This window comes from Trinickia dabaoshanensis (assembly GCF_002879885.1).
GTDB classification, from domain to species: domain Bacteria; phylum Pseudomonadota; class Gammaproteobacteria; order Burkholderiales; family Burkholderiaceae; genus Trinickia; species Trinickia dabaoshanensis.
In genome coordinates this window covers 57,672-113,431 of the sequence record NZ_PNYA01000006.1, presented here as the reverse complement: position 1 = coordinate 113,431, position 55,760 = coordinate 57,672, and the positions used below count along the sequence as shown (strand labels likewise).

The 55,760-nt window shown below is 65.5% G+C and carries 53 protein-coding genes and 1 riboswitch (2 of these 54 cut by a window edge); of the genes, 30 read left to right on the top strand and 23 right to left on the bottom strand.

Annotated features, from left to right (window positions below; genetic code table 11):
• The 4 genes in view from C0Z18_RS08300 to glyQ are tightly spaced (at most 49 nt apart) and all read right to left on the bottom strand, a layout consistent with a single transcriptional unit that may run on beyond the window.
• A protein-coding gene (locus C0Z18_RS08300) for a lysophospholipid acyltransferase family protein (RefSeq protein ID WP_102645060.1) crosses the window boundary here: on the bottom strand, positions 1-557 show its 5' portion. It extends 250 nt beyond the left edge of the window; only the first 557 of its 807 coding nucleotides appear in the window; it begins with the start codon at positions 555-557; its stop codon lies beyond the left edge, outside the window.
• A gap of 49 nt (positions 558-606) precedes the next feature.
• Positions 607-1,164 (bottom strand): D-glycero-beta-D-manno-heptose 1,7-bisphosphate 7-phosphatase, encoded by a 558-nt coding sequence (gene gmhB / locus C0Z18_RS08295; protein ID WP_102644922.1) that lies wholly within the window; start codon positions 1,162-1,164, stop codon positions 607-609.
• 22 nt (positions 1,165-1,186) lie between these two features.
• Positions 1,187-3,304, bottom strand: coding sequence for a glycine--tRNA ligase subunit beta (glyS, locus tag C0Z18_RS08290; protein WP_102644921.1), 2,118 nt, complete (start codon positions 3,302-3,304; stop codon positions 1,187-1,189).
• A 15-nt stretch (positions 3,305-3,319) separates the two neighbouring features.
• The gene (glyQ, locus tag C0Z18_RS08285) at positions 3,320-4,327 is read right to left on the bottom strand and encodes a glycine--tRNA ligase subunit alpha (protein WP_102644920.1); all 1,008 of its coding nucleotides are present in this window, start codon (positions 4,325-4,327) and stop codon (positions 3,320-3,322) included.
• A gap of 370 nt (positions 4,328-4,697) precedes the next feature.
• Between glyQ and relB the strand changes: the two genes are divergently transcribed.
• The gene (gene relB / locus C0Z18_RS33830) at positions 4,698-4,976 is read left to right on the top strand and encodes a type II toxin-antitoxin system RelB family antitoxin (protein ID WP_332888205.1); all 279 of its coding nucleotides are present in this window, start codon (positions 4,698-4,700) and stop codon (positions 4,974-4,976) included.
• Between the two features lie 33 nt (positions 4,977-5,009).
• The gene (locus C0Z18_RS08275; RefSeq protein ID WP_102644919.1) at positions 5,010-5,315 is read left to right on the top strand and encodes a type II toxin-antitoxin system RelE/ParE family toxin; all 306 of its coding nucleotides are present in this window, start codon (positions 5,010-5,012) and stop codon (positions 5,313-5,315) included.
• Here the strand turns inward: C0Z18_RS08275 and lnt are convergent.
• A complete protein-coding gene (gene lnt, locus C0Z18_RS08270; RefSeq protein WP_102644918.1) occupies positions 5,296-6,945 on the bottom strand; it encodes an apolipoprotein N-acyltransferase in 1,650 nt (549 codons plus the stop codon). The two genes, C0Z18_RS08275 and lnt, sit on opposite strands and share 20 nt — an antisense overlap.
• 125 nt (positions 6,946-7,070) lie before the next feature.
• Positions 7,071-7,964, bottom strand: a complete 894-nt coding sequence (locus C0Z18_RS08265; RefSeq protein WP_102644917.1) for an HlyC/CorC family transporter — start codon at positions 7,962-7,964, stop codon at positions 7,071-7,073.
• Positions 7,965-8,155: 191 nt separating this feature from the next.
• On the opposite strand from C0Z18_RS08265, the gene C0Z18_RS08260 reads away from it, so the two are divergent.
• Complete coding sequence (locus tag C0Z18_RS08260) at positions 8,156-8,770, top strand: DUF4337 domain-containing protein (RefSeq protein ID WP_102644916.1); 615 nt, start codon at positions 8,156-8,158, stop codon at positions 8,768-8,770.
• A 65-nt stretch (positions 8,771-8,835) separates the two neighbouring features.
• Here the strand turns inward: C0Z18_RS08260 and C0Z18_RS08255 are convergent, their stop codons facing one another.
• The 5 genes from C0Z18_RS08255 to C0Z18_RS08235 form a co-directional block, all read right to left on the bottom strand.
• Positions 8,836-9,489: a gamma-glutamylcyclotransferase gene (locus tag C0Z18_RS08255; RefSeq protein WP_102644915.1), complete on the bottom strand. Its 654-nt coding sequence runs from the start codon at positions 9,487-9,489 to the stop codon at positions 8,836-8,838.
• A 14-nt stretch (positions 9,490-9,503) separates the two neighbouring features.
• Complete coding sequence (gene ybeY, locus C0Z18_RS08250) at positions 9,504-9,986, bottom strand: rRNA maturation RNase YbeY (RefSeq protein WP_102644914.1); 483 nt, start codon at positions 9,984-9,986, stop codon at positions 9,504-9,506.
• A 22-nt stretch (positions 9,987-10,008) separates the two neighbouring features.
• Positions 10,009-11,064 (bottom strand): PhoH family protein, encoded by a 1,056-nt coding sequence (locus C0Z18_RS08245; RefSeq protein WP_102644913.1) that lies wholly within the window; start codon positions 11,062-11,064, stop codon positions 10,009-10,011.
• A gap of 16 nt (positions 11,065-11,080) precedes the next feature.
• A complete protein-coding gene (miaB, locus tag C0Z18_RS08240; RefSeq protein ID WP_102644912.1) occupies positions 11,081-12,445 on the bottom strand; it encodes a tRNA (N6-isopentenyl adenosine(37)-C2)-methylthiotransferase MiaB in 1,365 nt (454 codons plus the stop codon).
• 124 nt (positions 12,446-12,569) lie between these two features.
• Positions 12,570-13,508, bottom strand: a complete 939-nt coding sequence (locus C0Z18_RS08235; protein ID WP_102644911.1) for a LysR family transcriptional regulator — start codon at positions 13,506-13,508, stop codon at positions 12,570-12,572.
• Positions 13,509-13,614: 106 nt separating this feature from the next.
• Between C0Z18_RS08235 and C0Z18_RS08230 the strand changes: the two genes are divergently transcribed.
• Entirely contained in the window at positions 13,615-14,799 is a 1,185-nt protein-coding gene (locus C0Z18_RS08230; RefSeq protein ID WP_102644910.1) for an MFS transporter, read from the top strand.
• A gap of 112 nt (positions 14,800-14,911) precedes the next feature.
• Positions 14,912-15,082, top strand: a riboswitch (FMN riboswitch).
• A 128-nt stretch (positions 15,083-15,210) separates the two neighbouring features.
• Positions 15,211-15,912 (top strand): 3,4-dihydroxy-2-butanone-4-phosphate synthase, encoded by a 702-nt coding sequence (gene ribB, locus C0Z18_RS08225; protein WP_102644909.1) that lies wholly within the window; start codon positions 15,211-15,213, stop codon positions 15,910-15,912.
• A 38-nt stretch (positions 15,913-15,950) separates the two neighbouring features.
• Here the strand turns inward: ribB and C0Z18_RS08220 are convergent, their stop codons facing one another.
• The 4 genes from C0Z18_RS08220 to glpD all read right to left on the bottom strand — a co-directional run bounded on the left by C0Z18_RS08220 (position 15,951) and on the right by glpD (position 20,851).
• On the bottom strand, positions 15,951-16,637 hold the full coding sequence (locus C0Z18_RS08220; protein ID WP_102644908.1) for an HAD family hydrolase: 687 nt from the start codon (positions 16,635-16,637) through the stop codon (positions 15,951-15,953).
• Between the two features lie 214 nt (positions 16,638-16,851).
• Positions 16,852-17,559: an MIP/aquaporin family protein gene (locus C0Z18_RS08215; RefSeq protein ID WP_102644907.1), complete on the bottom strand. Its 708-nt coding sequence runs from the start codon at positions 17,557-17,559 to the stop codon at positions 16,852-16,854.
• Between the two features lie 132 nt (positions 17,560-17,691).
• A complete protein-coding gene (gene glpK / locus C0Z18_RS08210) occupies positions 17,692-19,191 on the bottom strand; it encodes a glycerol kinase GlpK (protein WP_102644906.1) in 1,500 nt (499 codons plus the stop codon).
• Between the two features lie 106 nt (positions 19,192-19,297).
• Positions 19,298-20,851 carry a glycerol-3-phosphate dehydrogenase gene (gene glpD / locus C0Z18_RS08205; protein ID WP_102644905.1) on the bottom strand — a complete coding sequence of 518 codons (1,554 nt, stop codon included), beginning with the start codon at positions 20,849-20,851 and terminating at the stop codon, positions 19,298-19,300.
• Positions 20,852-21,047: 196 nt separating this feature from the next.
• On the opposite strand from glpD, the gene C0Z18_RS08200 reads away from it, so the two are divergent.
• Complete coding sequence (locus C0Z18_RS08200) at positions 21,048-21,425, top strand: hypothetical protein (protein WP_102645058.1); 378 nt, start codon at positions 21,048-21,050, stop codon at positions 21,423-21,425.
• 58 nt (positions 21,426-21,483) lie between these two features.
• Here the strand turns inward: C0Z18_RS08200 and C0Z18_RS08195 are convergent, their stop codons facing one another.
• Both C0Z18_RS08195 and C0Z18_RS08190 read right to left on the bottom strand, forming a co-directional pair.
• Entirely contained in the window at positions 21,484-21,681 is a 198-nt protein-coding gene (locus C0Z18_RS08195; protein ID WP_162878202.1) for a hypothetical protein, read from the bottom strand.
• Positions 21,682-21,958: 277 nt separating this feature from the next.
• Entirely contained in the window at positions 21,959-22,744 is a 786-nt protein-coding gene (locus C0Z18_RS08190; protein WP_102644903.1) for a DeoR/GlpR family DNA-binding transcription regulator, read from the bottom strand.
• A gap of 96 nt (positions 22,745-22,840) precedes the next feature.
• Between C0Z18_RS08190 and C0Z18_RS08185 the strand changes: the two genes are divergently transcribed.
• The 3 genes from C0Z18_RS08185 to C0Z18_RS08175 all read left to right on the top strand — a co-directional run bounded on the left by C0Z18_RS08185 (position 22,841) and on the right by C0Z18_RS08175 (position 26,161).
• Complete coding sequence (locus C0Z18_RS08185; RefSeq protein WP_102645057.1) at positions 22,841-24,478, top strand: gamma-glutamyltransferase family protein; 1,638 nt, start codon at positions 22,841-22,843, stop codon at positions 24,476-24,478.
• A gap of 293 nt (positions 24,479-24,771) precedes the next feature.
• The gene (locus C0Z18_RS08180) at positions 24,772-25,575 is read left to right on the top strand and encodes a ferritin-like domain-containing protein (RefSeq protein ID WP_199189417.1); all 804 of its coding nucleotides are present in this window, start codon (positions 24,772-24,774) and stop codon (positions 25,573-25,575) included.
• Complete coding sequence (locus C0Z18_RS08175; RefSeq protein ID WP_102644902.1) at positions 25,559-26,161, top strand: hypothetical protein; 603 nt, start codon at positions 25,559-25,561, stop codon at positions 26,159-26,161. The genes C0Z18_RS08180 and C0Z18_RS08175 overlap by 17 nt, the downstream gene beginning before the upstream one ends.
• A 78-nt stretch (positions 26,162-26,239) precedes the next feature.
• On the opposite strand, the gene C0Z18_RS08170 is transcribed toward C0Z18_RS08175, so the two are convergent.
• The 3 genes from C0Z18_RS08170 to C0Z18_RS08160 all read right to left on the bottom strand — a co-directional run bounded on the left by C0Z18_RS08170 (position 26,240) and on the right by C0Z18_RS08160 (position 30,161).
• Positions 26,240-27,898 carry a DEAD/DEAH box helicase gene (locus C0Z18_RS08170; protein ID WP_102644901.1) on the bottom strand — a complete coding sequence of 553 codons (1,659 nt, stop codon included), beginning with the start codon at positions 27,896-27,898 and terminating at the stop codon, positions 26,240-26,242.
• 215 nt (positions 27,899-28,113) lie between these two features.
• Positions 28,114-29,409, bottom strand: a complete 1,296-nt coding sequence (locus tag C0Z18_RS08165; protein WP_102644900.1) for a c-type cytochrome — start codon at positions 29,407-29,409, stop codon at positions 28,114-28,116.
• A 20-nt stretch (positions 29,410-29,429) separates the two neighbouring features.
• Positions 29,430-30,161 carry a c-type cytochrome gene (locus tag C0Z18_RS08160; protein ID WP_102644899.1) on the bottom strand — a complete coding sequence of 244 codons (732 nt, stop codon included), beginning with the start codon at positions 30,159-30,161 and terminating at the stop codon, positions 29,430-29,432.
• 655 nt (positions 30,162-30,816) lie between these two features.
• On the opposite strand from C0Z18_RS08160, the gene C0Z18_RS08155 reads away from it, so the two are divergent.
• The gene (locus tag C0Z18_RS08155; RefSeq protein WP_102645055.1) at positions 30,817-31,734 is read left to right on the top strand and encodes a copper resistance D family protein; all 918 of its coding nucleotides are present in this window, start codon (positions 30,817-30,819) and stop codon (positions 31,732-31,734) included.
• Between the two features lie 268 nt (positions 31,735-32,002).
• Here the strand turns inward: C0Z18_RS08155 and C0Z18_RS08150 are convergent, their stop codons facing one another.
• Complete coding sequence (locus C0Z18_RS08150) at positions 32,003-32,305, bottom strand: hypothetical protein (protein WP_102644898.1); 303 nt, start codon at positions 32,303-32,305, stop codon at positions 32,003-32,005.
• A 268-nt stretch (positions 32,306-32,573) separates the two neighbouring features.
• The gene (gene dgoD, locus C0Z18_RS08145; protein ID WP_269845300.1) at positions 32,574-33,794 is read right to left on the bottom strand and encodes a galactonate dehydratase; all 1,221 of its coding nucleotides are present in this window, start codon (positions 33,792-33,794) and stop codon (positions 32,574-32,576) included.
• A 190-nt stretch (positions 33,795-33,984) separates the two neighbouring features.
• Between dgoD and C0Z18_RS08140 the strand changes: the two genes are divergently transcribed.
• The 5 genes from C0Z18_RS08140 (at position 33,985) to C0Z18_RS08120 (ending at position 37,939) form a co-directional block, all read left to right on the top strand.
• The gene (locus C0Z18_RS08140; RefSeq protein ID WP_102644896.1) at positions 33,985-34,665 is read left to right on the top strand and encodes a FadR/GntR family transcriptional regulator; all 681 of its coding nucleotides are present in this window, start codon (positions 33,985-33,987) and stop codon (positions 34,663-34,665) included.
• A 140-nt stretch (positions 34,666-34,805) separates the two neighbouring features.
• The gene (locus tag C0Z18_RS08135; RefSeq protein ID WP_102644895.1) at positions 34,806-35,822 is read left to right on the top strand and encodes an alcohol dehydrogenase catalytic domain-containing protein; all 1,017 of its coding nucleotides are present in this window, start codon (positions 34,806-34,808) and stop codon (positions 35,820-35,822) included.
• 68 nt (positions 35,823-35,890) lie between these two features.
• Entirely contained in the window at positions 35,891-36,178 is a 288-nt protein-coding gene (locus C0Z18_RS08130; protein WP_102644894.1) for a YciI family protein, read from the top strand.
• A gap of 2 nt (positions 36,179-36,180) precedes the next feature.
• Positions 36,181-37,101, top strand: coding sequence for a LysR family transcriptional regulator (locus C0Z18_RS08125; protein ID WP_102644893.1), 921 nt, complete (start codon positions 36,181-36,183; stop codon positions 37,099-37,101).
• An 82-nt stretch (positions 37,102-37,183) separates the two neighbouring features.
• Positions 37,184-37,939 carry a DeoR/GlpR family DNA-binding transcription regulator gene (locus tag C0Z18_RS08120; RefSeq protein WP_102644892.1) on the top strand — a complete coding sequence of 252 codons (756 nt, stop codon included), beginning with the start codon at positions 37,184-37,186 and terminating at the stop codon, positions 37,937-37,939.
• 16 nt (positions 37,940-37,955) lie between these two features.
• Here the strand turns inward: C0Z18_RS08120 and C0Z18_RS08115 are convergent, their stop codons facing one another.
• Positions 37,956-39,065, bottom strand: a complete 1,110-nt coding sequence (locus C0Z18_RS08115; RefSeq protein ID WP_102644891.1) for a 2-aminoethylphosphonate--pyruvate transaminase — start codon at positions 39,063-39,065, stop codon at positions 37,956-37,958.
• Between the two features lie 352 nt (positions 39,066-39,417).
• Between C0Z18_RS08115 and phnS the strand changes: the two genes are divergently transcribed.
• From phnS to C0Z18_RS08040, 15 genes are all read left to right on the top strand, one after another.
• On the top strand, positions 39,418-40,506 hold the full coding sequence (phnS, locus tag C0Z18_RS08110) for a 2-aminoethylphosphonate ABC transporter substrate-binding protein (protein ID WP_102645054.1): 1,089 nt from the start codon (positions 39,418-39,420) through the stop codon (positions 40,504-40,506).
• Positions 40,507-40,530: 24 nt separating this feature from the next.
• On the top strand, positions 40,531-41,643 hold the full coding sequence (locus C0Z18_RS08105) for an ATP-binding cassette domain-containing protein (RefSeq protein ID WP_408646977.1): 1,113 nt from the start codon (positions 40,531-40,533) through the stop codon (positions 41,641-41,643).
• Positions 41,621-42,547, top strand: coding sequence for a 2-aminoethylphosphonate ABC transporter permease subunit (gene phnU, locus C0Z18_RS08100; RefSeq protein ID WP_199189411.1), 927 nt, complete (start codon positions 41,621-41,623; stop codon positions 42,545-42,547). Before C0Z18_RS08105 ends, phnU begins: the two co-directional genes overlap by 23 nt.
• Positions 42,548-42,672: 125 nt before the next feature.
• A complete protein-coding gene (phnV, locus tag C0Z18_RS08095) occupies positions 42,673-43,455 on the top strand; it encodes a 2-aminoethylphosphonate ABC transport system, membrane component PhnV (protein WP_233217236.1) in 783 nt (260 codons plus the stop codon).
• Positions 43,456-43,543: 88 nt separating this feature from the next.
• A complete protein-coding gene (locus C0Z18_RS08090; protein WP_102644889.1) occupies positions 43,544-44,272 on the top strand; it encodes a phosphonate utilization associated transcriptional regulator in 729 nt (242 codons plus the stop codon).
• On the top strand, positions 44,256-45,551 hold the full coding sequence (gene phnA / locus C0Z18_RS08085; protein WP_102644888.1) for a phosphonoacetate hydrolase: 1,296 nt from the start codon (positions 44,256-44,258) through the stop codon (positions 45,549-45,551). The genes C0Z18_RS08090 and phnA overlap by 17 nt, the downstream gene beginning before the upstream one ends.
• Positions 45,548-47,011 (top strand): phosphonoacetaldehyde dehydrogenase, encoded by a 1,464-nt coding sequence (gene phnY / locus C0Z18_RS08080; RefSeq protein ID WP_102644887.1) that lies wholly within the window; start codon positions 45,548-45,550, stop codon positions 47,009-47,011. The genes phnA and phnY overlap by 4 nt, the downstream gene beginning before the upstream one ends.
• Before the next feature lie 4 nt (positions 47,012-47,015).
• Positions 47,016-47,576 carry a phosphonate degradation HD-domain oxygenase gene (locus C0Z18_RS08075; protein ID WP_102644886.1) on the top strand — a complete coding sequence of 187 codons (561 nt, stop codon included), beginning with the start codon at positions 47,016-47,018 and terminating at the stop codon, positions 47,574-47,576.
• 85 nt (positions 47,577-47,661) lie between these two features.
• Positions 47,662-49,215, top strand: coding sequence for an FGGY-family carbohydrate kinase (locus tag C0Z18_RS08070; RefSeq protein WP_102644885.1), 1,554 nt, complete (start codon positions 47,662-47,664; stop codon positions 49,213-49,215).
• 116 nt (positions 49,216-49,331) lie between these two features.
• Complete coding sequence (deoC, locus tag C0Z18_RS08065) at positions 49,332-50,336, top strand: deoxyribose-phosphate aldolase (RefSeq protein ID WP_102644884.1); 1,005 nt, start codon at positions 49,332-49,334, stop codon at positions 50,334-50,336.
• A 10-nt stretch (positions 50,337-50,346) separates the two neighbouring features.
• Complete coding sequence (locus C0Z18_RS08060; protein WP_102644883.1) at positions 50,347-52,752, top strand: aldehyde dehydrogenase family protein; 2,406 nt, start codon at positions 50,347-50,349, stop codon at positions 52,750-52,752.
• A 70-nt stretch (positions 52,753-52,822) separates the two neighbouring features.
• Positions 52,823-53,311 carry an RbsD/FucU family protein gene (locus C0Z18_RS08055; RefSeq protein WP_102644882.1) on the top strand — a complete coding sequence of 163 codons (489 nt, stop codon included), beginning with the start codon at positions 52,823-52,825 and terminating at the stop codon, positions 53,309-53,311.
• A complete protein-coding gene (rbsK, locus tag C0Z18_RS08050) occupies positions 53,308-54,246 on the top strand; it encodes a ribokinase (RefSeq protein WP_102644881.1) in 939 nt (312 codons plus the stop codon). Before C0Z18_RS08055 ends, rbsK begins: the two co-directional genes overlap by 4 nt.
• 31 nt (positions 54,247-54,277) lie before the next feature.
• Positions 54,278-55,333, top strand: coding sequence for an ABC transporter permease (locus C0Z18_RS08045; RefSeq protein WP_102644880.1), 1,056 nt, complete (start codon positions 54,278-54,280; stop codon positions 55,331-55,333).
• Positions 55,334-55,441: 108 nt separating this feature from the next.
• Positions 55,442-55,760: the start of an autoinducer 2 ABC transporter substrate-binding protein gene (locus tag C0Z18_RS08040; protein ID WP_102644879.1), read on the top strand. 686 nt of this gene lie beyond the right edge of the window; 319 of the gene's 1,005 nt are visible here — the first part of the coding sequence; it begins with the start codon at positions 55,442-55,444; its stop codon lies beyond the right edge, outside the window.

Genomic DNA, 55,760 nt, shown 5'->3' with positions numbered 1-55,760 from the left:
GCGTTGTGCGCGATCGGCACGACGGGCGCGCCGGCGTCGATCGCGAACCGAGCGCCGCCCGTCTTGTACTTGCCCTGCTTGCCGACCGGCGTGCGCGTGCCTTCCGGAAACATGATCACCCATGCGCCTTCGCTCATGCGCAGCCGTCCTTGTTTGACGACGGAGGCGAACGCGTATTTGCCTTCCTTGCGGTCGATGTGAACCATCTTGAGCATGCCCAGCGCCCAGCCGAAGAAGGGGACGTAGAGCAGTTCGCGCTTGAAGACGTAGCACAGCGGGCGCGGCATGATCGCCGGGAAGGCCAGCGTTTCCCAGGCCGATTGGTGCTTCGAGAGCAGTACGGCGGGACCGTTCGGCAGGTTTTCCCAGCCTTCGATGCGATAGTCGATACCGTTCAGGAATCGTACGACCGCGACCGTGGCGCGGCACCAGCCGACGGCCATCCAGTAGCGGCGATCGGCGTTCATGAACGGGAAGGCGATAAAGCATGCCGTCGCGTACGGAACCGTGAAGACGACGAAGTACAGAAACAGCAGCAGTGACCGGATAAAGCGGATAAATGACATCGGTGTCTTCGATCGGTTGGCAATCAAGCGCGCGTGCGCGTCATTCGTGCTGATCCGCGAGGAACGACAGGACGAACGCTTTCAAGTCGTCGTACACCTTCGTGCCCTCGGGCAGCCCCCCGGCCGCGAGCGTCTTCTTGCCTTTGCCCGTCAACACGAGGTAGGTCGGAAAGCCGAGCGCCGCGCCGGCCTGCAAATCGCGCAGGGCGTCGCCGACCACGGGCGTCGCGGCCGGATCGATTTCGAAACGGTCGACGATCATTTGGAGCATGCCGGGCTTCGGCTTGCGGCACTCGCAGTGGTCTTCCGCCGTATGCGGGCAGAAAAACACCGCGTCGATACGGCCGCCGACGACGGCGGCCGCCCGATGCATCTTCACGTGCATGGCGTTCAGCGTGGCCATATCGAACAAACCGCGGCCGATGCCGGATTGGTTCGAGGCAACGGCCACGCGGTAGCCGGCCTGATTGAGCCGCGCGATCGCCTCGAGGCTGCCGGGGATCGGGATCCACTCGTCGGGCGATTTGATGAACGCATCCGAGTCGACGTTGATGACGCCGTCGCGATCGAGGATGACGAGCTTCTTGGCGGAAGTCATATACGCGTCTCGTTCGCCTCGGTTACGCCGCGAGTTTCGAGATGTCGGCCACGCAATTCATCTGCGCGTGCAGCTCGGCCAACAGGGCGAGCCGGTTCTGGCGCAGCGCGCTGTCCTCCGCGTTCACCATGACGTCGTTGAAGAACGTATCGACGGGTTCGCGCAGCGCCGCGAGCGCGGAGAGCGCACGCGTATAGTCGCGCTGCCCGAGTTGCGCTTGGACCGCCGGCGCCACTTTCTTCAATTCCTCGTTCAGCGAACGCTCCGCCGGCTCGACGAGCAGCGCGGGTTGCACCGTTGCCGCTGCCGCCGCGGCGGCATCCGCCTCCGACTTCTTCAAGATGTTCGCGATGCGCTTGTTGGCGGCCGCCAGCGCGCCGGCTTCGGGAAGCGCCGAGAATTCGCGCACGGCGTCGAGCCGCGCGACGATGTCGTCGAGCTTGCTCGGTTGCTGGCTCAGCACGGCTTCGATCTCGCTTGCCGCGTGGCCGCGCTCGCGCAGCAGGCCGCGTAGGCGATCCATGAAGAAGGCGTACAGCGCGTCGGTGCAGTCGGCGACTTGCGGCGTGGCGCTGAAGCAGCCGACCGCTTCGCGCAGCAGCGCGACGAGATCCACCGGCAATTGCTTTTCGATCAGGATACGCAGCACGCCGAGTGCGTGACGACGCAGCGCGAACGGATCTTTTTCACCCGTCGGCACGAGGCCGATGCCCCAAATGCCCACGAGCGTTTCGAGCTTGTCCGCGAGCGCGACGGCCGTGCCGACCGCCGTCGCGGGCAACGCGTCGCCCGAGAAGCGCGGTTGATAGTGCTCGGTGCAAGCAAGCGCGACTTCCTCGGCCTCACCGTCGTGGCGCGCGTAATACGTGCCCATCGTGCCCTGCAGTTCGGGGAACTCGCCGACCATATCGGTCAGCAAATCGGCCTTGGCCAGGCGCGCGGCGCGCGCGGCCAGCGCGGGATCGGCCGACACGAACGGCGCGACGACGCGCGCGAGCGCCTCCAGGCGCTGGACGCGCTCGAGTTGCGAGCCGAGCTTGTTGTGATAGACGACGTTCGCGAGCAGCGGGACGCGATCGGCCAGCGGCCTTTTCTTGTCCTGCTCGAAGAAGAACTTGGCATCGGCCAGGCGCGGGCGCACGACGCGCTCGTTGCCTTCGACGATTTCGCCGGGCGTTTGCGTATCGATGTTCGAGACGATCAAAAACCGCGAGCGCAGCTTGCCCGAGTGATCGGTCAGCGCGAAGTACTTCTGGTTCGTCTGCATCGTCAGAATCAGGCATTCCTGCGGCACTTGCAGGAATTGATCGTCGAACCGGCATTCGTAGACGACGGGCCATTCGACGAGTGCGGTGACTTCGTCGAGCAGTGCGTCGGGCATCACGACGCGATCGTCGTGCGCGTGCGCGTTCAACTGTTCGACGATGCTCGCGCGCCGCGCATCGAAGCTCGCCATCACGCGGCCTTTCGTGCGCAGCGTCTCGGCGTAGTCATCGGCGTGCAAGAGCCCGACGAGACCGTCCGACATGAAGCGGTGGCCGAGGGTCGTGTCTCCGGCGTCGATGCCGAATGCCGTCACGGGCACGACCTGGTCGCCGTGCAATACCGTGAGACGCTGCACCGGGCGCACGAACTGCACGCTCGCACCATCGGGACGCTGATACGTCATGACCTTCGGAATCGGCAGCTTGCCGAGCGCGAGGACTTCGTCGAGCGCGGCTTGTAGGCCTTCCGCGAGCGTCGCGCCGGGCGCGGCATAGCGCAGGAAGAACGCCTCGGCCTTGCCGTCGGAGGCGCGCTCGAGATCGGCGATCGCCATGTCGGGGAAACCGAGCGCGGCGAGCTTTTTCGCGAGCGGGGCGGTAGGCTGACCGTTCGCATCGAGGGCCACCGAGACTGGCAGCACTTTCTCGCGCACGTGTTTTTCGGGTGCGACTTCGCGCACGTTTTTGACGAGCACGGCGAGGCGGCGCGGCGTGGCGAAACGTTCGAACGACGGCGTGCCGTCGATGAGGTCGCGCGCGGCGAGGCGGTCGACGAGGTTTTGCGCGAACGCATCGGAGAGCCGGGCCAGCGCCTTCGGCGGCAATTCCTCGGTGAGCAGTTCGACGAGCAGCGTGGCTTGGGGAGCTTGATTCATGTTCTTAAAGTCTCGTCATTGCTTGTCGATCGTGCGCTCGACTTTCAGCGGCGGCGCCCATGCCGGCATCGCGGCGTCTTGCTCGTCCGTGGTCAAGCCGGGAACGCCGTGCACGGGATTGCCGAGCATCGGGAAGCCGAGCTTTTCGCGCGAATCGTAATAGGCCTGCGCGACGAGCCTGGACAGCGCACGGATGCGGCCGATATAGGCTGCGCGCTCGGTGACCGAGATCGCGCCGCGTGCGTCGAGCAAGTTGAACGTATGGGCGGCCTTGAGCACGAGCTCGTAACCGGGCAGCGCGAGCTGCGTTTCGATCATGCGCTTCGCTTCGGCCTCGTAGCTGCCGAACAGCGTGAACAGCAGTTCGACGTTGGCGTGCTCGAAGTTGTAGGTCGATTGCTCGACTTCGTTTTGGTGGTAGACGTCGCCGTAGGTGAGGCGCCGTAATTCGGGACCGTTCGGGCCCATTTCTTCCCACTCGGTCCAAACGAGGTCGTAGACGTTCTCGACCTTTTGCAGGTACATCGCGAGCCGCTCGAGCCCGTAGGTGATTTCGCCGAGCACGGGCTTGCAATCGAGCCCGCCCACTTGCTGGAAGTAGGTGAACTGCGTGACTTCCATGCCGTTGAGCCAAACCTCCCAGCCGAGGCCCCAAGCGCCGAGCGTGGGGTTTTCCCAGTCGTCTTCGACGAAGCGCACGTCGTTTTGCTTCAGATCGAAGCCGAGCGCCTCGAGCGAGCCGAGGTACAGATCGAGGATGTCCTCGGGCGCGGGCTTGAGTACGACTTGGTATTGGTAGTAGTGCTGCAGGCGGTTCGGATTGTCGCCGTAGCGGCCGTCTTTCGGGCGGCGTGACGGTTGGACGTAAGCCGCGCGCCAGGGCTCGGGCCCGACGGCGCGCAAGAACGTGTGGACGTGCGAAGTGCCGGCGCCGACTTCCATGTCGATCGGCTGAAGCAGCGCGCAACCCTGTTTGTCCCAATAGGATTGCAGCGTCAGGATGATTTGCTGAAACGTGAGCATGTCGTGCCTTTCGAGGCAGGCGGCGTATGAGCCGCTGCGATGCCGGAAAACCGGCGAAAATCGGGGCTCCCGTCCGGGCGGCCGAAGCGCGGGCCGCGGCGGTGGCCGCCGCTCGCGCGGTGAAAACGCTAGATTTTACCGGATTGGAACTAGCTTGCGTCCGTCGCGGGGTGTGAGGCTGCAAACGCGTCGGCGCGACCGATGGTGTATCGGTGCCGAACTCGAGCATGGGCCCAGGACCAGTCTGATTTTTTTCTCCCTCCATTCAGCATCCGCTTATATCCGATAGCGTCGTGTCTTTGTCGTATCCAGCCCGCGTAGCTGGTACGTGGTAGCGGCAGTCGATCTTTCGAAGCAAGGAGAGTAAAAAATGACGGCAAGCATGATTCAGTCGCGCAAGAGCGAGATGTCGGCGACATCGAACATCGCTATGGGGTGTAAGCTACGGTCCATGAGCCACGACCTACCCCCTATGACATCGGCGTTCGCCACGGACAAAGAGGCCGAGGCGTATGAACGCTGGCTCCGTGGGAAGGTACGGGCTTCGATGCAAGACGGCCGCCAGGGGATTGCCCACGATGACGTAATGGCTGAGGTCGAATCCATCATTCGGGCGGCGGAAGCTGGATTGGCCGCCAACCGGTCCTGATGACAGCCGATACAGCGCTCCAGCCGGTTGCTGATGCTGCCTATCCAGTGGCACCCCGACGCGCGCAATGACCTTGTTGAGATTGTCGGCTTCATTGCGAAAGAAAACCCCTCAGCCGCTCGGCGCATCTATGTGTTAATCGATGCGGCTACTGCTTCGCTGGCGAAACACCCGTACTTGTTTCGGCAAAGTGAACGCGTACCGGGTACACGCGAACTTGTCGCGCATCCGAACTATGTCGTCTTCTATCGGGTGCACCCCGGGAACATCGAAATCCTCTCGGTTGTGCATGCCCGCCAGCAGTATCCAGAATCTCAGTCTATTTGCGCCCCAACCTAGCGCCGGCCCGGCCGTACGCAAACCCCACCGCGATCAACACGAGCGAAATCGCCAGCACGAGATTGTTCCCCACGGCGATATAAGGCGTGCGGCCCGTCATTCCTTGCACCTTCGCTTCGATTTGCCCCACTGTGAACGCCGGTAGGCGTGCGCTCACGCGGCCTTGGGCATCGATGATCGCGGTGGCGCCCGTGTTCGTCGCCGCGAGCATCGGCCGCCCCGTCTCCAATGTACGCATGCGCGCCATTTGCAGGTGTTGATCGAGCGCGATCGTATCGCCGAACCAAGCGAGATTCGACGCGTTCACGAGGATGCCGGCCGGCACCGCCGCCTCTCGCAGCGTGCGCGCGATCTCTTCGCCGAAGATGTCCTCGTAGCAAATGTCCACGTCCACCGGTTGGTTGTGGACCATGAACGGGTGCTGCACCGGCTTGCCCCGCGCGAGATCGCCGAGCGGGATGTTCATCAGTTGCACGAACCAGTGAAAGCCCCACGGCACGAACTCGCCGAACGGTACGAGGTGGTGTTTGTCGTAGCGGTACAGTTGCCGCGAACCCGGCGTCACGCCGAAGAAGCTGTTCGTTTCGTCGGTGTATCGGCCGTCGGTGCCGATCGAGGCGCCGAACGCGCCGATCAACAGCGAGGAACCCGTGTTGTCCGAGAAACGGCGCAGCGCGCTGCCGAACGTTTCGGGAAACTGCTGCGGCAGCATCGGGATCGCCGTTTCCGGCGTGACGATGAGGTCCGCCGCGTGCGAGGTGATCATGCGCTCGTAGAGATCGAGCGCGGCGCTCACGCCGGCTTCGTCGAACTTCATCTCCTGTTTGACGTTGCCTTGCAGCAGGCGAACGGTGAGCGGTGCGTTGCCGGGCAGGGTCCAGGCCACCCGCGAGGCAAGCATGCCCATGCCCATGACAGCGAGCGCGACGAGCGCGGGAAGCACGAGCGCCGCGCGCCGCCTTGGCGCCGCGAACCAAGCCCAGACGCTCTGCACGATCAGCGCGCAAACGAGCGCCAGTACCCAGCCGACGCCATAGACGCCCGCGATCGGCGCGAAGCCCGCGAGCGGTCCGTCCACTTGCGCGTAACCGCTTGCCAGCCACGGAAAGCCGGTGAACACGGTGCCGCGCAGCCATTCGCCGATCGCCCAAGCGCTCGCGAATGCGAAGGCGCCATGCCACGTCGGCGAAAACGGACGGTCCCGCCGCGCGCTGCCGGTGGCGTGACCCGCGCAAAACGACCAGAGCCCCGCCGAGAACGCCGGATACAAGGCCAGGTATAGCGAAAACAACACGAGCGCCGCACCCGCCAGCGGCGCCGGCATTTCGCCGTAGTGATGCATGCTCACATAGAGCCACCACACGCCGGTCACGAGATTGCCGAAGCCGAACGCACCGCCCGTCAACGCGGCGCTCTTCCAGCCTGTCGTGCGGGTGAGCCATGCGTACAGCACGGCGAAGATGCCGATTTCGAGCCAGCCGCCGTGCGGCGTCGGCGCGAACGAAAGCGTATTGAGCGCGCCGAGCATCAGCGCGGCGACGTAATGCCAACGCGAGAGCGCACCGGGGCCCGAACTGGTCGTGGACGCGGCGGCGTTGCCGCGCAAGCGGGAGGTAATCGAATCGGCCATGGATACGCGGCTTCGGAAAGACGTGGATAAACGACGAGCGGGACCCGCGGTAGGTCAGCGCCCGCCTGGACGGCGCGATACATGCGAGCGTGGCCTTGCGCGAGCCGACCCGCTCGCCGCGTCCGTCAAGTTTGGATGTGCTGCGCTTCGCGTTCGCGTTGGCCCGCGAGCGGGTCCCGCCGCACGAGCAGCACGTGCACCTGGCGCGCGTCGCCGCGCAAAATTTCGAAGATGAGATCGTCGATGCGCACGCGTTCCCCGCGATGCGGCACGCGTCCGAAGTGATGCGTGACGAGCCCGCCGATCGTATCGACTTCCTCGTCGGAAAAGTGCGTGCCGAACGTTTCGTTGAACTGCTCGATCTCGGTCAAGGCGCGCACGCGGTAGCGTCCGTCGGGCGAGGCGATGATGTTGCCGCTCTCCTCGTCGAAGTCGTATTCGTCCTCGATATCACCGACGATCTGCTCCAATACGTCCTCGATCGTAATGAGGCCGGCCACGCCGCCGTATTCGTCGACGACGATCGCAATATGATTGCGATTCATGCGGAAGTCGTGCAGCAACACATTCAACCGCTTCGCTTCGGGAATGAAGACGGCCGGGCGCAACATGCCGCGCACGTCGAACGATTCTTCCGCGTAATAGCGCAGCAGGTCCTTCGCGAGCAACACGCCGATGATGTTGTCGCGATTGCCCTCGTAGACGGGGTAGCGCGAGTGCGCTTTTTCCAGCACGAACGGAATGAATTCCTCGGGGCTGCATTCGATATCGATCGCGTCCATCTGGGCGCGCGGCACCATGATGTCGCGTGCGCAGAGTTCGGATACTTGAAACACGCCCTCGATCATCGAGAGCGAATCGGCGTCGATCAGGTTGCGTTCGTGTGCGTCTTGCAGGATTTCGAGCAATTCGCCCCGGGATTCAGGCTCGGGAGAGATGAAATCGGTCAGCCGCTCGAGCAGCGAGCGTTTTTCGGTAGGCTTGTCGGTATGGCGTCGACTGGGATAGGCGTCGTTCATGGCGATGCGTCCGGCACGGCTGGACGCGTGGTCAACGAAAGAGTAAAGGATACACCACGTAAAAGCAGGACCATTACAGCCGATCGGCCTGCTACAGTGCGCGAGGCGTACCGGGTTCGCCGCGCCGGGCGCCGCGAGGCGCGTAGGTTGCGGCCCTGTCACCGTTTTTACCTTCTTTGCGCGAAAGAAATATGTCGGAAGAGTTTGAAGTGCGCGGGCCGCACGAAGAAGCGCTCGAACATGCCGGGCACCACCACGGCCATGGCCATCATCAAGAGGGCGGCCACGCGCCGGCCGATCCGTTCGCGGGCCGGATCGCCGTCATGACGGCCATCCTCGCGACGGTCGGCGCGGTGTTCTCGTATCAGGGCGGCTCGACCGAGGGCCTTGCGCTGTTTTACAAAAACGAGGCGGCGATCCGTAAGACGGAAGCGGCCAATCAATGGAGCTACTACCAGGCCAAGGGCGAGAAGCAGAACCTAGCGGAATTGGGCGCCGCGCTGACGGCGGCCGATCCGAAGTCGAGTGCCAAATTCACCGCCGACGTGGCCAAGTACACGCAACAGAAAACGGAGATTCGAGCCCAGGCCGAAACGCTCGAGAAAGTCGTGGTGCAAGCCGACGCCGCGAGCGAGCGGCAACTGCATCTGCACCACCGCTGGGCGCAAGCGACGACGCTCACGCAAATCGCGATTTCGCTGGCGGCGATCACGCTGCTCACGCGCCGGCGTTGGTTGCTCGGCGCGGCGCTCGGCGCGGCCGGACTCGGCGCGATCGTCGGCCTGGCGGCTTTTGCCGGGTACTGAATCGATTCGTCGAAGGAAGGAGGGGACGCCCGCCGGGCGTCTTCAGCGCGCGGCGTTGGTGGTCGTCAAATGCAACGTCTGAGCAGCGCTTCCAGGGCGCGGTCGGGCATCCCGCATTCGCGCAACGCTTCCACGGTGCGGCAGACGTAATCGAGCGTCGTGCCGTAGCGGCCTCGGGCGCAGCCGAGCACCGCTCTGACCATCTCATCCGATAGCTTGCCGGTGTAGGTGGGCACGTCGCGGCGCATGACGAACGCGAGCGCTTCGACGCGGCGTCCGTCGGCCAGCCAGCACGGCAGCCAGGCGGGCCGGTAGGAGCCCATCGGCATCTCGCGCCGCCACAGCGCCTGTAGATGCGGCTCGGCGCCTTGCCCGTCGAGCCGGAATGCCATACCGGTGCAGGAGCCGCCGCGATCGAGCGCCAAGACGAGTCCGGGCTGCTCGGGCGTGCCGCGGTTCACGCGGGACCACAAATACAGCCCGCGGTGATAGCCGCGCACGCGCGCTCGCACCGTTTCCGCCGCCGGCATGCCGGGGTTCCAAATCAGCGACCCATAGCCGAACAGCCATAAATCGCTCGCCCCGTCCCAGCGGCTCATCGTCCGCGTGAGCGATTCGGCCAATTCCCCGTCGTCCAGCAAGCGCGCTTCGCCGAGTACCGGCGGGTAGCCGGTGCAGGCGGGAGCGATCGAAGCGGGCGGCTGGGTCGTTTCGGACATCGTGCAGGCGGACGTTAGCGGGAACGATCCCCATACGGGTCGGCGAAGCCGAGCCGGGCGAGGATCTGCGTCTCGAGCGCTTCCATCTCCTGCGCTTCGTCGTCGTCCTCGTGGTCGTAGCCCTGCGCATGAAGCGTGCCGTGCACGATCATATGCGCATAGTGCGCGACGAGCGGTTTGCCTTGCTCCGCGGCCTCGCGTTCGATAACGGGGCAACACAGCACGAGGTCGCCGCTGACCGGGTCGTCCTCGCTTTCGGCGTAGGCGAACGTCAGCACGTTCGTGGCGTAGTCCTTGCCGCGATAGGTGCGGTTCAGCACGCGGCCTTCGTCTGCATCGACCAAGCGCACGGTCAACTCGCCGTCGGCCATCAGCGCCGCCTTGATCCAGCTCGCGACGAGGGCGCGCGAAACCGCCGCCTTGTGTTCGGGAAACGCTTTGGCGGCGGGAAACTGGAACGTCAGTTTCAGCTTGGGCGCGGGTGTTTTCTCGTTCATTCGCTGCTTCGGTCCTGGCGCGTCACCGGCCATCGATCGGCGCGGCGTCGTCCTTTTTCGTGTGCTTATCGTACGCTTCGACGATCCGGGCCACGAGCGGATGGCGCACCACGTCGGCGCTCGTGAAGCGCGTGAGCGCAATGCCGCGCACGTTCGCGAGCACCTGCTGCGCTTCGATCAGGCCGCTCTTGGCGCCGCGCGGCAAATCGACTTGCGTCGTATCGCCGGTGACCACGGCCTTCGAGCCGAAGCCGATCCGCGTAAGGAACATCTTCATCTGCTCGGGCGTGGTGTTTTGCGCCTCGTCGAGGATGATGAACGCATGGTTCAGCGTGCGGCCGCGCATATAGGCGAGCGGCGCGATTTCGATCATTTGCCGCTCGAACATCTTCGCGGTCTTGTCGAAACCGAGCAGATCGTAGAGCGCATCGTAAAGCGGACGCAGGTACGGATCGACCTTTTGCGCGAGATCGCCGGGCAAAAAGCCGAGGCGCTCGCCCGCTTCGACGGCGGGACGCGTCAGCACGATGCGCTTGACCTGGTCGCGCTCGAGCGCATCCACGGCGCAGGCCACCGCGAGATAAGTCTTGCCGGTCCCCGCCGGGCCGACGCCGAAGGTCACGTCGTGCGAGACGATCTGCTTCAAATATTCGCGTTGAGCGGGCGTGCGTCCGCGCAGATCGGCGCGGCGCGTATAGAGCTTCGGACCGAGCTCTTCGATGTCCTCGTCGTCGAGGCCGGCCGGTTCGTCGAACGGATGGTCGGGGTCGTAGCGGCCCGATGCGGTGTCGTCTTGCGCCGCCCCGCGGTTCGCCGGATGGCGCGCTTCGACGAGCGCGAGTTGAATGTCGTCGACCGACAGCGGCTCGCGTGCACGGTTATAGAACGTTTCGAGTGCGCCGAGTGCGAGTTTCGCACCGCGTCCGCGGATCGAGATGCGATGGCCGCGCCGCTGCAACGTGACGTCGAGCGCTTGCTCGATCTGCCGCAAGTTTTCGTCGAGCGGCCCGCACAGATTGGCAAGGCGCGTGTTGTCTTCGCGCGGCGCGGTGAATTCCAGGGACGGTGCGGTCTTCAAGGCGAGGGTGGATTCCTTAAGCGAGTTCCGGCTGCGGGACGAGCACGAGCTCGCCGCGCAGCGAATGCGGATAGGCGCGCGTAATGCGCACGTCGATCATCTGTCCGATCAGCCGGGCGTGCGAGGCCACGGGCGCCGGGAAGTTGACGACGCGGTTGTTCGCCGTGCGGCCCGCGAGTTCGGTCGGGTCTTTGCGCGCCGGGCGCTCGACCAAGATCCGCTCGACGTTGCCGACCATCGCTTCGCTGATGCGCACGACGTTGGCCTCGATCGTCGCTTGCAGATGTTGCAGGCGTTCGAGCTTGACCTCGCGCGGCGTATCGTCGGGCAGATTCGCGGCCGGCGTGCCGGGGCGGGGGCTGTAGATGAACGAGAAGCTCGTGTCGTAGCTCATCTCGTGCACGAGCGCCATCGTCTTGTCGAAGTCGCTTTGCGTCTCGCCGGGGAAACCGACGATGATGTCCGTCGATAGAGAGAGGTCCGGGCGAATCGCACGCAGACGGCGTATCACCGATTTGTATTCGAGCACCGTATAGCCGCGCTTCATCGCCATCAAAATGCGATCGGAGCCGTGCTGGACGGGCAAATGCAAATGCGAGACGAGCTTGTCGACTTTCGCGTAGACGTCGATCAGCCGTTGCGTGAATTCCTTCGGATGCGACGTCGTGTAACGGATTCGTTCGATGCCCGGAATCTCGGCGACGTATTCGATCAGCGTCGCGAAATCGGCGATCTCGCTAGCGCCCGCCGTCAGAGCGCCGCGATACGCGTTCACGTTCTGGCCGAGCAGGGTGACTTCGCGCACGCCTTGATCGGCGAGGCCGGCGATTTCGGTGAGGACGTCGTCGAGCGGGCGCGAAACCTCGTCGCCGCGCGTGTAGGGCACCACGCAGTAGCTGCAGTACTTGCTGCAACCTTCCATGATCGAGACGAACGCGCTCGGGCCATCGACGCGCGCGGGCGGCAGATGGTCGAACTTTTCGATTTCCGGAAACGAGATGTCGACTTGCGACCGGCCGCTCGCGCGGCGCGCATCGATCATCTGCGGCAGGCGGTGCAGCGTCTGCGGGCCGAAGACGAGATCGACATAGGGCGCGCGCGCGACGATCGCGGCGCCTTCCTGGCTCGCGACGCAGCCGCCGACGCCGATCAGCAGATCGGGTCTCGCTTCCTTGAGCTCGCGTACGCGGCCGAGATCGGAGAAGACCTTTTCCTGTGCTTTTTCGCGCACGGAGCAGGTATTGAAGAGGATGACGTCAGCGTCTTCGGGGGAATCCGTCTTGACGAGTCCTTCGGCGGCACCGAGTACGTCGACCATCTTGTCGGAGTCGTACTCGTTCATCTGGCAGCCAAAGGTTTTTACATAAACTTTCTTGGTCATGAAGCTCGCCGTTCGCAGTGGTTGACCTGGGGGCGCGGGTAGTGCCATTCGTGGGACCTGACATTATAGCCGTTCGGGCCGACCCCTATCGCACCCCCAATGCACCCCCAATGCGCGGGCGAATCTAGATGCGAAGCCCCGGCAAGGCCGACCAATCGCGCTCCACCGCCTCGAACCGCTCGATCAGAAAGTCGAGCAGCGCGCGCACGCGCGGCGGCCGGTAACGATTGCGGTGAAATAGCGCGTGCAGCGGCGTATCGAACGCGTAGCGCCACTCGGGCAGCACGATACGCAGCCGGCCCGCGCGCAAATCGGCGTCGATGTCCCATAGCGACTTCAAGGCGATGCCGTGACCGTCGATCGCCCAGGTGCGCGTGACGGCGCCGTCGTTCGTCTCGCGCGAGGTCTCGAGCGGAACAACATAATCCTCGGTCGCTTCGCCGCGCACGAAGCGCCATTCGTTCAGTGGCCCCGACGCGATCGTGAGGACGATGCAATGAAACCGCGCCAGGTCGGCGGGCGAGTCGGGCTCGCCATGCCGCGCCACGTAGCCGGGCGACGCGACGAGCACGCGCCGGTTCGTCGCGAGCTTGCGCGCGATCAGCGACGTATCCTCCCTCGGCGCGCCGAAGCGGATCGCGAGGTCGATCTCGTCGTGCAGCAGATTCGATACCGAATCGGCGAGCGTCAGCGCGAACGTCACCTCCGGATAGCGCGCGTTGAACTCGTCGAGCCAGCCTATCAGCATCGCGCGGCCGAAATCCGACGTGGTGGAGATCCGAATCTTCCCCCGCACGACGGTGCGGCCCGCCTGCAACTCGGCGTCGGCGTCGTCCAGCGCTTGCAGTGCGCGCATGCAGTGGCGCAGGTAAAGACGTCCCTCGTCGGTCAGGCGTAGCTGGCGCGTCGTGCGCTCGAATAGGCGCGTGCTGAGCGACGCCTCGAGTTTGGCGAGACGCGCGCTCGCGGCGGCCGGGGTAAGTCCGAGTTTGCGGCCGGCCGCCGAGATGCCGCCGAGCCTCGCCGCTTCGACAAAGAGGCGGATGTCGCCGAGTCGATCCATCGATTATTCGATTTTGTTTGAAAATGATTCAAAGACCGCGGCAATTATCAAGCGAGTTCGATCTCCGGACAATAGGCACTCACGTTACTCTCGCTAAAGCGCCGCCATGCCACTCCCCCTTCTCGCGCTCGCCTTGAGCGCCTTTGCCATCGGTACGACCGAGTTCGTCATCATGGGGCTCTTGCCCGATGTCGCGCGCGATTTGTCCGTTTCCATTCCGTCGGCCGGTTTGCTCGTCTCGGGCTACGCGCTCGGCGTGGCTGCCGGGGCGCCCGTGCTTGCCGTTCTCACGAGCCGATTGCCGCGCAAGGCGGCGTTGCAGGCGTTGATGCTGGTGTTCGTCGTCGGCAACGTGCTGTGCGCCGTCGCGGGCGACTACCGGATGCTCATGATCGCGCGCGTCGTGACCTCCTTCGCGCACGGCTCGTTCTTCGGCATCGGCGCCGTCGTCGCCGCATCGCTCGTCGCGCGCGAAAAACAAGCCAGCGCGATCGCGCTGATGTTCACGGGGCTCACGCTCGCGAACGTGCTCGGCGTGCCGTTCGGCACGTTCGTCGGCCAGGGTTGGGGCTGGCGTCTGACGTTTTGGATCGTCGCCGGCCTCGGTGTGTTCGCGCTCGCCGGCATTACCGCGCTCGTGCCGAACCGTCATGACTCGGGCCCGGTCGGGCTTGCCAGCGAGGTGCGCGTATTGAAAGAGCCGCAGGTGTGGCTCGCGTTGGCCATGACGGTGCTCGGCTTCGGCGGCGTTTTCGTCGTCTTCACCTATATCGCGCCCATCTTGGAGCAGATCAGCGGGTTCTCGCCGCGCGCGGTGACCTTGATCCTCGTGTTGTTCGGCGCGGGCTTGACGGTCGGCAACGTGGTCGGCGGGAAGATGGCCGACCGGGCGCTGATGCCTTCGCTAGTGGGCATCCTCGTCGCGTTGGCGCTCGTCATGGCGGTCTTCGCGAAGACCAGCCACTTGCCCGTCGCCGCGGCGATCACGGTGTTCGTTTGGGGCATCGCGGCTTTCGCCACGGTTCCGCCGCTGCAAATGCGCGTCGTCGAAAAGGCGAGCCACGCGCCCCATCTGGCTTCGACGCTCAATATCGGCGCCTTCAACGTCGGCAATGCCTTGGGTGCTTGGCTAGGCGGCCTGGCGTTGACGCACGGCGCCAAGCTCGACGCGCTGCCCTGGGTGGCCGTTGCGGTGACGGTGGCGGCACTCGTCGTCACGGTGCTCGCGGCTCACCTCGACCGCCGCCGCACCCCGATACCGGCGGCCCGGACGCAAGGGATGACGTCGTGATGGGCGCGGCACGACGACGCACGTCGCGCGGCCCCGAGGGACTTTGACTGCAACGCGCGCGGCCCTCGTGTATGCTCCTTCGGGCCGGCTTGTAGGCCGGCCTTTATATCTAGTGCGTCTTCAGGGCGGGGTGCAATTCCCCACCGGCGGTATGCCGGCCATGTGCCGGCGAGCCCGCGAGCGCCCGCAAACGAGAGCAGCCTTGGCTGCCTCGCGCGCGGGGTCAGCAGATCTGGTGCGATGCCAGAGCCGACGGTAATAGTCCGGATGGAAGAAGATGCGCAGACCGCCCGGTTCGCCGCTTCGCTCGGCTCGGCATGCTTTGCCGCGTCGAGAGCGGCGGCGTTCGTGCCGTTTGCGATGCCCTGAAACGTTTTTCGCTATCTTTCTCTCGCGAGGAGCGTTTCATCTATGTCTTTACCCTTTTCCACGGCAATCGCCGAACTTCCCCTTCTCGATTCCGTTCCGGTTCCGCCGCGCATCGCCGCCGCGCTCGCCGCGTTGCGCGAGGGCCGCGCCGTCGTTTTGCAAGACGACCACGACCGCGAAAACGAGGCCGATCTGATCGTCGCCGCCGAGCGCCTGAGCGTCGAGACGATGGCCCTTTTGATCCGCGAATGCAGCGGCATCGTCTGTCTGTGCCTGCCGGAAGAAAAAATCCGTGCGCTCGAGTTGCCGCCGATGGTCGAGCAAAACGAAAGCCGTCACGGAACGGCGTTCACCGTTTCGATCGAAGCGCGCCACGGCGTGAGCACGGGCGTGTCGGCTGCCGACCGCGTGACCACGATCCGGGCGGCCATCGCCGACGCGGCCAAGCCCGAGGACATCGTGCGCCCGGGGCATGTGTTTCCGTTGCGCGCCCGCTCGGGCGGCGTGCTCGAGCGCCGAGGCCACACGGAGGGCACCGTCGATCTGGCCGTGCTCGCCGGGCTGTCGCCGGCGGGCGTGCTCTGCGATTTGATGAACGAGGACGGCACGATGACGCGCGGCGCCGACGTCGAGCGCTTCGCCGCGAAGCACGCGTTGCCGATGCTGACGATCGAGGAACTCGTGGCGTTCCGGGGTGCGCTCGCGGCCGCACGCGAGCGCGAGTGCTGCGCGAGCGAGGCGTAAGTAAGCCGGCGTCGGTGTACCCGCCGCGCCGCCGGCGCTCAGGAAAGCAGTTGCCCGAACTCGCCGCGCATGCCGGCGGTGATCACGGCGGGCAACTGCTCCATGCGTTCGATGATGCGCGTCACCCCCAGGTTGCGCAGCACTTGCGCATAGCCTTTGGGCACGTGACTGGCGCCGACGAACGCGATCGTTTTCATGCCCGCGGCCCGCGCCGCGGACAATCCCGTCACGCTATCTTCCACGACGAGGCATCGCTCGGGCGCGACGCCCAACTCGCGCGCCGCGTGCAAATAGACGTCGGGATGCGGCTTCGGTCGAGCGACTTGCTCGGCGCTGAACACGCGCGGCCCGAAAACGTCGGCGAGCCCTACGCGTGAGAGCGATGCGGCGATCCGGGTGAGCCGGCTGTTGGAGACGACGGCCGCCGGCAGCGGAACCTGCGCGAGGGCGTCGCGCACGCCCGCCACGGGAGAGAGGGTGAGCCTGAGTTCGGCTTCGGTATCGCGCTCGACGCCCGCGAGAAAGCCTTCGGGAATGACGATCTGAAATCGTTTTTCGAGGTCGGCTAGAAAGGTCGACGTACGCTGGCCGAAAGCCAGGTGGGCGACGCCGCCGAAATCGATGGTGGGGAAGGTGGCCGACAAGGCGCGTAGCAGCACCCGCTCGGCGATCACTTCACTGTCGACGAGCACACCGTCGCAGTCGCAAATGAGATGGTCGAACATGAAGAAAGATGGCGCGCGCTCGGTGGCCGGCCTAACCCCGTCGCGCACTTTGTTGTGTAATGAGACGCCAATGATACGGTCATTGGCGTCTCCGCGCTTTTTTTCTTCATTCGGTCCGACTATCGCGCCGCTCGGGCGCGCGAGTCTCGCGTTGGGGCGCTAGACGCGGCCCTTCGTTCGCTGCGATGCGGCGTCCTGCCTCATCGGGTCATGCTCAATGCGCGTGCACGTACACCCACGATGCCATCGCGCCGCCCATCAGCGGGCCGAACACCGGCACCCAAGCGTAGCGCCAATCGCTGCCGCGCTTGCCGGGGATCGGCAGCAGCGCGTGCATGATGCGCGGCGCGAGATCGCGCGCGGGGCTCATCGCATAGCCGGTCGGGCCGCCGAGCGAGATGCCGATACCGAGCACGAGCAGACCCACCGGCAGCGCGTCGAGCGCGCCGAGGCCGACTTGCGGCGAGGCCAAATAGAGGACGCCGAGGATCAGGACGAACGTGCAGATCATCTCCGTCAACACGTTTTGCGGAATGCTGCGAATCGCGGGTGCCGTGCAAAAGCATGCGAGCTTGATATCGGCATCTTCCGTCGTCGAAAAGTGCTGGCGGTAGGCGAGCCAAACGAGGAACGCGCCGGCCATGCCGCCGAGCATTTGCGCCGCGATATAGCCGCCGACCTTCGCCCAGGCGAACTTGCCGGCCAGCGCCAGGCTGATCGTCACGACCGGATTCAAGTGCGCGCCGCTGAACGAGGCCGTCACATAGACCGCGACGAATACGGCCATCGCCCATCCCCACACGATGACGATGAGGTCGGCGCCCTTGCCCTTGGTGCGCGCGAGCAGCACGTTGGCGACGGCACCGTTGCCGAGCAGCACGAGCAGCGCCGTGCCGAGAAATTCCGCGATGAGGGGTGACATGTTGATGTGTCTCCTGAATAGCTATTGTTGGTGGAGCGTTGGTCGATGATGGTTGTGCGATGGCGGCTCGCCCGGGTGGGGCAGACACGGCGCGGATCGCCGCCCGTGTCTGCGTCCCGGGGCCGCGCTAACTTACGTCGCGTCGGCCCAGGCCTTGGCGGCGTTGATCGCGCGCTGCCAGCCCGCGATGCATTGCTGCGCATCCGCCTGCTGCATTGCCGGCGAGAAACGCCGATCGAGCTGCCATTGGCTTTGGAGTTCGTCCACGTTGTTCCAGTAGCCGACGGCCAGGCCCGCGAGGTAGGCGGCGCCGAGCGCCGTCGTTTCGCTGATGCGCGGACGCACCGCCGCAACGCCGAGCAGGTCGGATTGGAACTGCATGAGCAAGTTGTTCGCGCAGGCGCCGCCGTCCACGCGCAACTCGCCGATCTTGATGCCGGAATCGGCTTCCATGGCCTTGAGCACGTCGAGCGATTGATACGCGATCGAATCGAGCGCCGCGCGGGCGATGTGCGCGCTCGTCGTGCCGCGCGTCACGCCGAACAGCGTGCCGCGCGCGCGCGGATTCCAATGCGGCGCGCCCAGGCCCGCGAAGGCGGGTACCAGATAGACGCCGTCGCAATGTTCGACGCTGCCCGCGAGTGCTTCGATTTCGGACGCGCTCTTGATGATGCCCAGGCCGTCGCGCAGCCATTGCACCACCGCGCCCGCGATGAAGATGCTGCCTTCGAGCGCGTAGTTCACTTCGTTGCCGATCTTCCAGGCGAGCGTCGTGACCAGGTTGTTCTTCGATTCGATCGGCTTTTCGCCGGTGTTCATCACCAAGAAGCAGCCGGTGCCATAGGTGTTCTTGACCATGCCCGACTTCGTGCACATCTGGCCGAACAGCGCGGCGTGCTGATCGCCGGCGATACCCGCGATCGGAATCTTCGAGGCAAAGACGGTCGTGACGGTGTTGCCGTAGACCTCCGACGAATCGCGCACCTCGGGCAGCATGCTGCGCGGAATGTCGAGCGCCTCGAGCAGATCGTTGTCCCACTGCAGGGTGTGGATGTTGAACAGCATCGTGCGCGACGCGTTCGTGACGTCGGTGATGTGTTGCGCGTGTTTCGTGAAATTCCAGACGAGCCAGCTATCGACGGTGCCGAACGCGAGCTTGCCTTGCTTGGCTTTTTCGCGCGCGCCGTCGACGTTGTCCAAGATCCAGCGAACCTTGGTGGCCGAGAAGTAAGCGTCGATCGGCAGGCCCGTCTTGGCGCGCACCTTCTCTTCGAGGCCTTGCGCTTTCAATTGGTCGCACAGGCCGGCGGTGCGGCGGTCCTGCCAAACGATCGCGTTGTAGATGGGCTGGCCCGTTTCGCGGTCCCAGACGATCGTCGTTTCGCGTTGGTTCGTGATGCCGATGGCGGCGATCGACGTGCCGTTCAAGCCCGCGCGCGTGACGGCCTCGGCCGCGACGCCGGCTTGCGTCGACCAAATCTCCTGCGGATCGTGCTCGACCCAGCCCGGTTGCGGATAAATCTGACGGAATTCCTTTTGTGCGACCGAGACGATATTGCCTTTGCGGTCGAACAGCATCGCACGGGAACTCGTGGTGCCTTGGTCCAGCGCGAGGATGTATTGATCCTGCATTGTCTCTTCTCCATGTGTTTTCGTGAGTTACAGCCCTCGTCGGACGAGCGGCTCCGGGTACTGCGGGTCTTGCGGGTACTGCCAATCGCGATTCGGGCGGCGGGCCTTAGCCCGTCAATGCGGAAGAGGCGCGCGCGGAGCTCGATACCGGCGAGCGCGCGAACCAGACATCGATCTCGCGGGTCACCTCCTCTTTCGTGCCTGCTTTCAAGTGCAGACCGAGTTTCGAACGGCGCCACAGCACGTCCTGGGCATCGCGCGCCCACTCCACATCGCGCAAATAGCGCAGCTCTTGTTCGAACAGGCCCGGCGCGAATTCATGGCCGAGCTCGGCCAGACTCGTGGCGGCGCCCAGGACCTTGCTCGCTCGCGTACCGTAGGCGCGCGCGTAGCGCCGGGCCACGTCGGCGGGCAGCCACGGATGTTCGTTTGCGAACTTCGTCGCGAACGGTTCGAATTTCGCGTGGGCGATGTCGCCGCCGGGCAGCGGCACGCGTGCCGTCCAGGGACCCTTGGCGACGGGGATGACCGACGCCAGACGGTCCACCGCCTCTTCGGCGAGCTTGCGGAAGGTCGTGATCTTGCCTCCGAAGACTGAGAGCAGCGGGGCAACGCCGGCGTCCGCATCGAGTTCGAGCCGGTAATCGCGCGTGACGGCGGACGGGTTGTCGGCGCCTTCCTCCTCGAGCAGCGGACGCACGCCCGAATAGGTCCAGCAGACGTCGGACGGCGTGATCTTTTTCTTGAAGTAGCGATTGATCGATTCGCACAGATAGCGCGTTTCGTCTTCGTCGATGGCGACGACGGACGGATCGCCGTGATATTCGACGTCGGTCGTGCCGATCAGCGTGAACTCGCGTTCATAGGGGATCGCGAAAATGATCCGCTTGTCGGGGTTCTGGAAGATGTAGGCGTGGTCGTGATCGAACAGGCGCCGCGTGACGATGTGGCTGCCCTTGACGAGCCGTACGCCGTGGTGGGCGCCGCGCCCGAGCGCGTCGTGCAGCAACTGGCCTACCCAGGGGCCCGCCGCGTTGGCGATCGCGCCGGCGCGTACGTCGATCGTCGAGCCGTCGGCACGCTGCAACTGCGCGTGCCATTCGCCGCCCGCGCGCACGGCGCTCGTGAGCTTGGTGCGCGTGAGCACGGTTGCGCCGCGCTCGCAGGCGTCCAGCGCATTGAGGACGACCAGGCGCGCGTCGTCGACCCAGCCGTCCGAATAGACGAAACCGCGCGAGATCGAATCGACGAGCGGCGCGCCGGCCGGATGGCGGCGCATGTCGATGCCGCGCGAGCCGGCGAGCAGTTCGCGCCGCGCGAGATGGTCGTATAGGAACAGGCCCGCGCGTATCAGCCAGGCGGGGCGCAAGTTGGGCATGTGGGGCATCACGAAACGCAGCGGCCACATGATGTGGGGCGCCGCGCGCAGCAGCGTCTCGCGCTCTTGCAGGGCCTTGCGTACGAGCCCGAACTCCTTGTACTCGAGGTAGCGCAGCCCGCCGTGAATGAGTTTCGTGCTCGAAGACGACGTATGCGAGGCCAAATCGTGCTGCTCGACGAGCAGCACGGACAAGCCGCGTCCGGCGGCGTCGCGTGCGATGCCCGCGCCATTGATCCCGCCGCCCACGACGAGCAGATCGTACCGGCTGCCTTGCGTCACTTGGCTGTCCCCTCTTATGCCTTACGGCTATCGCGTGAATAAACTGAACCTATCGATGTTCGTTTGCGAAATCTAACGAACATATTCGAAAAAGTAAAGGGCGCGTTTAGGGTTCGGATTCGAACGGCGCATGCGTGAGCCGATGAAACCGCTGCGCGAAGCAGCTACCATCGGGAAAACGACGAAGAGGTGCGCGATGCGTGGATGGATGACGGCGGCGGTATGCGCGGGGGCGGTATGGCTGACGGGATGTGGATGTGCAGGCGTGCTGCCGAGCGGCGCGAGCTTCGCGACGTTGCGGGCCGGCTGCGGCGCCGATGCCGCCGGTACCGATTACGGCGCGGATGCGCAATCGGTCTACTCGACACTGTTCGACGCTTACGTGGCCTATCGCCACAGGCGCCTATCGCAGGCCGATTACTGCGCGTTCGAGAGCGACATCGCAAGCCACTACCGCGGGCGTGCGGCGGGCGGGCCGGATGCGCAGGCCGCATGGGCCGGGTACTTCAACGCCCAGCGAGTGAAGGCGATCGATTGGCGCGCGCAAGTCGACCCGACGCTGCGCGGCGGGTAGGCACGCGACATGCACCGCCGGGGGCAAGCGCCCGGACGGCGCGAGAAACGCTGCGAAACTAGGAGAAACGTTTGATTGCGCGGATCGCCGAGTCGCCGGACTCGGTCAGGCGCCACTGTTGATGACCGGAACCTAGGCTCTCGAGCCGCACGAGTTGTTGCTCGAGGAGGGCGTCGAGCTCTTCGCGGTCCATATCGACTTGGTTCGGAGCGTCCTTGACGAGTAGCAACGTGGCGAATTCATGCGGACTCAGCATTGTTCTCTCCATGGGCAATCGGATTGCCTCGGCAACGGGTGCTCGGCTGCCGTGCGCTCAACCTATCGGGGTAGGAATCGATCGCGTCGGCACGTGCTGGAAACACGTGCTTCGGGGAACTGGAGTGTAGTCAAGCGCCCGTTCATATCCAAATCGTCCCCTGAAAATTTTCCATTTGACAACGATCCGCCCGGGAAGCGGTTCACTTCCCGCCGCAATTTCGCGAATCTACTTTAAGTTTCGCGTGCGACGCAGCATGCAATAAGGCGTCGCGGCGTCATTCGGAGGGGGCGACGTAGACTTGCGTGCCGGCCGAGGCGAGCGCCTCGGTCATTTCGGGGGGAACCTCTCGATCGGTGAACAGGGCATCGATCTGGCTCAAATGGCCTTGGCGTACGAGGGCGGGGCGGCCGAACTTCGAGTGATCGGCAGCCAAAAATACCGTGCGGGCGTGTTCGATGATCGCCTCCGCCACGCGCACCTCGCGGGTATCGAAATCGCGCAGCGTGCCGTCCAATTCGATGCTGGAGGTACCGATGATCGCAAAATCGACCTTGAATTGGCGGATGAACTCGATGGCCAACTCGCCTACGATGCCCTTATCCCAGGGACGCACGATGCCGCCCGTCACAAGCACTTCGCATTCCGGGTAGCCGCTCATCATGTTGGCGACGTTCAGGTTGTTCGTGATGACGCGCAAGCCCCGATGACGGTTCAAGGCGCGCGCGACTTCCTCGGTGGTCGTGCCCAAGTTGATGAACAGCGAGGCTTGGTCGGGGATATGCGTGGCGACGAGCGTGGCGATCCGGCGCTTTTCGTCATGGAACATGCGTTGCCGCGCGGTGTAGGAGACGTTCTCCGAACTCGTGGGCAGACTCGCGCCGCCGTGATAGCGGCGCAGCAGGTTCATGTCGGACAACCAGTTCACGTCGCGGCGGATCGTTTGCGGCGTGACGGCGAAGTGCGAGGCCAAGTCGTCGACCGTTACGAAGCCGTCGCGCTGCACCCAGTCGAGCAATTCCTGTTGGCGGGCGTTCAGGCTCAAGCGGGGGTCTCGGCTCATGGCGTGCGTCGGCAGGGCAGTCAAAGGAAAGCTATTGTAAAACCTTCGAGCATCCACCTTTTGGCGAAAGAAACGTTTTCACAGCGAGAACCCGACATGAACCGCTTCGACTGGCACAACCCTTATCCCACGCCGCGTTTGCCCGTATTCGCCCGCAACGTCGTCTCGACCTCGCACCCGCTGGCCGCCCAAGCGGGCTTGCGCGTGCTGTGGCAAGGCGGCAATGCCGTCGATGCGGCGATCGCGGCGGCGGCCACGTTGACGGTCGTCGAGCCGGTTTCCTGCGGGCTCGGCGGCGACGCGTTCGCGCTCGTGTGGGACGGCACGAAGCTGCACGGGCTGAACGCCTCGGGCGTGGCGCCCAGGGCCTGGAGCGTCGAATACTTCAAGCAACGGTACGGCGAAGCGGCGGGCCTGGCGCGGCAACCCAAACGCGGCTGGGATACGGCGACGGTGCCGGGTGTGGTGGCGGGCTGGGAAGCGCTGCACGAGAAGTTCGGCCTTTTGCCGTTCGGCGATCTGATGGTGAGCGCGATCGACGCCGCCGAGCGCGGTCACGCGGTGGCGAGCATCGTCGCCCGGAAATGGGCCGCGGCGGTGCCGGAGTTGCGCGATCAGCCCGGCTTTGCCGGCACGTTCATGCCGAATGGGCGCGCGCCGCTCGTCAGCGAACTCGTGCGTCTGCCCGATCACGCGCGGACGTTGCGCCTGTTGGCGGCGAAAGGGCCGCGGACCTTTTACGAAGGCGAACCGGCCGAGCGCATCGCCGCTTATGCGCGCGAAGGAGGCGGTGCCATGACGGCCGACGACCTGGCCGCGTACCGCCCGATGTGGGTGGAGCCGATCGGCAAGGACTATCGGGGCTACACGGTTCACGAAATCCCGCCCAACGGCCAAGGCATCGCGGCGCTGATCGCGCTCGGCATCCTCGAACGATTCGATCTGAGCGCGCTCCCGCGCGACTCCGTCGAATCGCAGCACCTGCAGATCGAGGCGATGAAGCTAGCGTTTGCCGATGTCTACCGGTATGTGGCCGACCCGAGTTCGATGGAAGTGACGCCCGAGCAGATGCTCGACGACGCCTACCTCGCGTCGCGCGCTGCATTGATCGACCCGAAACGCGCCACGCACTTCGCGTTCGGCATGCCGCCCGCGGGTGGCACCATCTATCTGAGCGCGGCCGACGAGCGCGGGATGATGGTGAGCTTCATTCAGTCGAATTACATGGGATTCGGCTCGGGCGTCGTCGTCCCGGGCACGGGCATCGCGTTGCAAAACCGTGGTTGCGGGTTCTCGATGGACCCGCGCTCGCCGAACGTCGTGGCGGGCGGCAAGCGCCCGTTTCACACGATCATTCCGGCGTTCGTGACCGAGCGCATCGACGGCCGCCAGATGCCCGTGATGAGCTTCGGCGTGATGGGCGGCGATATGCAACCGCAGGGGCACCTGCAATCGATCGTGCGCATGCTCGATTACGGCCAGCAGCCGCAAGCGGCTTGCGACGCACCGCGGTGGAAGGTCAATCGCGATTTCACGCTCGACATCGAATCGACCTTCGATCGAGGCGTGGCGCACGCTCTCGAAACGCGCGGTCATCGAATCGAGGCGATCGACGACCCTTATATGGATTTCGGCTCCGGCCAATACATTTGGAAACTCTCGCACGACGAAGCGGATCGAGGGTATGTCGCCGCCAGCGATACGCGGCGCGACGGATTGGCTGCAGGGTTCTGAGGGAGGCGGCCGTAATATCTCGTAATTCGAATCTATCTTCAAAACATACGGTAATGCGGTCGTTTCCCCCGGCCACGGCGTTTTCGGAACCGTCCTTGCTCATGACGGTCTGTGCAATGTGAAAGCAGTTTCGTAGGACTCCGGCTAAGATTCGGAGATATAAGTTCAACGACATTCAACGTACCGCGTTTCGTTATCCGCAACAGTTTTTTGCGCGTGGGTATGCCGCGCAATGCGGATAGCGGATGCGGTTTGTGGAGCGCAACGTCATGACTATCGACTCCGAGCACGTGATGCCTTGGCGCATCGAAGATATCGACCTGACACGCATCGACCGGCAACGCGCCGCCGCCAACGAGGACCTGCTGCTGTTGCTGTGCGCGGCCTCGTTCATCGAGAGCGGCACCGATCTTTATACGAGCAACCTGACGGCCTACTTCCAAGGCGATCCTGAAGTATCGGCTTGGCTGAACGGCGAATGGGAGCCGGAAGAGCTGCAGCACGGCCGGGCACTCAAAGCGTATATCGCCCACGTCTGGCCCGAATTCGATTGGGACACCGCGTTTCGCAATTTCTTCGACGAATACTCCAAGACGTGTTCGGTGGAGGAGTTCGAAAAGACGCGCGCACTCGAAATGGTGGCGCGTTGCGTCGTCGAAACCGGCACGGCCACGCTTTACAGGGCCATTAACGAATGTTCCGACGAACCCGTGCTCAAGGAGATCACCGATCATATTCGCAGCGACGAAGTGCGCCACTACAAGCACTTTTTCAGGTACTTCAAGAAGTACAACGTGATCGAAGGCAACGGACGGCTCGCCGTGCTCGGCGCGGTCATGCGCCGCGTGATGGAGATCAAGAGCGAGGATTCGGAGATCGCGCTGCGGCACGTGTTCGCGATTCGCTACCCCGAACGTGTGCACGATTCCGCCTACAACCGCGATCGCGTGGCGCGTATCAGTTCGCTCGTGCGACGTAATTTGTCAGCCGATATGTGCGTGAAGATGCTGCTCAAACCGCTCGATATTCCCGCGCGTATTCAGCCCGGCGTGCATTACCCGCTCGCCAAGGTCGCGCAGCATGTCTTCTTCCGTTGAGCCGCCGGCCCGCGCGCTCGAGCAGCGCACCTACGACGAGTGGCCGAGCGCGTTGAGGGCGCTCTTCGACGGAGCTGTCTTGGCTTCGAAGGCCGGCTTCACGGCGTCGCTGATTACGTGCGACGCCGGGGGGCATTTGCGTACCTCGCTGCTCGGTGCCGGTGAGTTGTACGCCCCCGATTCGCGCTCGATCGCGTTCGCGCTATGGCCGAGTTCGCGCGCCGCGCGCACGCTTACGGGCTTGGCCGGCGACGCGTTCGCCCATCGGCCGGAGCCCGGCAGCCCCGCTCGCCGGCGCGCGCGCGCGGCGCTCACGTTCGTGTACGAGGGCGCATTCCATCAAGTGCAATTGGCGGTCGAGCCGATATCGGGGGAAGCGGGAGCAACCGCCGGCGGCCTCGCGCTCTTCGTTGCGTCGATCGAGGTGGGCGAGGCGCAGCAAGTCGGCTATGCACGGTTGACGAGCGGTATCGCCTTCGCGCTCTCCGGTGACGAACCGGAGCGGCAAGCGGTGCTGGCACGGTGGGAAAGGCAAATCGACGCGCTGCGCGAAGCGGCGAATCGTCGATCGCCCAGCGGCGGCTGAGGGCCGCCTATCGAGCGGGAGTCCGGCAAGCCGCCGATCGACGGCTCGCCGTGAAAGCCGAGGGCTCGATGCCTCGAATCAGCCGCGATGAGCGCCGCGAGCCGGCGTGCCGGTGCGCGGCTTGCCGCCCAACAGCGCGCCCGGATCGTTTTGCTTGCGCCGGCGATCGGCTTGGCCGCTCGATGTCTCGCCGCGTTCTTGTCCAGCGCCTCGCGCGGGTTGTTGACCCTGAGTCTGCTGAGGGCGAGCCTGCGGCTTGCCTTGCGATTGCGCGCGGCCTTGAGCTTGCGGCTTGCCCCGGCCCTGAGCCTGGCTTTGACCTTGGGCTTGGGCCTGGCCTTGCGGCTTGCCTTGCTTCGGCGCTTTACCCTGGGCTTGCGTCGCTTTGGCGTCGTGGTTTTGATGCTTTGCCGCGCGGCCGGGCTGCGCGTTACCGGCCGCAGCTTGCCCGTCGCGGCGCGCCGTCGTCGGACGCGAGGCCGGTTGGCCGCTCGGCGCACGCGCGCCCGCCTTGGCCTGCTCGCCCGAGCGCGGCTGACGTCCCGCGTTGCCTTGGCCGCGGCGCTGCTGAATCGGCTCGGGCTTCGCATTCGGATCGGGCTCGAAGCCCGCGATCACTTCCTGATCGATCGTGCGCTTGATGAGCTTTTCGATGTCCTTGAGCAACTGCTTTTCGTCGACGCACACGAGCGACACCGCTTCGCCCGTCGCGCCCGCGCGGCCCGTGCGGCCGATCCGGTGCACGTAATCTTCGGGAACGTTGGGCAGATCGTAGTTGACGACATGGGGCAGTTGATCGATGTCGATGCCGCGCGCGGCGATATCGGTCGCGACGAGCACTTGCAGCGTGCCGTCCTTGAATTCGGCCAGCGCGCGCGTGCGGGCCGATTGGCTCTTGTTGCCGTGAATCGCCAACGCGCTGATGCCGTCCTTCGTCAGTTGTTCGGCCAGGCGGTTGGCGCCATGCTTCGTGCGCGTGAAGACGAGCACCTGGAACCATTCGTGTTCGCGGATCAAGTGCGTGAGCAACTCGCGCTTGCGGTCGCGATCGACCGGGTGAATCTTTTGCGCGACGAGCTCGGTCGTCGTATTGCGGCGTGCGACTTCGATGAGCGCCGGCGTATCGAGCAGGCCGTCGGCCAACGCCTTGATCTCGTCGGAGAACGTGGCCGAGAACAGCAGGTTCTGGCGCTTGGCCGGCAAGCGCGCGAGTACGCGCTTGATGTCGTGGATGAATCCCATGTCGAGCATGCGATCGGCTTCGTCCAGCACGAGGATCTCGAGCGCGGAGACGTCGATCGTCTTTTGCTGCATATGGTCGAGCAAGCGTCCCGGCGTCGCGACGACGATATCCACGCCGCGCTTGAGCGCATCGATTTGCGGATTGATGCCCACGCCGCCGAACAGCACCGTCGATTTGAGCTTCACGTACTTGCCGTAGGCACGCACGCTTTCTTCGACTTGCGCGGCGAGCTCGCGCGTCGGCGTGAGCACGAGCGCGCGGACCATGCGCTTGCCGGCATGGCCGGCGGGCGCCGGCGCGGCGTTCAGACGCTGCAAGATCGGCAGCGTGAAGCCGGCCGTCTTACCGGTGCCCGTTTGGGCGCCGGCGAGCAAGTCGCCGCCGCCGAGCACGGCGGGGATGGCTTGCTGCTGAATCGGGGTCGGCGAGGTATAGCCGAGTTCATGTACGGCTCGCACCAGCGGTTCGGACAAGCCCAGGGAATCGAATGACATAACGTTTCTTTGCAATGCGGTGAGGCGGCCGTCGCTCGTTTTCTTCGCAAGCTGGACGACGCACGTGCGGTCTAGAGCGCTCTTGGCGCTCGGGGGCCGCGTGGGTCCTGGCGCGGCAGGTCGACCGGCGCCGGAAATGAGAAGGGCGCGGCCGCGGTTTCCCGCGTGGCCGCGCCCCCGAGGGCCTGTTCAGAACAGGCCTAAGGGTTACGCAATTAGTCGAGCGGCGCGGAGCGTAGATCGCTCACTTGCTGCGGCGACACCGGCGTACCGTGGTTGCCCCACGACATCCGGATATACGTGACGACCGCCGCGACTTCCTCGTTCGACAGCGATTGCGCGAACGGAGGCATGCCGTACGGGTGCGGATTGCCACCCGTGCTCGGCGGGTAACCGCCGTTGAGCACCATGCGGATCGGATTCACGGCCGACGGCATTTGGATCGACTGGTTGTTCGCGAGCGGCGGGTAGGCCGGCGGCTTGCCCAGACCGTTGTCGGCGTGGCACTTGGCGCAGTTGTCGGCGTAGATCTTCTTACCCGTTTGCAACAGCTCGTCGCCGAACTTCTCGGACGTTTCGTACTGCATCGTCTCCGGCGCTTCGTGCTTTTGCGGGATGGTCTTCAGATACGTCGCCATCGCGCGAACGTCGTCGTCCGACATGTACTGCAAGCTGTTGTGGACGACCTCGGCCATCGGGCCGAACACCGCGCCGCGCTGCGACACGCCGTTCTTGAGCAGATCGGCGATGTCTTTCGTGTCCCAATCGCCGAGACCCGCTTCCTTGTTCGAGGTCAGCGACGGAGCGTACCAGTTCTGCAGCGGGATCAAGCCGCCGGCGAACGCGGACGAATTGACCGGGCCGCCCATCAGGTTGATCGACGTATGGCACATCGTGCAGTGGCCGAGGCCCTCGACGAGATACGCGCCGCGGTTCCATTCGACCGACTTCGTCGGGTCGTCCTTGTACGTGCCTTCGCGGAAGAACAGCGTACGCCAGCCGATCAGCAAGTTGCGGTTGTTGAACGGGAAGCGCAGCTCGTGCGGACGGCTCGGCACCGCCACCGGCGGCACCGAACGCAGGTACGCGTACATCGCGTCCGAATCGGCGCGCGTCACCTTCGTGTAGCTCGCGAACGGGAAGGCCGGATACAGCAAGCTGCCGTCCTTCGAGCGGCCCGTGTGCACCGCGCGGTAGAAGTCGTCCGAGGACCACTTGCCGATACCGTATTGGTCGTCGGGCGTGATGTTCGGCGTGTACAGCGTACCGAACGGCGTCGCCATCGGCAGGCCGCCGGCGAATTGTTGACCGCCGCGCACCGTATGGCAGGCGATACAGTCGCCGGCACGCGCGAGGTACTCGCCGCGCTTGATGAGGGCGGCTTGATCGGCCGGCGTCGCCGCCTCGGCCGAACCGTTGTGCAGATTGTCGCTGCCCGACCAGAGGACGGGCACGAGCGCGGCGGCGGCAACGACCAGCGCCGACAGAGCGAACAGGGACTTGCGTTTCATAACTGTGTCTCTCCTCGCGCTTACTGTGGTTCGCTACCGCAGGCAAGCGGAGTCTTCATCGAGCGGGCCGGAGCCGGGACCGGGTTGGCCGGGGCGGGTTGCGTCGAGAGCCAAGCCGCGACGGCGGTGACGTCGGCGTCCGTCAGGCGGGAGGCGATGTCGTGCATGCAATCGGGCGCGATCGCGTGACGCGTGCCCGAACGCCAAGCGCCGAGCTGGGCGCTGATGTAATCGCTATGCAGGCCGACGAGACCCGGGATCGCGGGCTCCATGCCCGTCAGCGCCTTGCCGTGGCAAGCCGCGCAAGCGGGAATGTTCTTGCTTTGATCGCCGTTCAGGACGATCTGCTTGCCGCGCGCGATCACGTCGTTCGACACGGTCGGCTTGGCCGGCGTGGGGTACGGCGGACGCTGCTCGGAAAAGTACGTCGCGATCTGGCGCAGGTAGTCGTCCGAGAGATACGTGACGAGGTAGTTCATCGGCGGATACTTGCGCCGGCCCGCACGGAAATTCTCGAGCTGGTTGTACAAGTACTGCGCCGGCTTGCCCGCGAGACGCGGGAAGTAGTCGTTATCGGTACCCTGGCCGTGCGAACCGTGGCAGGCCGTGCAACCTTGCACGCGCTGCTCCATCGTATCGGGGGCCTGGGGCTGAGTCTGCGCTTGCGCCGCGCTGTAGACACCGGCACCGCCAATCAAGAGAAGGGCGAGTAGCGGACGAAAAATGCGTCTGGAAGACACGCGTAACTCCATCGTTATCGGGGACCTACCGGGCTGCGATCGGCTCGGTATGGCTTTGGGGCTTGGTATTGGCTGTTCGATGCGCGATGTTGCAGCGGTCGCGGCAGGCGGACTGCCGGCTGGGCGCGCGGGCCGAGCCAGGCGCTGCGACGCAGCATTCTATCATCGATGGGGGGCTGAGGCTATTTACCGCAAGCGCCGCGAATCCGTCCTCGGACGACGGCGTGACAATTTGCCGCGCGTGATGCAGTCGCTGCGTCAGTCGCGGCGCGCGTTTCGCCGGCGGGACCCGATCGCGCATCGCTGTCTCCTTTTTGCATAAGCGGGTGTCGGAAAAGGAAAAAATCGTCCCGCTCGCATGAGAATTCATCGCGCTTGCGTGGCGATGCAGCGTAAGCGCGGGCGTCGGCGGGACGTGACCTTGTCGCGGCGCACGGGGCGTGCCGCGAATTTTCCGAGATGGTTTTGCGGCCGGGCGGTCTTCGCACGTACACTCTCGCCTGCGGCGCGCCGGCGCCTCGCCCGCCAAAGCCGGCTCGGCCGGGCGGTCACGCTTTTCAATGCCCTTTCGTTTTTTTTCCGATCCGATGACGCTTTCTATTGCGCTACGCAGCCGTACGTGCGGCATGCCGCTTTTTCGTTCCTCGCCGCAAGGAGGATTCGGACGATGAACATGACGGGGCTTTCGCTCGGACAGGTGGCGCTCGCGGCGCTGATGGATATTGCCTACGCCTTCGCCATCGGCTCCGCGCTGCTCGAGCGCTGGCTTGCGCTCGAGGGGCAGCCGGCCCGGGCCGCGCTCGAACGCGCCCGGGCTTCGCTCGTCGCGGCGTGCTTCGCACTCGTGCTCGCGGACGGGCTGTGGCTCGTCTACCAGTCGGCCGAGATGAGCGGACTGCCCTTATTGCCCGCGCTCGGCAAGATTCCGGTGGTGCTCGGGGCAACCCAGATCGGTCACGCGTGGTGCGTCGCATTCGGCGGCGCCTTGCTCGCCTTGGCCGCGGCGCTGACCGGACGCGGCGGCCGCCTCGGTGAAGCCGTGTTCGTGTTCGCTGCGCTCGTCGTTGCGCTGGGCAAGGCCTGCCTGGGGCACGCGGCGGACGATGGCCCGTGGTCGGCCGCGGTCGCGGTGCAGGCGCTGCACCTCGCGGCAACGGGCGTATGGGGTGGGATTGCGTTGGCGGGCGGACTGACGGTGCTGCCGGCGCTCGAGTCGTCCACGACGCGCGGCGTCCTGATTCGTGTCGCCGGACGTCTCTCTCACCTCGCCGGATGGGCGCTCGCCGTGGTGATCGCCACGGGCCTATTCAATGCGCAACGCGGGCTAGGCGGCGCGCTCGCGCCGCTTTCGGAAAGCGGATGGGGGCACGTGCTCACGCTCAAGGGGGCACTGGTGATGCTGGCGGTCTTGCTCGGCGCGCTGAATCGGACGTCCGCGTTGCCGCGTTTGCGCAAAACCGCCTCGACCGTCGATGCCCATACGTTCCGGAACGTTCTGCACCTGGAGGCGCTCGTGATGATCGGCGTCTTCATCGTCGCGGCCGTGCTGGCGCACATGGCGCCCGGTTATACGTCGTTGCATTGAGCGCGGCGCATTTTAGGAGGCGCGGCCGGCTTGCGAGTATCTGCCGCGGGCGCCGGCCGGTCGGCGCCGGTCCGAGATGTCTCAGCAGCGAGACGACGAGACGCGCGAGCATGCGCGCGAGCCGACGCGCCTTGCGCCGGTCGTCGTCGCGAAGCGGGCGGCGCGGCGCGTGTGCGACTGCGGACGGCGTCCTTGGCCTGCCCGGGCGCGAGCGCTCGGGAACGTCGGGCGTGGGGCGAGCAAACACACGCCGGATGGAGCGGGACGGTCATTCATAGCCGAGCCTGTGACTGAGAATGGGCGAAAAGAACAGCGCGATCGTCGAGCCGATCACCTTGCCTTCCAACTCGGCCGACGAGCCATTCATGACGTAGGGGTGCACGAGCACGTCGATAAGCTGAGGCGCGCAGTAAAGCCCCGCCGCGCCGATCGCGCATTTCTGCACGAGCGAGATCGGCCAGCCGCGGCTGCACGCGGCGACGGCGGCCAGCACGCGCAGCGCGGCAAACAGCACGAGTGCCCCCACCGCCGCCTGCTCGCGGATCAAGTAGTCCGGTATGAATTGCCCCATCTCCGTCTCCCTGCATCGTCGTTTTGCCCGTGCAAAAAGCAAGGAGCAGGCCAACGACCGGGGAGCGGTATGCGCCGCGGCGGCCGCAGGCTTATGGGACAAGGGTTCGGGCGGGGCGTGCGGGGGCGCGGTGAGCGGGCGTTCGCGGGGCGCGAGGCGCGTGTTCCGCCCGGAATGTTACGGATGTGAACACGACCGTTACGGCGCGCCGCACGCGGCGTTAGGTGGCGCTAGGCGGCCGATGGGCGCAGCGCGCGCCCATCGACGATTACCACTCGGCGACGCTTCCGTCGGCGTGGCGCCAGACCGGGTTGCGCCAGCGATGGCCGACCTTGGCCATTTCGCGCACCTTCGATTCATCGACGTCGATGCCGAGGCCGGGGCCTTGCGGGATGGCGACGAAGCCGTCTTCGTACTTGAAGACCTCGGGGTTGTGCAGGTAATCGAGCAGGTCGTTGCCCTGGTTATAGTGAATGCCCAGGCTCTGCTCTTGGATAAAGGCGTTGTAGCTGACGGCGTCGAGTTGCAGGCAGGCCGCGAGCGCGATCGGACCGAGCGGGCAGTGCAGCGCGAGACCGACATCGTAGGCCTCGGCCATCGACGCGATCTTGCGGCATTCGGTGATGCCGCCCGCGTGCGAAGCGTCGGGCTGGATGATGTCGACGTAGCCGCCGGCGAGAATCGATTTGAAGTCCCAGCGCGAGTAGAGCCGCTCGCCGAGCGCAATCGGCGTGTTCGTTTGGTTCACGATGTCGCGCAGCGCTTCGACGTTCTCCGACAGCACCGGCTCCTCGATGAACAAGAGCTTGTACGGATCGAGTTCCTTGGCGAGCACCTTGGCCATCGGCTTGTGAATGCGACCGTGGAAATCGACGCCGATGCCCACGTGCGGCCCCACCGCTTCGCGAACGGCGGCGACGTTGGCGATCACTTGTTCGACCTTGTCGTAGGTGTCGACGATCTGCACTTCCTCGGAGCCGTTCATTTTCAGCGCCTTGAAGCCGCGTTCCACGACGGCGCGCGCGTTATTGGCGACGTCGTGCGGGCGGTCGCCGCCGATCCACGAATAGACTTTGATGCGATCGCGCACGGCGCCGCCGAGCAGCGCGTGCACGGGTACGCCGTGGTGCTTGCCGAGGATGTCCCAAAGCGCTTGGTCGATACCGGCGATCGCGCTCATCATGATCGGGCCGCCGCGGTAGAATCCCGCGCGGTACATGACCTGCCAGTGGTCTTCGATGTGGCGCGCGTCTTTGCCGACGAGGTAGTCCGCCAACTCGTGCACGGCGGCCTCGACCGTATGCGCGCGCCCTTCCACGACCGGCTCGCCCCAACCGACGATGCCTTCGTCCGTCTCGATCTTGAGAAACAGCCACCGGGGCGGGACGACGAACGTCTCGAGCTTGGTAATCTTCATCGGAACAATCTCCTCCTTATCATCGAGAACAGACGCGCGGCGGCGACAGCCATGGCGCGTTCGAATATCCATGTCGACCATCCTACAACAAAACACCGTGAAGTACTATTAATAGTATTTATTCCGACAATATAAGAATTTCGACGTTGCCGGGCCCGAACGGCTTGCGCTTTGCCTTCGGCCCGCGATAATCGGCGGAGAGCCGATCAGGCGGATGTCCGGCGGCAGGCGCCGGCAGCGGTTTAAAACGACAGGGAGAACGATGATTCAACGGGATCTGCATGGGCGAGTCGCCTACATGCTGGCGACGGCCATCTTGCGCGGCGACTACGCGCCCGGCGCTCTACTGCCGCGCGAGGCGGAACTGATGGAATCGTTCGGCGTGAGCCGCACGGTCTTGCGCGAGGCGCTTCGTACGTTGACCTCGAAAGGGCTCGTGGAATCGCGGCCGAAGGTGGGTACCCGCGTGAGGCGCCGCAGCGCCTGGAATCTGCTCGATGCCGATTTGCTCGAATGGTACTCGCACGTTGCCCAGCCGCTCGCCTTCGCGTTGAAGCTGCAGGAGGTGCGCGAAATGGTCGAACCGTACGCGGCGGAATTGGCCGCGCGCGCCTACACGCCCGAAACGATCGACGCGCTCGAACGCGCGCACGCCTCGATGGCGGCGGCGCGCAACGAGGACGAGTGGGTCAGGGCCGATCTGCATTTTCATTTGGGCATTTTGGCCGCCTGCAGCAACGAGTTGCTGATGCCGCTCGGGCCGCTGATCGAACGCACGCTCGAAGCGCAACTGCGGCTGAACGCCAAGCGAGCCGAGGTCTTCAACGCCGCGCTCAATCAACATACGGCGGTGTTCGATGCGATCCGCACGCGCCGCCCCGAAGCCGCGCGCGCGGCCATGGCGGAATTGCTCGGCGTCACGCGCAAGCGCATCGAAGCGTAGGGCGGGCTAAGGCCGGCTGGGCGGCGTGCCGCATTCTTGCGCCGGGCGCAAAGCTGTTGCCCGGCGCCCCCGATTTATACCGCGCCGGCCTCCTCCTAAAGTGACGCTCATCTTCATGAGCCCATCGCATAGGAGGCGCCTTGTTCGCAGTTCGAATCGACCGTTACGGTCCCCCGGAAACCCTCTTCCTCGGCGAAGTGCCGCGCCCCGTGCCCGGCCCCTACGACGTTCTCGTGCGCGTGCGCGCGGTCGGTGTCAATCGCCTCGATCTGCTGCTGCGCGAGGGCGAAGTCTTTCGTATCCCTTTGCCGCGTATGGCCGGTACCGATCTCGCGGGCGAGATCGCCGCCGTGGGCGAGCACGTGCCGTCCGAGCGGATCGGCGAGCGCGTGTTCGCGGCGCCGATCCTCGCTTGCGGACAGTGCGCGCACTGTCTGCGCGGCGACGATAATCTTTGCGCGCAATTCGGCACGCTCGGGTCGACCATCGACGGTGGTTACGCCGAGTACGTGAGGTTGCCGGCGCGCAATGCGGTGCCGCTGCCGGCGGGAATGGATTGGGTCGAAGGGGCGAGCTTCGGCTTGACCTACGCGACGGCGGCGGCGATGCTCCGTCGCGGCCGGCTGCAAGCGGGCGAGTCGGTGCTCATCTTCGGCGCGAACGGCGGGCTCGGGCATGCCGCCGTCGAGCTTGCCCGCGAAGCGGGCGCACGGGTGATCGCCGTCAGCCGTCAGCGCGCGTTGGACGCGGCGTTGATCGAGCGCGGGGCGCATGCGGTCGTCGAGCCGGGGGCGGGCATGCTCGATGCCGTGCGCGAAGCCACCGGCGGGCGCGGTGCCGATCTCGCCTTCGAGCATGTGGGCGCGGCCACCTTCGAGCATGCGCTCGCGGCGCTCGCAATGGACGGGCGTCTCGTGCTGGGCGGCATCACGACGGGCAGCGAGGCGAAGCTCGACCTGAAGGCCGTTTTCACCAAGCGGCTCGAAGTGCTAGGCTGCCGCGGCAGCGGGCGGCGTGACCTCGATGCCGTGCTCGAACTCGCCGCGCGCGGCCGCGTCAATCCGCATGTGGCGCAGGTGCTGCCGCTTGCGCAAGCGGTGCAAGCGCACCGGCTGCTCGAGCGAGGCGTATACGGAAAGATCGTGCTGACTGTCTGATGTGCCCTGCAAGACGTAATCCAGAGACGCAATCCCGAGACGCAACCTCAAGCATCAAGGAGATCCCCATGTTCGTCGTCATGCTGCATTACCTGCAACCGCTCGCGGTGGTCGAAAAACACATCGCCGAGCATCGCGACTATCTCGACCGCCATTACGCGGCCGGACATTTCATCGCCTCGGGGCCGCAAGTGCCGCGCATCGGCGGCGTCATCCTCGCGGCCGGTATGGCGCGCGAAGCGCTCGACGAGATCCTCGCCGACGATCCGTTCTATCGCGAAGGCGTGGCCCAGTATCAGGTCGTCGAATTCGAAGCGACGAAGTCGGTGCCGGAGCTGGTGCCGCTCGGGCGGTGAGCATGGATTTGCTTTTCGCGATGCGCGTCTTCCAGCGGGTGGCATCGACGCGCAGTTTCACCGATACGGGCGAGCTCATGGGCGTCGCCACCTCGAGCGTCTCGCGCCACGTGGATGCGCTCGAGACCCACCTCGGCGTCAAACTGCTTACGCGCAGTACGCGCCGCCTCTCGCTCACCGAGACGGGCCGCGCGTATAAGGAGCAGGTGGACGCGTTGCTCGCCGATCTCGATGCGATGCACGAGAATATCGCGGCCCATGGCGCCGAGCCGCGCGGCAAACTGAAGGTCAGTGCGCCGCGGGTGTTCGGCAAGCGCTTGCTCGCGCCGCTCGTGCCCGCGTTTTTGAAGGCGTATCCGAAGATGACGCTCGAGATTTCGCTGACGGACGAGTACGTCGATCTCGTCGAAACCGATACGGATCTCGCGATCCGAATCGGCGCGCTCGGCGACTCGAGCCTCGTGAGCCGCGCCCTCGGGCGCTATCGCCGCGTGCTCTGTTGCCACCCGTCTTACCTCGAAGGGCGCGAGCCACCCGCTATGCCGCAGGATTTGGCGGCGCATAACTGCCTGCGCTACCGGCGCTCGGGCGAGCGGGTCGTCTGGTCGTTCGGGCAGCTCGAGCACGGCGAGCGCGGCGAAACGTTCGATTTCCTGCCGCAGGGAGACCTAGCCGCCAACGATATCGAGGTGTTGCTCTCGGCTGCCTTGGCCGGTGCGGGAATCGCGCAATTGCCCAATTGGCTCGTGCGCGATGCGCTCGCCGAAGGCCAGTTGGTCCAACTGCTGCCCTGCCATCCGATCGCAAGCAGCTTGCAGGCGGCGGGGATTCACTTCGTCTATGCGCTGAACCGGCGCAAGTCGCGCAAGGTTCACGCGTTCATGGAGTTCGTCGCCGATCGCACCGCACCGCTCTTGGTATGAGCGCGCGTACTACAATACGCGCGGTTTACGCCTTTTGGCCCTTCAAGTCCTAACCTCGCCGCTTCCCGGCGTATCCGGCGCGATGCTCGCAGAACAACGTCACCAACACATCCTCGCGCGTTTGACCAAGGACGGCGCGCTCTCCGTTGCCGAACTCGTGCGCGAGCTCGGCGTCTCGCGCGAAACGATTCGCCGCGATTTGCTCGTGCTCGCCGAGCGTGGGCTCGTCGTCACGACGCACGGCGGCGCCCTGAGCACCGAGCGGCGCGAGCCCGACCTCGATGTGCGCGAGGCCGAAAACGCGGGCGCCAAACGCGCGATCGGCGAGCGCGCCGCGCAATACGTGCCCGACGGCGCATCCGTCATCCTCGACTCGGGCAGCACGACCCAAGCGGTCGCGCGCGCGTTGACCGGGCGCCGCCGCTTGTCCGTCTATACGAACGACTGGCGTATCGCGCTGCTGCTCGGCCGCCGTAACGAGAACCGCGTCACGTTGCTCGGCGGCGAGTTGTCCGATATCGAAGACGCCGTGTTCGGACTCGATACCGTGCAGCAATTGAGCCAATACCACGCCGACTTCGCCTTCGTCGGGGCGGGCGGCATCTCGCCGGACGGCGCGCTCACCGATTACACGCGCATGGCGGCCGAGGTGCGCGCACGCATGTTGCGCGCGGCGAGCACCGCGATCGTCGTCGCCGACCATTCCAAGTTCGGACGTATCACGCCCGTGCGTGTCGACGGCATCGAGCTCGCCGGCTATATCGTCACCGAACGCGCGCCGGCACGCGCGCTCGCCAAGACCATTGCCGCGCGCGGCCCCAAAATCGTCACCGCCTGAGTTCGCGCCGCGCGTCTCACGCGACCCGGATGCCGAGCCGCTCGATCGCTAGGCCGATGGCGGCTACCGCGCCGCGCATCGCCTCCTCGTCGATGGCACCGATGCAGCCGACACGGAACGTATCGACTTCGGTCAGCTTGCCGGGATAAAGGATGTAGCCGGCTTCGCGCACGGCGGCATAAAGTTCGGCGAACCGCCAGGCCGGATCGTGCGGTGCATGGAACGTCACGATGATGTCCGATTGCACGGCGGCCGGCAAAAACGGCACGAAGCCGAGCGCCGTCATCGACTCGATCAGCGTCGCCCGGTTGCGCGCATAGCGCGCGGCGCGCGCCGGTTGTCCGCCTTGCGCGACGAACGCATCGAGCGCGCAACTGAGCGCGGCGACGACATGCGTCGGCGGCGTGAAGCGCCATTGCGTCGTCTTCTCCATATAAACCCATTGGTCGTGCAGATCGAGCGCGAGCGAAGGCGCGCGCCCCGCGCATTGCTCGAGCAGCGCGCGGCGCACGATCACGAATCCCATCCCCGGCACGCCTTCGAGGCACTTGCCGCTCGCCGAGACGAGCGCGTCGATGCCCGAGCCGCGCAGATCGATCGGTACAGCGCCGAAGGAACTCATCGCATCGACGATCAGGCGTTTGCCGTGTCGCGCGCAGACGCGCGCGATCTCATCGAGCGGGTTCAGCAGTCCGGCGCTCGTTTCCAGATGCACTTGGGCAACGTGCGTGATGCGCGGATCGCGCAAGAAGGCCGCTTCGATCGCAGAGGCGAGCGCCGGTTCGTCCTCGGCAAGCGGCAACGTGACATGCGCGATGCCCATGCGTTCGAGGATGCGCACGAGGCGGGCGCAATATGCTCCGTTGTGCGGTACGAGCACGCAGGCATCGCGCGGCACGAGTGTGCCCAACGCCGCTTCGACGGCGAATGTGCCGCTGCCTTGCATCGGCACGCAAACGTACTCGCCCTCGCCGTGCACCACCGCAAGCAGCGCGGCGCACACGCGGCCCGTCATGCGATTGAACTCGCCGTCCCACGAGCCCCAGTCGCGCAGCATCGCTTCGCGGGTGGCCGGTGCGGTCGTGAGCGGACCGGGCGTAAGCAGGATCGGGGATGAAGCGGACATCGGAAGGTCTCCAAGTAAGGACGATGAAGCAGGCGATCGGGCACGCACGATCGAACGTGCCATGTGCCGGGAGTTTGCACTTTATTGGCAAAATGTGTCAAAAAGTGGATTTGTTTCGTTCCGTCATCGCACTGTCACTAAAACCTGTGAATCTTGCGTCGCCGATCGAGGCGGCCGGCGGCGCGAGGCGCGACCCGCCCGGACGGATTGTCGGCAATCTGCAATTTGCGCATGTTGCGTTGTGCGATCGGCCGCGCGGCCCTGGCCGGGGGGCGGCATCGTGCATCGACCATTACACGGGCGGGCCTCTCGCATCGCCCGAATCCTTGGCTTCACACCTTTGGAGATCGACATGAAACAGAGCCAATCCCCGCGCACGAAGGCCGGCTTCGCTCGCTTGCTTGCGGCCGTGGCTGCCGCCGCCTTGTTCGAGGGGCTTGCCCTGCCGGCTCACGCCGCCGATGCCGTCGTGCTCTACACGGCCGACGGTCTCGAGAATTTGTACAAGGACGTGCTGCCCGCCTTCGAAAAGAAGGAAGGGGTGAAGGTGAACATCGTCACGGCCGGTAGCGGCGAGGTGGTGAACCGCGCGACGGTCGAAAAGGATTCGCCCAAGGCCGACGTGATCGTCACGCTGCCGCCCTTCATTCAACAGGCGGATCAAGGCGGCCTGCTCCAGCCGTACCCAAGCGTGAACTACAAGAACGTGCCGGCGATCGCCAAGGCCGGCAACGGCGCCTGGGCGACGTTCGTCAACAACTACTTCTCGTTCGCGATCAATCCCGACACGGTCAAGAAGCAGCCGAAGACGTTCGACGACCTGCTGCATCCGGACTATAGCGGCAAGGTGGCCTACTCGAACCCGGCCACGGCCGGCGACGGCATGGCCGTCATCATCCTGACGACGTCGCTCATGGGTGAGGACAAGGCCTTCGACTATCTGAAGAAGCTCGAGCAAAGCGCCAAGTTCCACACGAAGGGCACGGGTTATCTCGACGTGCTGCTCTCGCGCAACGAAATCGCCGTGGCCAACGGCGACTTGCAGATGGATCTGGACGACGCGGCCAACGGCGGCTTGTCGCTGAAGCCGATTTTCCTGTCGTCGAAGGCCGGCGCTCAGCCGACGACGTTCCAGTTGCCCTATGCGATCGGTCTCATCAAGAACGGCCCGAACGAAGCCGAAGGCAAGAAGCTGATCGACTATCTGATGTCCACCGAAGTGCAATCGAAGGTGCCCGATATCTTCGGCATTCCGGGCCGCACCGACGTGAAGCTAGCCGGCAAGAACGGCGAGGCCGTCAAGCAGGCGATCTCGGGCGTGAAGCTGATTCCGGTCGATTGGAGCCAAGTGATGGCGAAGAAGGCCGATTGGACGGCACGCTGGAAGAGCGACGTGATCGGCAATAGCGGTAAGCAGGTCGACGTCGTGAAACCGAAGTAAGCAAAGGCAAGGGAGACGAATCCGGTGAATGCCACGCAACTGGCCGATCGAGGCACGGATCAAGGGGTCGTGCGTGCGCTCGACGCAACCCGCGCCGTGAACGCGAACGCGAACGCAGGTGGGGTCGAGATCGAGGGGCTCAGCGTGCGCTTCGGCTCGCGCACGGTGCTCGACGATCTGTCGTTGTCGATCGGGCGCGGCGAGTTTCTGACCGTGCTCGGCCGCAGCGGGTGCGGCAAGACCACGCTGCTAAGGTTCATCGCCGGATTCGTCAAGGCCGATCACGTGGCCGGCCGCTTGTTCGTGGCCGGCCGCGAACTCACCTACGAGCATGCGCATCGGCGCAATCTCGGCTTGTTGTTCCAGAACTACGCGTTGTTTCCGCATTTGAGCGTGTTCGAGAACGTCGCCTTCGGCTTGCGTGCTCGGCGCGCGAGTGCGGCGGACATTTCGCGCCGCGTCGCCGACGCGCTCAAGCTCGTGCAGCTTACCGATGCGGGGCATGTGATGCCCGCGCAACTGTCGGGCGGCATGCAGCAGCGCGTCGCGCTCGCGCGCGCGCTCGTGATCGAGCCCGACGTGCTGTTGCTCGACGAACCGCTCTCGGCACTCGACGCCAATTTGCGCGCGTCGGTGCGCTCCGAATTGAAGGCGCTGCATGAGCGCTTGCCGAACTTGACGATCGTCTGCGTCACGCACGATCAAGACGACGCGCTCGTGTTGTCCGATCGCACGCTGTTGATGCGCGACGGCCGCATCGCGCAAATCGGCACGCCGCAAACGCTTTACGATGCACCCGCCGACGCATTCGTCGCGCGTTACCTCGGGGCCGCGAATCTGCTGCCCCCGCGCGTGGCGTTTCCGCTCGGCGATGCCCGCTATGCGGAGCGCGACCGCTTGGCTTGCCTGCGTCCCGAGAGCTTGCGTCTCGTGCCGCTCGGCGCGGGCCATCTGCATGGCACGATCGTGTCCGTCGATTGGTACGGCCCGGCGCTCTCGGTGTCGGTCTTGCTCGACGCGATGCCCGAGACGCCCGTGCTCGTCGCGGCCGCCCGCGGACAGGGTTTGACACCGGAGAAAGGCGCGCGCGTCTCGCTGCACTATGAGGTGGACCATGTCGTCCTCGTTAAACCTTGAGCGCGCCGCCGCGGCGCCGCCGGCGCCGCCGTCCGCTCACGCGAAGGCGCATCGCGCGCATATTCGCCGCCGCGAGTTAGTTTCCCGCTTGCATGTGGTGTTCGTCGCGCTCGTCGTGCTCGGCCCGCTCGTAATTTATCCGTTGGCGCGGCTCGTGGCGCTCAGCCTGACGGGGCCCCACGGCGAGCACAGCTTGCACGCCTATTCGACGTTTTTTTCGAATCCCGATGTGAGCGGCGTCGTCGGTACGACGATAGCGATCGTCTTCGCCAGCGCCGGTATCGCATCCGTGCTCGGTGTCGCGATTGCCGCGCTGCTGTTTTTCAGGCCGTTTGCGGGTGCGGCGATCGTCACGCGTTTTCTCGAATTGTTCGTCGCCTTTCCTTCGTTTCTCGTCGCGTTCACGCTGATTTTCCTTTACGGCTCGCAAGGGGCGGTCAGCATCGGCCTGCAGCGGCTCTTTCATCTGAACGCACCGCCGCTCGATTTCCTGTTCGGTGCGGGCGGGATCGTCTTGGCCGAAGTCGTCTTTTACGCGCCGTTCGTCGTGCGTCCGACGCTCGCCTCGTTCGCGCAGATCGATATGCGGTTGCTCGAAGCCGCGCGTAGCCTCGGCGCGAACGGCTTCATGGTGGCATGGCGGGTGATCGCGCCGCTCGCCTGGCCCGGCATCGCGGCCGGCACGATCTTGTGCTTCCTGCTCACGCTCAACGAGTTCGGCATCTTGCTCGTACTCGGCAGCGCGCATCTCGTCACGCTGCCCGTGGCGATCTACAGTTCGGCGACGGTCGATCTCGACTTGCCAACGGCGGCGGCCGGCGCCGTCGTCATGTTGGCGATGTCGCTTTCGCTCTATGCGCTGTATCGAACCGTCGATCGCCGGCAGGCCATGGGAGCGCGATGATGGCGGCTCGCATGGAACGCTCCGCTCGCCCCGCGCAAAGCGCCTCAGCCTCAGCCTCAGCCTCAGCCTCAGCCTCAGCCTCAGCCTCAGCCTCGGCCCGCGCACCGCGCCGCACGTTTGCCCGGGTGGCCGCCATCGGCTGCACCCTATTGGCGGCGCTGCTGTGCGTGTGGCTCTTCGTGCTTCCGGTGGTGGTGGTCGCGCTCTCGAGCGTCGCCGCGCACTGGTCGGGCACGATCTTGCCTACGGGGTTCAGCCTGCGCTGGTTCGAGCGGCTGGGCTCGGACGATTTCGACGCCGTCGCGGCCAGCCTCGAAGTCGGCTTTACCGTGGCGGTGCTCGGCACCGTGCTGGGTCTATGGTTGGCGCTCGCACTCGAAGGGCGCACGCGGCACGGACTCGGCGCCATCGTCGATGCCATCACGATGATGCCCAACGGCGTGCCGAGCGTCGTGCTCGGCCTCGGCGTGCTGATCGCTTATCACAAGGCGCCGCTCGACCTGTCGAGCTCGCCCGCGATCGTCGTGCTCGTGCAACTCGCGCTCGTGCTGCCGTTCAGCTATCGCTGCGCCGCGGCGGCGCTGCGGCCCGAGTTGACCGTGCTGCGCGAAGCCGCCGCGAGCCTCGGTGCGCCGCCCGCGATGGTGCTGCGGCGCGTCGTGCTGCCGCAGCTCGTGCCCGCGATCCGGGCCAGCCTCGCACTCGGGTTCGCGCTATCGCTCGGTGAGCTCGGCGCCACGCTCACCGTCTATCCGCCCGGCTTTTCGACGGTGCCGATCGTCGTCGTCGGCCAGGTCGAACGGGGCTATTACCTGCCGGCTTCGGCTCTGTCGTTGATCCTGCTCATCGCATCGTTCGCGGCACTCTTGCTCATCGCGGCGCGCGTACCGAAGCGCCGCGCGCGCTAAAGAAGCGTTTCACCCGCTCACCGCGCGAGCGTTCCGGCCATGACGCGCGTCCACGCATGTGGCAAAATGTGGCAAAGTGACGAATAATATGGAACTGAATACGATCGAGGTGGTGCGGCGCCATTCGTTGACGGCGCTGGTGCGCGATGCGCTCGAGCGGGAGATCGTGGAGGGAAGGCTCGCGCCGGGCGAGAAGCTCAACGAGGCGTATTGGGCGGGACGTTTGCAGGTGTCGCGCGGGCCCGTGAGGGAAGCGTTTCGCGCGCTCGAGCAGATCGGGCTCGTGCGGACGCACAAGAACCGCGGCGTATTCGTGCGCACGGTCACGCTCGAGGAGGCGGCCGAGATCTATGCGGTGCGCGCTGCGCTCGAAGAAGCGGCTTGCCGGATGCTCGCGCAGCGTATCGGCGAGGCGCAGCTTGCGGCCCTCTCGGCCTCGCTCGAGCGGATGCGCGCGACGTTGGACGAGGGCGACCTCTCGAGCTATGCGCGCGAAAACATCGCGTTTCATGACGCGATCGTCGCCCACGCCGGCAATGCGAAGCTGGCCGAGACCTATCGCCGGTTGGTCGGCGAACTGAATCTGTTTCGCCGTGCCGCGCTGGCGGTCACGGACGACGCGGCGCAGCGCTCGCTCGCCGAACACCGCGAGATCGTGGCCGCGCTCGCGGCGCGCGACGGCGAAGCCGCCGCGGCGGCGATGCACGCGCACGTGGCGGGCGGCTTGGCGCGCGCGCGGCAAACGGCGGTCGGGCGGGCGGCAGGGCGCGGTGACGAATACTTTGAAGACGAGGAACACGATGCAGCAGGCAAATGAGCGCGCGGATCACGGCGCAACGATCGAAGTGAACGGCCGCGCCTATGACGTGCGGGGGCTTGCCGCGCGGCCCGTGGCCGTCGTCTGCGTCGACGGCTGCGAGTTCGATTATCTCGAGGCCGCGGCGGCGGCCGGGGCGGCACCGTTCATCGCCCGTTTGCTGCGAGGCGATGGCGCGACGGCCGTGCGCGCCGATTGTGCGATGCCCTCGTTCACGAATCCGAACAACCTGTCGATCGTGTGCGGGGTGCCGCCGTCGGTCCACGGCATCTGCGGCAATTACTTCTGGGACCCGCGCGCGAACGACGGCAAAGGCGCCGAAGTCATGATGAACGACCCGGCCTATTTGCGCGCCGGCACGTTGCTCGCCGCGGCGGCGCGCGCGGGCGCCCGCGTGGCGGTCGTGACGGCGAAAGACAAGCTGCGACGTTTGCTCGGCTGGCAATTGGACGGCATCTGCTTCTCCGCCGAAAAAGCCGATTGCGCGACGCTCGCCGAGAACGGGATCGAAGACGCCCGCACGCTCACCGGCTTGTCCGTTCCCGACGTCTACAGCGCGGCGCTGTCGGAGTTCGTGTTCGCCTCGGGCGTGCGTTTGGCCGAGCGCGGCGAGGCGGACCTCATGTATCTCTCGACGACGGACTACGTGCAGCACAAGTGCGCGCCCGGCAGCGAAGGTGCGAATGCGTTCTACGCGATGATGGACGGCTATCTAGCACGGCTCGATGCGCTCGGCTGGACGATCGGGCTCACGGCGGATCACGGCATGAACGCGAAGCACGATCCGAAGACGGGCAAGCCGAACGTCGTCTATTTGCAGGACGCGTTGGACGAATGGCTCGGGGCGTCGCGCTCGCGCGTCGTGTTGCCGATCACCGATCCGTACGTCGTGCACCACGGCGCGCTCGGCTCGTTCGCGACGGTCTACATGAGCGAGGCTGACGATATCGCACCCGCGATGGAACGTATCGCGGCGCTCGACGGCATCGAACTCGCAATCGGAAACGCTGAGGCGAGCGAGCGTTTCGAGCTGATGCCCGAACGGATCGGCGACATCGTCGTCGTCTCGCGTCGCGACGTGACGATCGGCACGCGCCGCGCGGCTCACGACTTGTCGGGACTGACGGTGCCGCTGCGCTCCCATGGCGGGCTGTCGGAACAAACGGTGCCGCTCGTTTTCAATCGGCGCGTCGAGCGGATCGACCGGCTATTCGGTGGCCGCCGCTTGCGCAACTTCGACGTATTCGATATCGCACTGAACCACGCGAGGCAAGAATGAACGCCGTGCTCGACGGACCCGTTCGCAACCACGACGCGTTCCGCGCCGAGGCGTTGCGCTTATGCGGCGAGCGCGCAACGCGCGAGCGCACGCTCGATGTCTTCGATCCGTACACGGGCTTGCGTGTGGGTACGGTGCCGCTCGCGAGCGTCGACGACGTAGGCGCCGCATTCGAATACGCATGCGCCTACCGGCCGACGCTCACGCGCTTCGAGCGCGCACAGATCTTGGAGCGCGCGGCCGCGTTGCTGCGCGAGCGCCTGGAAGCCGCATCCGATCTCATCACGCTCGAATCGGGCCTGTCGAAAGAAGACTCGCGCTATGAGATCGGGCGTGTGGCCGACGTGTTCAAGTTCGCAGCGATCGAGGCCCTGCGCGACGACGCTCAGAGCTTTTCCTGCGATCTGACGCCGCACGGCAAGCAGCGTCGCGTCTTCACGCAACGCGAGCCTTTGCCGGGCGTGATCGTTGCGATTACGCCGTTCAATCACCCGATGAACCAGGTCGCCCACAAGATCGCGCCGGCGATCGCGACGAACAATCGAGTGGTGCTCAAGCCTTCGGAGAAGGTGCCGCTTTCGGCGTTGTGGCTGGCCGACCTGCTCTACGAAGCGGGACTGCCCGCACCGATGCTGCAGGTGCTGACGGGCGATCCGCGCGAAATCGCCGACGCGCTGATCGCCCACCCGCTCGTGACGCTCGTCACGTTCACGGGCGGCGTGGCGATCGGCAAGTACATCGCGAGCCGTGCCGGGTACCGGCGCACGGTGCTCGAGTTGGGCGGTAACGATCCGCTGATCGTGCTCGATGATGCCGACGTGGAGCGCGCGGCGCAATTGGCCGTGCAAGGCTCCTATCGCAACTCGGGGCAACGTTGCACGGCGGTCAAACGCATGCTCGTCGATCGGCGCATTGCCGATGCGTTCGCCGAGTGCGTCGTGGATATGACGCGCGCGTGGACGTACGGCGATCCATTCGATGCGGCCAACCGGATGGGCACCGTCATCGACGAGCAGGCCGCGTGCACGTTCGAAGCGCGCGTGAACGAGGCCATCGCGGGCGGGGCGCGCCTGCTCGCGGGGCATCGCCGCGACGGCGCCTTGTATGCGCCGACGGTGCTCGATCGCGTGACTCCCTCGATGACGCTCGTGCGCGAAGAAACCTTCGGACCCGTCTCGCCCATCATGACGTTCGACTCGATCGACGAGGCCATCGCGCTGAGCAACGGCACGCCGTTCGGGTTGTCGTCGGGTATTTGCACGAACCGGCAGGACCTGATCGCGCGCTTCGTCAACGAATTGCACGTGGGCACGGTCAATGTTTGGGAAGTGCCCGGCTACCGCATCGAGCTGACGCCGTTCGGCGGGATCAAGGATTCGGGGCTCGGCTACAAGGAAGGCGTGCAGGAAGCGATGAAAAGCTTCACGAATCTGAAGACGTTTTCTTTGCCTTGGGGGTGAAGCGATGGCCTTGAGCCTGGACGACATTCGCTTTCTATTCGAGCGGCACGGCCCGATCGCCTACAGCGGCGAGCCGGTGACGCAATTGCAGCATGCGCTGCAAAGCGGCACGCTCGCTGAGGAAGCCGGTGCGAGCGATGCGCTCGTCGCGGCTGCCTTCTTGCACGATCTCGGGCATCTGCTGAACTTGCAAGGCGACACGCCGAGCGAGCGCGGCATCGACGATCGTCATCAATACTTCGCCTTGCCGTTCCTGCGGCCCCTATTGCCGGACAGTGTGCTCGAACCGATTCGGTTGCATGTCGACGCGAAGCGCTATCTATGTGCGGTCGATCGCGGTTACGCCGAGCGGCTCTCCGCGGATTCGGTACGTTCCCTTGCCCTGCAAGGCGGCGTGTTCGATACGGCGCAAGCGCAAGCGTTCATCGAAAAGCCCTACGCGAGCGACGCCGTGAAGCTGCGCCGATGGGACGACGCGGCCAAAGACCCCCATCGGTCCACGCCCGATCTCGCGCATTTTCTCGGCGTCGTGGGCCGAGCGATCGAGGTTCACGCGCGCGGCTGATACTCGCCGGTTGCCCAGCCTTGCCGTTGTTTAGGTATGCTCACCATGTTCGTGATCTCGACCAATCTCGACGGGAGGGGAAGGCATGCGCTATTTCATCGGCATCGATATCGGCACGCAAAGCACGAAGGCCCTACTCACGGATGCAGGCGGGAAGATCGTCGCGCAGCATTCGAGCGGATACCGGCCCGATAACCCCAAGCCGCTTTGGGCTGAGCAGTGGCCGAGCGTGTGGTGCGATGCCGTAGAGACATGCATCGCCGCCTGCACGCGGGCCGCACGCGAGGCGGGCATCGCGGCGAACGAGATCGCCGCCGTCGCGATCAGCAGCCTGTACGGCGGCTCGGGCATTCCCGTCGACGAATCGATGACGCCGCTTTACCCGTGTCTGATCTGGATGGATCGGCGCGCCACCGACCAAGTCGAGTGGGTGCGGCGCCATGTCGACCTCGAGCGGCTTCAGCGGATCTCGGGCAACGGCGTCGACAGCTATTACGGCTTCACGAAAATGCTCTGGCTGCGCGAACACGAACCGCAGGTGTGGGCCAAAACGCGCTATCTGCTTCCGCCCAATGCCTACCTGGCCTACCTGCTGACGGGCGAGCTGGCCGTCGATCACAGTTCGGCGGGCAACATCGGCGGCGTGTACGACATCGCGGCGCGCGCCTGGTCGGAGGAGGCGTTGTCCATGCTGGGCATCCCGGCGGCGATGATGCCCGAGCGCCTCGTCGAGTCCACCGACATCGTGGGCCGGCTCCTGCCCGAATGGTCCGAGCGCTTGGGTCTGCAAGCCGGCACGCCGATCGTCGCGGGCGGCGTCGATGCCGCTGTCGCGACGTTCGCGGCGGGGGCGACGCGTACCGGTCAGCACGTGGCGATGATCGGCACCAGCATGTGCTGGGGTTATATCGATCAGCACGTCGATGCGGCGCGCGGTCTCGTGGCCATGCCCCATGTATTGAACGGCCGCCGCGATCTTTATGTATTCGGCGGTGCGATCAGCGCCGGCGCATCGGTCGCCTGGTACCGCGATCAGTTCTGCCATGAAGAGATCGAAGCGGCGCGCGCCACGGCGCACGGCGATCCACATCGCTTGCTCGAGGAGTCGGCGGCGCGCGTGCCCGCGGGCTGCGAGGGCATCGTGTTCCTGCCGTACCTGATGGGCGAGCGCAGTCCCATTTGGGACGCACAGGCAAGCGGGGCGTTCGTCGGCTTGAACCTCGTCCATACGCGCTCGCATCTGTATCGCGCCGTGCTCGAGGGCGTGGCCTTCGCGCTCATGCACAACATCGAAGCGGGACGGCGCGGCGCCGGTGAGCCTGCGCTCGACGAGCGTTTGATCGTCGTGGGCGGTGCCGCGCATTCCGACTTGTGGATGCAAATCATCGCCGACGTGACCGGCTACCCCGTGTTCACGATCGAACAGGAGGTCGAGGCCGCCATGGGCGCCGCGCTTTTGGCCGCCTTGGGTGTCGGCGCCGTCACGCACGAGGACGCGCAGCGCGGATGGGTGAGCTTGCGCGAGCGTGCTCGCCCCGATGCCGCTCGCCGAGAGGTCTATGCCCGCCACTTCGACGTCTACAAGGCACTCTATCCGGCGCTGATGCCGTCGATGCACCGCTTGCGCGAAGCGCGGTGATGTTTTGCCTGTTTCGATAAAATTGTAACGACGTATTGTCACGATCGTTTCATAGGCTTAGGATCGATGCAAACAAACCATCACGGTATGTTGTGCATCGCACAACGCTTGTGCCTATGTCCGACGCCTCAACGCATTCGATCGTCGTGCCACCCGGTCTCGCCTTTGCGCTCGACGCGCGCAATCGCGGCGTGCCGTTCGACGCCGCCTGGATCGACGGCTTGCGTATCAATCCTTCCGCGGTCGAGCGGCGCACCGCTACGCTCGCCGCTCGCCGCTCGGTCAAGAAGGACGCGCAGGCCGCGTGGCTGCTCAAGGCCATCACCTGCATCGATCTCACGACCCTGAGCGGCGACGATACCGAGGGGCGCGTGCGCCGCTTGTGCGCGAAGGCGCGGCGCCCGGTACGCGCGGATCTGATCGAGGCGCTAGGGTTGGCGCCCGATTCGATCGCGACGGGCGCTGTCTGCGTCTATCACCGCTTCGTGGCGGCCGCGGCCGATGCGCTCGCCGGCACGGGCATTCCGGTGGCGGCGGTCTCCACCGGCTTTCCCGCCGGTTTGAACCCGCATCCGCTCAAGCTCAAAGAGATCGAGGCGTCGGTGGCCGACGGCGCCGCCGAGATCGATATCGTCGTCACGCGCGAGCACATCCTCACCGGCAACTGGCGCGCGCTCTACGACGAGGTGCAAGATTTTCGCGCGGCCTGCGGCGCGGCGCACCTGAAGGCCATTTTGGCGACCGGCGATATCCGCACCTTGGCCAACGTCGCCAAGGCGTCGATGGTCTGCATGATGGCCGGTGCCGATTTCATCAAGACCTCGACCGGCAAGGAAAGCGTGAACGCGACGCTCGACGTGTCGCTCGCGATGGTGCGGATGATCCGGGAGTTTCGCGAGCGCACGGGCGCGCGGGTCGGCTTCAAGCCCGCGGGCGGGGTATCGAGCGCCAAGACCGTGCTCGCCTATCAAGTCCTCATGAAGGAAGAGCTGGGACGCGAGTGGCTCGAGCCCTCGCTCTTTCGCATCGGCGCATCGAGCCTGCTTGCCGACATCGAGCGTCAACTCGAGCACCACGTCACCGGCCGCTATTCGGCTTTCAACCGTCACCCTGTAGCGTGAGCGATCCGCGATGAGCGTTGCGCAATACTTTCAGACGATGGACTACGCCCCTGCCCCCGAGGACGATCAAGCCGCCCGTGCCTGGCTCGAGCGGCACGGCGCATCGTTCGGTCATTTCATCGGCGGCGCTTGGCGTGCCGGCGTGTCGGGCGAGCAATTCACCGTGCACGCGCCGTCCACCGGCGAGGTGCTGGCGCAAGTCGCGCAAGGCGGCGCCCCTGACATCGATGCCGCCGTCGCGGCGGCCCGGGCGGCTCAGCCGGCGTGGCTCGCCGCGGGGGGCGCGCGCCGCGCGCGCCATCTGTATGCGCTCGCCCGCATGGTGCAGCGCCATAGCCGCTTGTTCGCCGTGCTCGAAGCGCTCGATAACGGCAAGCCGATCCGCGAGACGCGCGACCTCGACGTCCCGCTCGTCGCCCGGCATTTCCTGCACCACGCCGGTTGGGCGCAGTTGCAGGAAACCGAGTTTGCGGGATGGGCGCCGCTCGGCGTCATCGGTCAGATCGTGCCGTGGAATTTTCCGTTGCTGATGCTGGCGTGGAAGGTCGCGCCCGCGATCGCGCTCGGCAACTGCGTCGTGCTCAAGCCCGCCGAGTACACGCCGCTCACGGCGCTGCTGTTCGCCGAGTTGGCGAGCCAAGCGGGGCTGCCCGACGGCGTGCTCAATGTCGTCACCGGCGATGGCCGGACGGGCGCCGCGCTCGTCGAGCATCCCGACGTGCAAAAGATCGCGTTCACGGGATCGACCGAAGTGGGGCGCTCCATTCGCGCCGCCACGGCGGGTACGGGCAAATCGTTGACGCTCGAGCTTGGCGGCAAGTCTCCGTTCATCGTATTCGAGGACGCCGATTTGGACGGCGCCGTCGAAGGCGTCGTGGACGCGATCTGGTTCAACCAAGGGCAAGTGTGTTGCGCGGGCTCGCGTCTGCTCGTGCAAGAGGGTATCGAAGCGCGCTTCATCGCCAAGCTTAAGCGCCGCATGGCGACGCTGCGCGTGGGGCCTTCGCTCGACAAGACGATCGACATGGGCGCGATCGTCGATCCCGTGCAACTCGCGCGGATCGAGTCGCTCGTGCAAGCGGGGCGCCGCGAAGGGTGCGACGTCTGGCAACCGAGCGAAGTGGCGCTGCCGGAGATCGGCGGCTCGTACTACCCGCCGACGCTCGTGACGAACGTGGCGCCGGCCAGCACGCTAGCACAGGAGGAAATCTTCGGGCCCGTGCTGACGGCAATGAGCTTTCGTACGCTGGACGAGGCCGTGGCGCTTGCCAACAACACGCGCTACGGATTGGCCGCGAGCGTGTGGAGCGAGACGATCGGGCGTGCGCTCGATATCGCGCCGCAGCTTGCGTGCGGTGTCGTCTGGATCAATGCGACCAATCTGTTCGATGCGAGTGTCGGCTTCGGCGGTTATCGCGAATCGGGCTATGGCCGCGAAGGCGGGCGCGAGGGCGCGTACGAGTATCTGAAGGCCGCCGGTTGGGGCAAGGGCGCACTGCGCGAGGCCATGCCGATCGCGGCCCCTGCCGCGGCGGCCAATGAGCGCCTGGCCGATTACGCCAGCGGCACCGGCTTCGTCGATCGAACCGCGAAGCTTTTCATCGGCGGCAAGCAAGCGCGTGCCGACGGCGGCGATTCGCGAGCCGTCCATGCCCCGAGCGGCGCGCCGATCGGCGAAGTGGCCGACGGCAACCGCAAGGACGTGCGCGATGCGGTGTCCGCCGCGCGCGGCGCGAGCAAGTGGGCGCAGATGAGCGGGCATGCCCGCGCGCAGGTGCTGTACTTCCTCGCCGAAAACCTCTCGGCCCGGGCCGATGAGTTCGCCGCTCAGCTTGCGCGCCGCACCGAATGCGATGCCGCCGCGGCCGAGCGCGAGGTGGACGCTTCGATCTCGCGGCTATTCACCTACGCGGCGTGGGCCGACAAGTACGACGGCGCCGTGCACATGCCCCCGCTGCGCGGCGTTGCGCTCGCCATGAACGAGCCGCTGGGCGTCGTCGGTATCGCGTGCCCCGACGAAGCGCCGTTGCTCGCGCTGATCTCGCTCGTCGGGCCGGCGCTTGCGCTCGGCAATCGCGTGGTGGTCTTGCCGAGCGAGTCTTGCCCGTTGATGGCGACGGATTTGTATCAGGTTGTCGAAACGTCGGACGTGCCGGCGGGGACGCTCAATATCGTCACGGGCGCGCGCGACGCATTGTTGCCCGCGCTGGCCAAGCACGACGACGTGGACGCGCTCTGGTGCTTCGGCCTCGCCCGGCATTCGATGCTCGTCGAACGCGAATCGATCGGCAATTTGAAGCGCACGTTCGTCGATCACGGCCGCCGCCTCGATTGGTTCGATCGCTCGGCCGAGGGCATGACCTTCTTGCGTCATGCCGCGCAAGTCAAGAATATATGGATTCCGTACGGCGACTGACGGGTCCGGTCCGCGCGCAGGCGCGGGGGCGCTAGCGCCGAACAACGAACGACTAAAGAAAGGAGACATCGTGCTGAAACATCTCGACCCGCTGCTGAACGCGGACGTGCTCCATGCGCTGCGCGCGATGGGCCACGGCGACGAAGTCGTGATTTGCGACGCGAACTTCCCGGCCGATTCGGTGGCACGCGCCACGGTGCTCGGCAAGCTGCTGCGCATGGACGGTGCCGATGCGGCGAGCGCCGTGCGCGCCGTGCTCTCGGTGCTCCCGCTCGATACGTTCGTCGAGGCGCCGGCGATGCGCATGGAAGTGGTCGGCGATCCGCGCGCGATTCCCAACGTGCAACGCGAGGCGCAAGTCGAAGTCGATTCGGCGGAAGGCCGCCCGGTGCCGTTCGCGCCGATCGAACGACACGCCTTTTATGCACGCGCGCGCAAGGCGTACTGCGTCATCGCGACGGGCGAAGCGCGCGGCTACGGCTGCTTCGTATTCACCAAGGGCGTGATCCTCGCCCCCGATGCACCGCTCGATGCGCGGCGCGCGGAGCGTGGGAAATGAGCGGGCGCGTCGTCATCCTCGGCATCTATGTGACCGACCTCGCGTTCCGGGCGGAACGCATGCCGGTGATCGGCGAGACGATCGCGGGTTCCGCGTTCGCGATGGGTCCGGGCGGCAAGGGATCGAACCAGGCCGTAGCGGCGGCGCGCGCGGGTGCGCAGGTCGTGTTTTGCACGCGGCTGGGCGACGACGCTTTCGGCGCCATCGCGCGCGAAACCTGGCAAGCCGAAGGCATCGTGGCGCGCGCGACCGTCGTCGAAGGGTTGGCGACGGGGGCGGCGCACATCTTCGTCGATGCGCAAACGGGCTCCAACGCGATCATCGTCGCAGCCGGCGCGGCGGGTACGCTCGGCGCGGCCGACGCCGAAGCGATCGAAGCGGACATCGCCGGCGCGCAAGTGTTCGTCACGCAGTTGGAGCAGCCCGTGGCGGCGGCGCGCCGTGGACTCGAGATCGCGCGCAAGCATGGCGTCAAAACCGTGCTGAATCCGGCGCCGGCATTGCCGCTGCCCGACGACATTTTCCCGCTGTGCGATTACGTCACGCCGAACGAAACGGAAGCGGCCGCGCTCACGGGCGTTTCGATCGCGTCGGCCGACGATGCGCGCCGTGCGGCCGATGTCCTGCTCGGCAAAGGCGCGGGCGCGGTGATCGTCACGCTCGGCGAAACCGGCGCGCTGTTGCACTCGCGCGCGCAGTCGGTGCTCGTGCCCGCGTTTCAATGCGGTCCCGTAGTGGAGACGGCCGGTGCGGGCGACGGCTTTACGGGCGGATTCGCCGCCGCGCTCGCGCGCGGGGATACGCCGCTCGACGCGGTGCGCTTCGGCTGCGCGCTGGCGGGGATTTCGGTCACGCGCGCGGGCACGGCGCCGTCGATGCCGCGCTTGGCCGAAGTGAACGCATTGCTCGGCGCGGGCTCCGCGGTGTCGGCCTAGTCGATCACGCATCACGAAAAGGGCATCGTCTATGAAAGGCTCGTTCGTTATCGGCAAGTGGTTCGGCGACAGGCAGCTGAACTTTCTGCTCGCCGTCAACGTGCTCGTCGTGGTCGTCGCCGTGTGGCTATCGCACGGCCAATTCGTCGATATCGACAATCTTCAGTCGATGGGCTCGCAACTGCCCGAGGTCGGTCTGCTCGCGCTCGGCATCATGTTGTCGATGCTCTCGGGCAACGGCGGCATCGATCTATCCGGGGTGGGGCTCGCCAATCTCTCGGCGATGATCGCCGCGCTCTTGGTGCCCAAGTGGGTCAGCGGCGACGATACGCCGGTGCTCTACACGACGCTCTTTTGCGTCGTCGTGGTGACGATGGGCGTGCTCGGCGGCTTGATCAACGGCCTCGTCATCGCGCGGCTGCGCCTCACGCCGATTCTGAGTACGCTCGGGACCCAACTGGTCTTTACCGGCTTCGCGGTTGCCCTGAGCAACGGCGCGTCGGTGCACGTCGACTATATCGAGCCGCTCGCCGATATCGGCAACGGCGCCGTGTTCCAGGTGCCGATTTCGTTTTGCATCTTCATCGCCGCGGTGCTGATCCTCGGCTGGCTCCTGAAGCGCACCCCGTTCGGGTTACGGCTATATCTGATGGGCACGAATCCGCGCGCGGCGTTCTATGCCGGCATCGGCTGCGAGCGCATGCTGATCGCGACCTACACGATGTGCGGCGTGCTGGCCTCGCTCGCGGGGCTCGTTTCCGTGTCGCACACGCTCAGCGCGAAATGGGACTACGGCAACTCGTATCTGCTGATCGCCATCCTCATCGCCGTCATGGGCGGCGTAAATCCCGCGGGAGGGTACGGGCGCATCGTGTGCGTGTTTTTCGCCGCGACGGTGCTGCAATTGCTCTCTAGCCTGTTCAACCTGCTCGGCGTATCGCAGTTCTTCGGCGATTGCACGTGGGGCTTTTTGCTGCTCGTCTCGCTCGCATTCGCGGATGGCGATCACCTGCGCGCGATGCTGCGCTTCGGGCGGACCGGCACGACACCGCATGCGGCTGGCGGCGGCAGCGGGCCGCCCGCATGAGGGCACCCGCGGCACGGTAGGCGAGTTCGGCAGTCGACGGATATCTGGCCTCGGGTTTCCGTCAGTGCAAACAAGGGGCGTCGAGGAAAAAGGAAGGAGACAACGCAGATGAAGCTGAAACGAACGAGCCTCGCGCTCGCCGCTTGCGCGCTCGGCGCGGGCGTCATTTTCGCCGCGCAGGCGGCGACCAATGAAACGATCGTCACGGTGGTGAAGGTGACGGGCATTAGCTGGTTCAACCGGATGGACGAAGGCGTCAAGCAATTCGCGAAAGACAACCCCGGCATCACGACGTATCAGACGGGGCCAGGTCAAGCCGACGCCGCGCAGCAGTTGCGCATCATCGAGGATCTGATCGCCAAGAAGGTCAACGCGATCGCCGTCGTTCCGTACGACCCGCCGACGCTCGAGCCCGCGCTGAAGAAGG

Bases quoted from the DNA above. Each gene is read 5' to 3' on its own strand.
- C0Z18_RS08130 (WP_102644894.1), top strand. From the start codon at position 35,891: ATGTTCGTCGTCATGCTGCATTACCTGCAACCGCTCGCGGTGGTCGAA.
- rbsK (WP_102644881.1), top strand. From the start codon at position 53,308: ATGAGCGGGCGCGTCGTCATCCTCGGCATCTATGTGACCGACCTCGCG.
- C0Z18_RS08170 (WP_102644901.1), bottom strand. From the start codon at position 27,898: ATGTCATTCGATTCCCTGGGCTTGTCCGAACCGCTGGTGCGAGCCGTA.
- ybeY (WP_102644914.1), bottom strand. From the start codon at position 9,986: ATGAACGAGAAAACACCCGCGCCCAAGCTGAAACTGACGTTCCAGTTT.
- C0Z18_RS08275 (WP_102644919.1), top strand. From the start codon at position 5,010: ATGCTGCCTATCCAGTGGCACCCCGACGCGCGCAATGACCTTGTTGAG.
- phnY (WP_102644887.1), top strand. From the start codon at position 45,548: ATGAACGCCGTGCTCGACGGACCCGTTCGCAACCACGACGCGTTCCGC.
- glyQ (WP_102644920.1), bottom strand. From the start codon at position 4,327: ATGCTCACGTTTCAGCAAATCATCCTGACGCTGCAATCCTATTGGGAC.
- C0Z18_RS08265 (WP_102644917.1), bottom strand. From the start codon at position 7,964: ATGAACGACGCCTATCCCAGTCGACGCCATACCGACAAGCCTACCGAA.
- miaB (WP_102644912.1), bottom strand. From the start codon at position 12,445: ATGACCAAGAAAGTTTATGTAAAAACCTTTGGCTGCCAGATGAACGAG.
- C0Z18_RS08195 (WP_162878202.1), bottom strand. From the start codon at position 21,681: ATGCTGAGTCCGCATGAATTCGCCACGTTGCTACTCGTCAAGGACGCT.
- C0Z18_RS08220 (WP_102644908.1), bottom strand. From the start codon at position 16,637: ATGTTCGACCATCTCATTTGCGACTGCGACGGTGTGCTCGTCGACAGT.
- C0Z18_RS08160 (WP_102644899.1), bottom strand. From the start codon at position 30,161: ATGGAGTTACGCGTGTCTTCCAGACGCATTTTTCGTCCGCTACTCGCC.
- C0Z18_RS08235 (WP_102644911.1), bottom strand. From the start codon at position 13,508: ATGGATCGACTCGGCGACATCCGCCTCTTTGTCGAAGCGGCGAGGCTC.
- C0Z18_RS08150 (WP_102644898.1), bottom strand. From the start codon at position 32,305: ATGGGGCAATTCATACCGGACTACTTGATCCGCGAGCAGGCGGCGGTG.
- C0Z18_RS08180 (WP_199189417.1), top strand. From the start codon at position 24,772: ATGCCTTGGCGCATCGAAGATATCGACCTGACACGCATCGACCGGCAA.
- relB (WP_332888205.1), top strand. From the start codon at position 4,698: ATGACGGCAAGCATGATTCAGTCGCGCAAGAGCGAGATGTCGGCGACA.
- C0Z18_RS08165 (WP_102644900.1), bottom strand. From the start codon at position 29,409: ATGAAACGCAAGTCCCTGTTCGCTCTGTCGGCGCTGGTCGTTGCCGCC.
- C0Z18_RS08120 (WP_102644892.1), top strand. From the start codon at position 37,184: ATGCTCGCAGAACAACGTCACCAACACATCCTCGCGCGTTTGACCAAG.
- phnA (WP_102644888.1), top strand. From the start codon at position 44,256: ATGCAGCAGGCAAATGAGCGCGCGGATCACGGCGCAACGATCGAAGTG.
- C0Z18_RS08175 (WP_102644902.1), top strand. From the start codon at position 25,559: ATGTCTTCTTCCGTTGAGCCGCCGGCCCGCGCGCTCGAGCAGCGCACC.
- C0Z18_RS08115 (WP_102644891.1), bottom strand. From the start codon at position 39,065: ATGTCCGCTTCATCCCCGATCCTGCTTACGCCCGGTCCGCTCACGACC.
- phnS (WP_102645054.1), top strand. From the start codon at position 39,418: ATGAAACAGAGCCAATCCCCGCGCACGAAGGCCGGCTTCGCTCGCTTG.
- deoC (WP_102644884.1), top strand. From the start codon at position 49,332: ATGTCCGACGCCTCAACGCATTCGATCGTCGTGCCACCCGGTCTCGCC.
- C0Z18_RS08260 (WP_102644916.1), top strand. From the start codon at position 8,156: ATGTCGGAAGAGTTTGAAGTGCGCGGGCCGCACGAAGAAGCGCTCGAA.
- C0Z18_RS08230 (WP_102644910.1), top strand. From the start codon at position 13,615: ATGCCACTCCCCCTTCTCGCGCTCGCCTTGAGCGCCTTTGCCATCGGT.
- C0Z18_RS08090 (WP_102644889.1), top strand. From the start codon at position 43,544: ATGGAACTGAATACGATCGAGGTGGTGCGGCGCCATTCGTTGACGGCG.
- C0Z18_RS08185 (WP_102645057.1), top strand. From the start codon at position 22,841: ATGAACCGCTTCGACTGGCACAACCCTTATCCCACGCCGCGTTTGCCC.
- C0Z18_RS08045 (WP_102644880.1), top strand. From the start codon at position 54,278: ATGAAAGGCTCGTTCGTTATCGGCAAGTGGTTCGGCGACAGGCAGCTG.
- dgoD (WP_269845300.1), bottom strand. From the start codon at position 33,794: ATGGATATTCGAACGCGCCATGGCTGTCGCCGCCGCGCGTCTGTTCTC.
- lnt (WP_102644918.1), bottom strand. From the start codon at position 6,945: ATGGCCGATTCGATTACCTCCCGCTTGCGCGGCAACGCCGCCGCGTCC.
- C0Z18_RS08200 (WP_102645058.1), top strand. From the start codon at position 21,048: ATGCGTGGATGGATGACGGCGGCGGTATGCGCGGGGGCGGTATGGCTG.
- glyS (WP_102644921.1), bottom strand. From the start codon at position 3,304: ATGAATCAAGCTCCCCAAGCCACGCTGCTCGTCGAACTGCTCACCGAG.
- C0Z18_RS08140 (WP_102644896.1), top strand. From the start codon at position 33,985: ATGATTCAACGGGATCTGCATGGGCGAGTCGCCTACATGCTGGCGACG.
- C0Z18_RS08075 (WP_102644886.1), top strand. From the start codon at position 47,016: ATGGCCTTGAGCCTGGACGACATTCGCTTTCTATTCGAGCGGCACGGC.
- C0Z18_RS08070 (WP_102644885.1), top strand. From the start codon at position 47,662: ATGCGCTATTTCATCGGCATCGATATCGGCACGCAAAGCACGAAGGCC.
- C0Z18_RS08125 (WP_102644893.1), top strand. From the start codon at position 36,181: ATGGATTTGCTTTTCGCGATGCGCGTCTTCCAGCGGGTGGCATCGACG.
- C0Z18_RS08255 (WP_102644915.1), bottom strand. From the start codon at position 9,489: ATGTCCGAAACGACCCAGCCGCCCGCTTCGATCGCTCCCGCCTGCACC.
- C0Z18_RS08155 (WP_102645055.1), top strand. From the start codon at position 30,817: ATGAACATGACGGGGCTTTCGCTCGGACAGGTGGCGCTCGCGGCGCTG.
- gmhB (WP_102644922.1), bottom strand. From the start codon at position 1,164: ATGACTTCCGCCAAGAAGCTCGTCATCCTCGATCGCGACGGCGTCATC.
- phnU (WP_199189411.1), top strand. From the start codon at position 41,621: ATGTCGTCCTCGTTAAACCTTGAGCGCGCCGCCGCGGCGCCGCCGGCG.
- C0Z18_RS08060 (WP_102644883.1), top strand. From the start codon at position 50,347: ATGAGCGTTGCGCAATACTTTCAGACGATGGACTACGCCCCTGCCCCC.
- glpK (WP_102644906.1), bottom strand. From the start codon at position 19,191: ATGCAGGATCAATACATCCTCGCGCTGGACCAAGGCACCACGAGTTCC.
- C0Z18_RS08215 (WP_102644907.1), bottom strand. From the start codon at position 17,559: ATGTCACCCCTCATCGCGGAATTTCTCGGCACGGCGCTGCTCGTGCTG.
- ribB (WP_102644909.1), top strand. From the start codon at position 15,211: ATGTCTTTACCCTTTTCCACGGCAATCGCCGAACTTCCCCTTCTCGAT.
- C0Z18_RS08190 (WP_102644903.1), bottom strand. From the start codon at position 22,744: ATGAGCCGAGACCCCCGCTTGAGCCTGAACGCCCGCCAACAGGAATTG.